The sequence below is a fragment of the Acinetobacter sp. YH12235 genome, from assembly GCF_013417705.1.
GTDB lineage: Bacteria > Pseudomonadota > Gammaproteobacteria > Pseudomonadales > Moraxellaceae > Acinetobacter.
On the sequence record NZ_VPDL01000026.1, the window covers coordinates 1 to 51,975 of the forward strand.

Consider the following 51,975-nt stretch of genomic DNA (forward strand, 5'->3'; position numbering starts at 1 on the left):
GCAAAGCACGTAGTGTTCATGGATTTCTAGGAGGGATTTACGCGTCCTTGTGTGCATATCAACTGATCCATAAAAATAAGCCAACAATTCAAATTATGAAGTCATCGGCTTAAGCAGGATTCGGGTTATTGATAGAAAGAATTAAACAAGATATACATCTATAATCTAATATGAATAGCCAATAATTATAATTTTTACATATATTTAAACTTTATTTAGCAGATATCACTCTTTATCTTATTTAATGGGTTTAAGTACCTATATAGATCTAGTTTTTTCTCAATTTTCCTCGCTAAGAAACCCAAGAATAGAACGGCAATGACCATCAAGTTTTAGTATATAAAATGAGCAAAAGACCAAATATTTTTTTATTACGCAATTCGAATTGGTAAATTTTTGTACAAAAGAACTGATTTAGAAAAAATATTTATAGGTAGTATTATTTTTATTAATATTATATTTATTTTCTCTTAAATTATTGAATTTAAAATTTAAAATTTTCTTAAATTAAAATTAACAAAAGAATTAGATTAGCTAAACTTAATAACATTATTAATACTTTTCCTTCATTATTTGAAACTAAAAAATTAAATGAGTGTACTATATTTAGTAAAAACGTGATTAAGGTGAAGCATTTAATGTCTATTTCTCCCTTATCTAAGGCTGTCTATACATCCTTAGTTGGATTGCTATTGGCAAATACAACTACTCAGGCCGCTGATGCATTTAGTGCAGAAAGTCCGTGGATGTTGGGTGACTGGAATGGTCAACGTATCCAGCTTCAAGAGCAGGGCTATGATTTTAGCTTTGGATATACAGGTGAAATGGCGACTTTACTTTACGCGAAACGCTCAAATAGCCATGGCACAGAATATACAGGTCAGTTAAACCTGGGTGCTCATCTGGATCTGGAAAAAATTGCTGGCTGGCAAGACACTGAAGCACAAATTACAGTAACTCATCGTGATGGTCGCAACCTTTCGAATACTTCTGATGCATTAAATGGTCAGTCACTTGATCAAGCAAATGGTCATTTAAGTTCAGTACAGGAAGTATGGGGCCGTGGTCAAACTTGGCGTCTAACAGATTTCTGGATCAAGAAAAAATTCCTGGATCAAAAACTCGATGTGAAAGTCGGTCGTTTTGGTGAAGGTGAAGACTTTAACAGTTTCGATTGTGATTTTCAGAATCTGGCATTGTGCGGTTCACAAGTGGGTAACTGGGTAGGGGATCAATGGTATAACTGGCCAGTTTCTCAATGGGCTACGCGGGTTAAATATAGCCTTACCCCGGAAGTTTATACTCAGGTAGGGGTTTATGAATACAATCCTGAAAATGCTGAGAATCGTGGCAAAGGCTTTAACCTGAGCACAGACGGATCTAAAGGCGCGATCATTCCTGCAGAAGTGGTGTGGACACCGAAACTGGGTGAGCAAAAACTGCCAGGTGAATATCGTGCCGGGTATTACTACAGTACCGCTGATGCCAGAATATTTGATGGCGTGACTCCACAAGATGAACAAATCCAAACTGGTCATCATCACGGGGGGTGGATTGTAGCTAAGCAACAGCTGACTTCACATCAAGGGGATACATCACGAGGTTTAAGCGGTTTCGTGAACGTCACTGTTCATGACTCTAAAACCAACCAAGTTAGTGATATGCAAAATGTCGGTCTTGTCTACAAAGGTGCGATGAATGCCCGCCCACAGGATGAAATCGCTTTGGGTGTTGCCCGTATCAATATGAACAATGATGTATTGGGTAACCGTAGTGAAGAAGTCGATGCGGAAATCTATTACGGCATTCATGCAACTAACTGGCTAACCATCCGTCCAAACCTGCAATATGTCCATCATGTCGGCGCATATAAAGACGGTGAAAATGTCTGGGTAGGCGGAATCAAGTTTAATACGTCGTTCTAATCGGAGTTTTTAGTTGCAAATACACAATTGATTCTTCCATTACTTTGGGGCATTGATGAACTGATACTCCAAGTATTCATGTATTTATAACTAAGAACTTAACAATATGGTGTCTATGCTGCTTAAGTGCTTAGACGTTCAAGAAATCAAAAAAAAGGTGTTCAATATGAATACTTCGTCTTCAGGTTCAGTACTGAAAACGATTCTGGCAGCTATTGCTGCCATTTTCGGTTTGGTTCTGCTATTTGGAGGAATATATCTGGCAACACTTGGTGGGTCTTGGTACTACATCATTGCCGGTCTGTTCTTCCTGGCGACAGCCGTGTTATTACAAAAACGTAAAAGCACAGCCCTTATTGTTTATGCAGTATTGGTCCTTGGTACAGTGGTATGGGGTCTTTGGGAAGTGGGTTCAGACTTCTTTGCACTGGCACCACGTCTGGATATTTTAGGCCTATTCGGTCTGGCCCTGCTGATTCCTGCAGTGACTCGTGGTTTTGGTGACAGCAAAGCTGCAAAAATGGCGCTGACTGGCTCGCTGGCAATTACGATTGCTGTCATGATTTATGCTGTATTTAATGATCCGCAAGAAATCCGTGGCGAATTAAAATCACAGCAACCTGCAGTTCATCAATCTATTCCAGGTATTGCCGATGAAGACTGGCCAGCTTATGGTCGTACTCAGTCAGGTTTACGTTATTCTCCATTAAAACAGATCAATTCTGAAAACGTAAAAGATCTTGAACTGGCTTGGGAATTCCGTACCGGCGATACTAAAACAGATAAAGACTCTGGTGAAACCACCAATCAGGTGACTCCAATTAAAGTGGGGAATAACCTGTTCATGTGTTCAACCCACCAGTATCTGATTGCACTTGATCCTGCGACTGGTAAGGAGAAATGGCGCTTCGATCCTAAACTGAAAGCGGACAATACCTTCCAGCATTTAACTTGTCGTGGCGTATCTTATTATGATGCGAACAATACTGCAGGTTTTGAAAGCAGTCTGGCTGCACGCTCAACAACTTCTGCTGAATGTCCTCAGAAAGTGATCTTACCAGTCAATGATGGACGTCTGGTCGCAGTGAATGCGACTACAGGTAAAGTATGTTCTGACTTTGGTAACAATGGTGAAGTTGATCTGCAAAAAGACATGCCATTCCCATATCCAGGCGGTTATAACCCGACTTCACCTCCTGTGGTGACAGGTACAACCATTATCATCGCCGGTTCAACCACAGATAACTATTCAACTGAAGAACCTTCAGGTGTCATTCGTGGTTATGATGTAAATACTGGTGAATTGCTCTGGGTATTTGATACGGGTGCGGAAGATCCAAACGCGATTCCAGCTCCTGGTCAAAAATTCGTAAATAACTCTCCAAACGCATGGGCGCCATTGGCTTATGATGCACAGCTGGATATCGTCTATGTACCAACAGGTGTAGGTACACCGGATATCTACGGTGGTCACCGTACTGAGCTAGACGAGCGTTATGCGAACTCTATGCTGGCGATTAATGCATCTACCGGTAAATTGATCTGGAACTTCCAGACTACTCACCACGACTTGTGGGATATGGATGTACCAGCACAGCCAACATTGACTGATATCAAAGATAAAAACGGTAATATGGTGCCAGCCATCTACGTGCTGACCAAAACCGGTAATGCCTTTGTATTAGACCGTCGTACAGGTGAAGCGATCGTTCCGATTACTGAAAAACCAGTACCTCAGTCAGTAAAACGTGGTCCGCAAACCAAAGGCGAATGGTATTCAAAAACTCAACCGTTCTCTGACTTCAACCTGGCTCCTCAAGATAAATTGACGGATAAGGACATGTGGGGTGCCACCATGTTTGATCAGTTAATGTGTCGTGTATCGTTCAAAAAACTGAACTATGACGGTATTTATACACCACCCTCTGAAAACGGGACGCTGGTCTTCCCGGGTAACTTGGGGGTATTCGAATGGGGCGGTATGTCTGTGAATCCAGACCGTCAAATTGCATTGACCAACCCAATTGGTTTGCCATTTGTATCTCGTCTGATTCCGCAAGATCCGAACCGTAAGCAGACTGCCAAAGGTGCAGGTACTGAAGCGGGGGTACAGCCAATGTATGGTGTGCCTTATGGTGTTGAAATCAGTGCCTTCCTCTCTCCATTCGGCTTACCATGTAAGCAACCTGCATGGGGTTATGTGGCTGGTGTTGATCTGACCAATCATGAAATCGCTTGGAAACGTCGTATCGGTACGATTCGTGACAGTATGCCGGGCATTCCATTGCCTCCATTTAAAATGGGTGTACCAATGTTAGGTGGTCCAATCTCGACTGCAGGTAATGTGATGTTTGTCGGTGCAACTCAAGACAATTACATCCGTGCGATCAACGTGACTAATGGTGATGAGCTGTGGAAAGGTCGTCTACCTGCAGGTGGTCAAGCGACGCCAATGACTTATGAAGCCAATGGTAAGCAGTATGTTGTGATTATGGCGGGTGGTCACGGTTCCTTCGGTACCAAAATGGGTGACTCTTTGGTTGCCTATGCACTACCTGACAATAAATAATGAAGTTTTATAGTTAAGTAAAAAAGCCTGATTCGTCAGGCTTTTTTATGCAAAATACAGGCTGTTATGACAATAAAGCTTGATTAGAAAATCATGAACCTTTAGCTCAGCTTTCCTGCAAGTATTCAGTTTGATCTTATGTAGATGCTGAGTCTTTAAAATTAATAAGACACTTTTAAAACGTTTGAACTCCCATGGCATGAGTGAATGCCAGATATCAGGAATATTAGCTATGCACCTTCATACCACGCGGTTGCCGATGAAATCGACTTTATCCTGTCTGATTGCTTGTATCAGTCAAGGAATTTATGCGGAAGAACCGGTTACAGAGGTACAGCGACTGGCTCCCATTGTGGTTGAAGCAACCCGTACAGATCGTGCCATTCTGGAAACACCGGCATCTACCTATTATCTGAATCAGGAACAACAGAATAGCCTGAATGTAAATCTGTCTGAAACCTTAAAAGGTGTACCAGGTTTACAGCTGAATAACCGCGAAAATTATGCTCAGGATTTACAGATATCAATGCGGGGCTTCGGTGCACGTTCGACTTTCGGTGTGCGAGGAGTACGTTTATATGTAGACGGTATTCCTGCCACTATGCCGGATGGGCAGGGGCAAACCTCGAATATTGACCTGAATAGTCTGGATCATATTGAAGTGCTGAGTGGTCCATTTTCCTCACTATACGGTAATTCTTCTGGCGGAACCATCCTGACACAAAGCCGTGAAGGGCAGGGACCTGATTCAGTCACTTTGGGATATTCGGGCGGCAGTCAGAACAAAGGCCAAACGAACCTGGTGCTACAAGGTGGTTCAGAAAATGCTTCTGAACCAAGCTATATCATCAGTTCATCTTATTTTGATACGGATGGTTTCCGTGATCATAGTGGTGCACATAAAGTACTGAACAATGCCAAGCTGACTTGGGATCTGGACGATGGCTCTAAAATTAACTGGGTCAATAACTATGTCAAAATTGCAGCAGATGATCCAGGTGGTTTAACTCGAGATCAATGGCGAGAAAATCCTAAACAGGTCGCAGCGAATGTGTTGCTATATAATGCACGTAAAGAAATTGAGCAATTCCAGACAGGACTGACCTGGAACAAGCCGATCAATGATCAGCATGAATTGTACGGTATGGCATATTGGGGACAGCGTGAAGTCACTCAATATCAATCTATTCCAAGTACAGCACAAGGTGGTCCAAATCATGCGGGTGGTGTCATTGATTTTGACCGTCAGTTTTATGGAGCAGATCTTCGCTGGACCGGAACAGATATTTTACAAAACACTAAATTGATTGCTGGTGTGGCTGTAGATGGTATGACCGAAGACCGTAAAGGCTATCAAAACTTTGTCGGTAATACTTTAGGCGTTAAAGGTGAACTCCGTCGTAATGAAGACAATACGCTTTGGAATGCAGATCCTTATATTCAAGCATCTTATAACTTTGCGCCAGATTGGACGCTAGATGCTGGTTTGCGTTATAGCAATGTGCATTTTAAATCTGAAGATCGATACCTAAGCAATGGCGATAATTCAGGTAAAACGACTTATGAGAAATTACTGCCTTCAGTTGCATTAAGTTGGAAAATTTTTCCTGATTTAATGACTTATGCAAGCTATGCACAAGGTTTTGAAACACCAACATTTACCGAAATGGCTTATCCGGCTGATGGTAGCAACGATGTACTAAGCTTAAAAGCGGCTGAAAGTGAAACTTATGAGCTAGGATTAAAATCTGCGAATCGCTTTGGTGATATGACCTTAGCAGCATTTCAGACTCAAACCAAAAATGACATTGTTTCTGCGGGAAGTGATGGCGGGCGCTCAACGTTTCGTAATGCAGATAAAACCTTAAGAAAAGGACTGGAACTATCCTGGAGTAAAGACCTGTGGCGTGATCTGGCAGCACAAGCCAGCTATAGCTATATTGATGCAACATTTGATGCCGATATTCCAGCAATTGGTACAGTAGCTGCAGTTTCGTCAGGTAACTATATTCCTGGAATTGCTAAGAATCAGGCATTTTTTAGTTTGGGATGGAAACCTGAAAATGGCTTACATGGTGGAATAGATGTACGTTACTCAGACCGAATTTATGTTAACGACATTAACTCACAATATGCACCAAGTTATACAGTGGCTGGGGCTAATGTAGGCTATAACTGGAATGTCAAAGATTTGTCTGTAAAAACGTTTGCACGCGTAGATAATCTGTTTGATAAGGATTATTCAGGCTCAGTCATTGTCAACGAAAGCAATGGTCGTTTCTATGAACCAGCAGAAGATCGTAACTGGAGTGCTGGGTTAAGCGTGACAAAAGAGTTTTAATTTAAATCTGACTTAAGCTTTCTTAATTTATTCAAGATTCATGTTCACATGTGAATGTCCGCCAAGATCAGCAATAAGTGCGAATCTAAGGCGGACATTTTTACTTTGGAGAAACCGGACATTTCTATTTTGGATTTACATGATTCATTTCGTATAATGTATATTATGTTAAATAAGATATTATGCATATAGCCTATTCCTGTATGTAGCACTCACTAATTAGTTAATATGTCTTTTTCATCCTCGTCGTGTTAAAACGTAGTTATTAAGATTAGTTTGAAAGTTTTCTTTATATAAATCACTTAAATATTTACCTCATAACCTAGATGAAGCTCATCCGCAATTTTCCCTCGAACACCCCAATTTTCTTTTAGGAGTTTCAAATATAGTTATTTGAATATCATTAGATTTAATTTCACATAAATGACTTATATTTTTAAATAAAGCCAAAACAAATGCTTTCTTGGTCTCTTTTGTTCTTCCTTCAAATATTGAAATCTCGATAATGATATAAAATCTAGATCGATTCTTTAGGTAAATAAAATTTTCAGACTCTAAAGGTATAAATCGTTGAAAAATCTTTTGTCGGGACAACTTAGCTTTTTGATTAAAGCTTGATGGATAGCTTGAATCAGTTCTATTCTATGTACTTCGATTGTTTCATGTAAAGCATAAATTTTTATTTGAGACATTGTTTTCTACGCGCTTATAGTTAAAGTTTTAATTATAGTTAGCACTTTAATCTGGCCGACGTTGTAGTACAGCATCATTCATAAAAAGTTCAATTATTTATACAAAACAACTAAATGCTGCCCTGTCTAAATTGATAAAATTCTGGTCCTCTATAAAAAACTTGAAGATCGATAAGGACTAAAGTGAACAGACAACATGATTTACCTGAACTAAGTAAATATAGTGAGCTAAGTAGCGATGAACAAGTAGCTATTCATCAAATGCTTATCTCTTACGTACGCTCAGATCACTTTTATAATATTATCTTGACTCACAATGTTGAACCCTATGACTTGGTTAAGCTTGTAAGTATTAGTTTTGAGAATAGAGATGCAGCTATCTGGGTTCATTTCGAAACAATAACGGCTGAAAGACTAACTATGCCTCTCGATTTTATTTCAAGAATAGAAATATGTAATCAGGAAATATTTTAAATACTGAGACTTGAAGTGTTGAAATTTATTTAAGTTGCCTCGGAATTTTAAATCTATTAAAAAATAGAGACGGTTAACCCTCTCTATTTTTTAAAACTAAAAATTTAATTATTTTATAAATTTCAATAACTTAAAATTATAAATATAGCATGTAATATATCAATTTCTTTAAATTAACATATCACATGTTACATCTTAATTTGATTAGGCCATCACCTGGGCTTTGTATAAATCATCTTCGTGCTGTCTGAGTAATTCTATAAAAGCAGGAATAGTATCTGGATCCAGGAGATAAGGATTAAATCCATCATGATGATTCTTGATAAAGAACTCAATGAGATCATTATGGACATTGGCATACTTCATGTGCCAACTAGAGAAAAGATATGAGTCAATTAGTTCATAAGAAAGAATTTCACAGTTCTTATGGCGTGGATCTTTAACTATTCGATTATAGAAAAGGTCTTTTACACTTTCTTCAGTGCCTTCCAAACACTGGACAAAATAATTATTTCCGAAATAGAGTGCACCAAAGATTTTGTGTAACTCATTAAATTCTAAGGCTTCTGTTAAAATATTATAAAGTTCAGAAGTAGAGTATCTCTCATCTTTGAACTTACTTACATATAAAAGCCTTACGTCATTCATAATAAAAAATTCCTCCTGTTTAAAAAAAGTTCATACGAAAATATAAAAATTTGAACGAATGGTCAATAAAAATGTAATGACAAGGTAATTTATTGATTGAATTATATACTTCTTATTATTGGGGTTTTCATATAGCTGTTTGATCTTTTAAATCAGGATTCATGACAAGGTTCTCTTTTCTTCAAGAACCTTGTGTTATTGAATTACAGGTCAGTTTATTTTTCTTGCTTTTCTATATGCACTGTTGCTGTTCGCCCTGCAACGAAGGCAAGTTCATTCTTTGGTAATTCATCCAGAATAATCTTAACAGGGACACGTTGGGCTAAACGTACCCAGCTAAAGGTTGGATTCACATTCGCTAAAAGACCTGAACCAGCAGTACGTTCGCGATCTTCAATCCCCGAGGCAATACCTTGCACATGGCCCTTAAGTTTTTGCGAATCACCCATCAGCTGAATTATAGCTGGTGCCCCTACGTAAATTTTATCCAGTTTTGTTTCTTCAAAATAACCCACTACATAGAGTTGTTTGCGATCTAGTAATGCTGCAACCGCTTGGCCAACTTTGACATAGTTCCCTTCTTTTAATTCAAAATTTGATAATGTCCCATTTGCTGGAGCAACAACTTCTGAACGATGTAAATTAAGTTGCGCGAGATTGAGGTTATTCTCGGCGACTTGTATTAGTGCTTTTTGCTGTTCGATATTCGCTTTTGCCTGTTCGATTGCAGCTAAGGACTGCTCATGCTCGGCATGTGATTCATCTCGTGCAGCAAAAATCTGATCCTGTTCCTGTTTTGAAATAGCACCATCCATTAAACTTGAATAACGGCTCGCATTCTTGTCTGCCAGATGAATACTTGCTTGGGATTTCACGACATTGGCTTTAGCATTCGCCAGTTCAGCCTCAGCTTGCGCTAAACCTGCTTTTGCTTTCGCAAGATCCGCACGAGCTTCTTCAACATCTAGTTCTTGACGTTCAACATCAATTTTAAATAATGGTTGCCCTTTCTTGATGGTCTGGTTATCTTGCACCAGTACTTCTGTGACCAGGCCTGAAATATCTGATGACACCTGAATAACATCACCACGTACACGCCCGTCCCTCGTCCATGGCTCAGAATTATAATAATTCCAGATATGTCGAATCACTAAAATGGCGAGAACAGCCACTACCGTCAAAAGTACAGGTCGCAAATATTTGCGTAAATTGACAGATGTCATATACGGTTTCCCTCAATCATTTTAATATCAGGCCTCATAGTAATAAGCCTGCCCAATGGACGGCGCCCAGCAAAAGTACGTAAATGCATAAGTAGAAAATATTCGGCATGATGATCCAGTCATTTGCGACTAGTTTATCTAGCCACTTCATCAAGATTCTGAGCAGTACATAGGCAATCACAGCTTGAATCAATAAAATCGGCACATACACACCATAGATATTCAGCTCTCCCATGTATTAATCTCCTGCGCCTGCATATCTTGGCGGTGTCTTGATATGACATAAGCTGCTACGAATATTGTTGAGTGAAATATGCAGCCGTTCTACAACATCTGTATGTTCCTGCATGATGAGATCTGCTTCTAGAGCCTGTATGTTGTTAATTAACTGTGTGAAGGCAGCATCATAATTTTGTCCAATTTCTTTGGCACGAAAATATTCATCCAGCTGTATTTGAAGATCTTCGAGTTGCTGGGTCAAAGGCTGCTGTTCAGGTAACTTGAGTATGAGTTCCTGTAACCGTGCCAGATCCACGACGGCGCTGGATTCAATGAGTGCCTGATTGATTTTATTTTTCAGATCTTCAGATTCTACTGCTTTAGTATTTAATACCCCGATGCGGTCAATCATCGTACGTAAATGAATACGGAACCGTACCCCATAAGGAATATACAGTGCCTGACGAATGGCTCGATTATGAATAGCCAAAATGCGCTGTACGGTTATATCTGGCGACATTGCACGGATCATATGGATAATAAATACAGCGATGATTGGCCCGATCACTGTACCAATTGCTGCATCGAAGAAAGAAATTTGATCCAGGGTATAACGGTTCTGAAAATTCAGCCCCATGATCGTCCCCATCAACAAAGGCAAACCAATTCCAACTAAGGGTGGATGCAAAAAAAGCATCAGGCAATATACGCAGAATGGTGCAAGTACAAGTGCTAACTGCCAAAATTCTATAATGTTTGGAAAAATTCCATAGGCATATATGAAGATCACGATCGAAGCATATAAGCTACTGCGAATAAACAGCTTCAATGCAGGCACCGGATTATCCAGCGCCGTTAAGATACATGCACTGATCGCAGCCATTTCAGCCAGCATAAATCCAGCTTTCCAGCCGCTTAAGATCCAAAAGGCAGTAGCAATAAAAACTGTGAGGCATGCAGAAACCCCGCCCCGCACTGCTACGCCATGATCACGATGTAAAGTTGGATAGTTTGTAGTAAGTGGAACAATCATTTCAGGCAGTGAAGTATCCCCCTGTTGGATTCGCTGCCAGATCAACTTAATTGCATGGATATTCTGAATAAAATGACGGATATCCATTTTCAAACTTTTCAATATTACAATTTGCTCATCTTTTGAATGTTCAAAAATTTTTAGGAAATCTGTTTCAAAATCAGTAGGAAGCTGATTCAATTCAGACTCTTTCAATAGATGTTCATCTGTTAGATATGTATTAATTTTGGAATGTAAATCTGCCAATGACTGGCGATATCCTGTATCAATGAAGTCTAACTGTTGCATGCGTTCAGACATCGCCACCAAATTACTCACCAGCATTGTGATCTGGTTCAGCATTTCCTGTAGTGGTTTGGTCATTCCCTGTAGAGCTGACTTTTCATAGCTTAAATGCACAGCCATGACATGAATATCTGCAATATCTGCAGCCAATTGGCTTAAAGCTTTTGTATAGTTCTGGTCTTGACGTGGTTCTAATAGAATTTTATTAAAAATCTGCTGAGTATCCGCTAAGGTTTTACTGACACGACTTTTCACTGCGGGGCCAATATGCATTGGAAATATGGTCGTCGTCACAATCGCGCTGCAAACGACGCCAATAGTAATTTCCAGAAAGCGTCCTACCGCCATATCAAATAATGAAGCAGTATCAATAAAGTAAATGATATTAAAGCAGACGATGACTGTCGTATATCCAGCCAGCATCAATATATAACTGCGCGGTGTACGATCAAGCAGAGAGAAATATAAGCAAAGACCAACCCAACAGGATAAAAACAGCGTAAACAACCACGGCGTATTGATTAGCCAAGGAGTAACTGCAACTGCCACAATTGCGCCTAATAAAGTACCTAGTACACGATAGATACTTTTTGAAGCGGTCATTCCCGTATAAGGATTGGCAATAACGAAAACTGTGCCAATAGCCCAAATCGGATAAGCAAGATCCAAACTCAACGCAACGTAGAGCGCCAAAATACCAGCCACAAACGTTTTAGTCGCAAAAATCCAGTCCATTTTATTTGGACGAAATGCGAGTAAAGATTTTATAAGCAGCATGGTTTCTCTCTAAGAGCTTATTTTATTTTCTAAAGCAAATAACCTGCCCACCAAGCCCAAAGAACTCAGTGACAAAATTTTTACTTGTTGAAAGTCTATAAAATTAGAATATTCAGCTGATTAAACTGAAACTGGTTGATGAAAATATAAAAAGCAAAAGATAATGCTTTGCTTAATTATTCATCATTGGATATTTGTGTAAGTAATTTTTTCAAATAAACGCTTTATTGTCAATAAAAATATCTCTATATGAGAATAAGTATGATTTTTTATCATTGCACAGGCAGTTAGGCTGAATATTTGTATCTTTTCTTCCTCTATCCTCATGATTCGAGAATTTAAGATAAATAGTTGCCTCTACTACCCTCTTTTAAGCTAAAGTGAGTCATCATCTTTTTCAATGGTCAGCACTTCAGGTTTTTTTATGGCGCAAGCAAGTTTTGGAAAAATTCTTACGGTTCTCGATCTATTTTCGTTATCACGTTCAGTGATTAATGTAGATATCATCAGTGAAGAATTAAACCTCTCCAAACCTACCAGTTATCGCTATTTAAAAGAATTGGTATCGGCTGAATTATTACAGCGAATCAGTGGCACATCCGGTGACTATACGCTGGGTTCGAAAATTGCTGTTCTGGATTATATTTCAAGAAAAACTGATCCTTTGGTTCAGATCAGCATTCCCTTTATGCAGGAAATCGTCGAACGGACTGAGTTCTCTTGTATATTGACTCATCTCAATTATGATTCTTGTATCGACTTACATGACGAAGTCTTTAAAAATGCACATCTGCTTTCATTCGGACGCGGTTGTCCACGTCCTGTCTATGTAGGTTCATCTTCAAAAGTCATCATGGCACATTTACCGAAACAAGTGTTGCTTGACTATTATCAACGTTATGCAGATGCATTTGCAGAAGTAGGATTTGTGCAGAATGAAACCGCTTTTCTGGAACAAATGAGAAAGATCAAAAAACAGGGATATTATTATTCTAGTGGTGAACTTGATCCTCAAGTTGCAGGTTTGTCTGTACCAGTTAAATTCTCTCTTAAAGAGCCACCTTTAGCGCTTACTTTATTAGCTTCAAAAAATAGATTTGATTTTGTAAATCTGGAAAAATTAGTACAAATTCTTCAGGAGAAAGCACAGATTATTGAAAAGAAGCTCCTGCACCATCCTGAAAGCACAAGTGACATTCGTAATAATTTAACCAAATAAAATTTAAATTATGTTTGAAAAACTATTTATATTCTCATAATATGATTATCAGTCTTTAAGCCATAGCATTCTTACTGAATTAAATGGCGAGAAGATTCCTCAGAGGTAAAAAAGCCTATTTCGAATGAGATAGGCTTTTTTATTTTAATTTTGGATTTATAGCAATAATGCAGATACATTTAAGGAAAGTTAAGAATTTTGCAATTGCAATGTGTAGATAAAATCTAAAATCAGAAATCTAAAAACGTATAAATTCATCCATTTTATGCTTTTCATCTTAGCTCTGCTTTAGAACCCTTCTTGATCGAAAAAAGATAACTAAGAAATCAATTAAGCTTTCTCTAATTAGATCATAAAAATTTTATAATTTAAGAATATTATCCCAGTAAGGCGGATCTCCAATTTCTTTTAAAATGAAATCAAGCACAGTTCTGACTTTTTGTGAACGAATTCTGTTTTCGGGAGAAACCAGATGAATCCCTATAGAATAAGGCTCTACTGTACTGATCCAGTCAGGAAGAAGTTGAACCAGTTTATGGGTTTTAAAATAGTCTTCCGTAAAAATCCAGGTTGGAAATAATACAATCCCCCGTCCTTCCAATGCCGCATCTACCAAGACTTCTGCATTATTACTTCTTAAAGGCCCTTGTGGCTCAATTAAAACCGGAGTGTCATGCTCTTGCTGACGGAAATACCAACGTTGGCTGCCTGAAACGCCCTTATACACCAAACATTGATGATTCTGAATCTCGTGTGGGGAATGTGGAGTTCCATATTTTTCAAGATATGCAGGACTCGCACACAGCACATATTGTTGATCACAGATCTTGCGTGCGATTAATGCTGAATCTTGTAATGAGCCAATCCGTATGGCAATGTCTACACCTTCTTGTACAGGGTCAATAAAAGTATCCGTCAAGATCAGCTCGACTGAAAGATCTGGAAAGCTATCATGCAATTTATTCACTATATGCGATATATGTAGCCTTCCCAGCGCAACCGCTGTATTGATACGAATTAACCCTCTGATCGCATTTTTACCAGAAATTTCTTCATTGGCCAGATCTAGCGTATCAAGCACTTCCTTAATTTGCACAAAGTACTTTTCTCCTATGTCAGTTAGCCGAACAGAGCGTGTATTACGATAAAAAAGTTGTTGCCCAATTTCCTGTTCAAGTTTGGAAATAAAACGAGATACTGAGGAAGATGAAACCTGAAAATGCTTTGCCGTAGCTGAAAAACTGCCTGTCGTTGCCACCATCACAAAATAGCGTAATGCATTGAGTTGCATACTTGATCTATCCCTGAATTTAATTCAATCATTTTATTATTGTCATAATAGCAATTATGTTTTGAAAAATTGCGGAATTGTAGCTTTTAAATAAGAGAATATAATTCGTTGCTTTCTTCCTTTGGAAAGCATATATGAAACAGTTGTGGATTTTCCCATTAGTCGTTCTTGCAGGTATGGGGTTATCTGTTGAAGCGGGTTTACTGGGTCCACTCGGGGAAGAAATTGGGCATTTCTGGGCGACCTTGGGAATTTTCGCGATCGGATCACTGCTCTTAACCTTGGGGTTGATCTTCAACCGTCCAAAGCTTTCTCTTATGTTCAAGCAGCCACGGTGGCAACTGACTGGCGGTATATTAGGCCCTATATATGTAGTGGCTTTAACTGTAGCGACACCTCATATTGGCGTTGGCCTGACCATGGTGGGCATCCTGTTTGGCCAGGTTGCAACCAGTCTTATTATTGATCACTGGGGTTTGTTAGGTAGCCATAAACGGGCTGTAGACAAATATCGTATTGGCGCGCTGGTAGCTATTTTAGCTGCATTATGGCTTATTCAATAAGGAAGCTTCTCCATGATTTATATAATGTTATTAGTCGTTATTTTTGGCGGAGCAGTTTTATGTGCTCAATCTTCAATTAATGGTCGTTTGGGTGCTAAAGTAGGTGTATTAGAAAGTTCTTGGCTGACATTTGTCTTAGGTGCTCTAGTCAGTTTTCTAATCGCTTTCTTTCTTGAACCCAACCATGCATTGAATTTATTCACCGCACCAAGATGGCAATTAACAGGTGCATTTTTTGGCGTGGCCTATATGCTTACGATTGTATTTGCTATGCCTAGACTGGGCGCTGCTGCCACCACTGTCGCCGTCATTAGTGGCCAGTTATTAATGAGTCTGCTCATCGATCATTTTGGATGGTTGAATAATCCGGTGATTCATTTAGATGGATCCAGACTAGCAGCAATTGCCCTATTAGCTGTTGCACTATTTTTTATCTATAAAAGTAATATTGCAGCCAAAGCACAAGCTGAAAATTAAGATACTGTGAAAGGAAAGAGATTTTAGGTTTTAAAATCTCTTTTTTTATGAGCTCATAAAGTTATTTTGAGGAATCTAAGGGTAATATTAGGCATAGTTCATAAGTCATTTCACTTAAGCATGCATAATCAATTTTCAGGCAATAAACAAATTCGTGTAGTCTCAAACTTTTCAGAACTCGTTAATTCGGATTTTAAGGGTGCGATGAATGCGATTTGCTGGTCTAGAAATTTAGCGGGTGATTTTGCCGAGATCGTGAATAAGCTTCATTTACAGGAAAATATGACTGAAGTTTCAATTGATGATCTTATGAAACTCCAGCTGTCAGAAAGCGGTCATCTGGCAAGAAAGATTATCTTAGAAGATATACAGCTACTGACTGACTACGGCGCTTCCCCTTCACTCAATCTGCTCAAATGCTATGAACGGGATGATGAGCTTGATTTTATTACTACAGATGTCTATTCATTTCATGTCGATCGCTCACCGATTGAAACAGATACTTTCTTATGTACCTATCATGGCGCTGCAAGCGATATCTTGCCTAATGATCAGGTGGAACAAAAGATTCTGATTCCAGAAATCAGGGCAAAGCTGAAAGAATTATATGATGGCCCAGAAGCCGGATTTGAAGATTTTCTGGAAGAGTATTTCTTTGATCTGCATTATCAACCTAAGCCTAATGCAAAACCTGTAAATTTAGGTCAGGGACATCTTTGGCGATTGGCAGTCGATCATCCAGCCCAAAGAGCCCTACCTTGTGTACATCGGGCTCCGGTTGAAAATGAGGGTGAATATCGATTGCTTTTGATTTGTTAAATTCGATACAAATCTTAAAAATGAGAAAATCCACATTATCTTATTGTCATTTTTCTCATTTTCATTCAAGCAAATTCTAACTGTCCAACCGAATGGTAAGTACGATTAAAATACACCAGGCTCTGATCTTGTTCGCTCCGTTGAATCGCAACCACTCGACACATAAAGATACTATGTGTCCCTACTTGCTGGATATTCTCGATTTCACAGTCAAAACTCACTAATGCATCGCCTAGTACAGGTGAGCCTGTTTTTAGTATTGTCCAAGAACCTAATTGAAATCTTCGTTCAGAACTGAATTTGCTGGATGCGAATGCATTAGAAATCTGTTCGTGCTGTGGACCCAAGACATTCACCGACAAAATTTTGTTCTCGATAAAATGCGCATGTGAGCGAGATGACTGATTCATACAGACCAGCAATGTCGGTGGTGTATCAGTCACGCTGCATACTGCAGATGCCGTAAAACCATGCATTCCTGTCTCACCCGAGGTTGTAATGACATTCACTGCTGTGGTGAGTAAGGACATGGCATTTCTAAAGTCAGTCGCTTCAATCATCTCTTAAATCCCTAATTGACTATCGCTTTGATGAAGAGCGGTAAAAGTACATGTATTCCTTATACAGCTCTTAAGACAAATGAATACTCAGGCTGTCAGTTCTTGACGAACAATAGCTGCGCCAGCACTTAAAGCATTCAGTTTGCCTTGTGCGACTTGACGCGATAAAGGTGCCATACCACAGTTGGTTGAAGGATACAGCTTGTCAGCATCCACGAACTGAAGCGCCTTTCGTAAAGTATCTGCAACCTGTTCTGGTGTTTCAATTTGATTGGTTGCGACATCTATGGCGCCGACCATGACTTTTTTGCCACGAATCAATTCAATCAGATCCATTGGTACATGAGAGTTTTGGCATTCAAGTGAAACAATGTCAATCTTGGACTTTTGCAGTTTCGGAAAAATTGCTTCGTATTGGCGCCACTCTGAACCTAGAGTCTTTTTCCAGTCCGTATTGGCTTTGATACCGTAACCATAGCAGATGTGTACTGCTGTTTCACATTTCAGACCTTCAAGCGCTCGTTCTAATGTGGCAATGCCCCAGTCATTTACTTCATCAAAAAATACATTAAATGCAGGCTCATCAAACTGGATGATATCTACACCTGCTGCTTCGAGTTCAAGTGCTTCCTGATTCAGGATTTTTGCAAATTCCCAAGCCAGTTTTTCACGGCTCTTATAATGAGCATCATAAAGCGTATCGATCATGGTCATTGGACCCGGCAACGCCCATTTGATTGGCTGCTTAGTTTGACTACGCAAGAACTTGGCATCATCTACAAATACAGGTTTCTTGCGAGCGACAGCACCCACGACGGATGGCACACTCGCATCATAGCGATTTCGAATACGCACCGTCTCACGCTTTTCGAAATCCACACCTTCCAGATGTTCAATAAAGGTGGTCACGAAGTGCTGACGGGTTTGTTCGCCATCACTGACGATATCAATGCCTGCCTGTAGTTGCTCATGTAGGGACAAGCTCAAAGCATCTCGCTTGGCTTCAAGGAGCTGCTCGCCTTCCAGTTTCCAGGGTGACCAAAGTTGCTCAGGTTCGGCAAGCCAAGACGGTTTCGGCAAGCTGCCAGCTGTAGATGTTGGGAGTAAAATGCTCATGTCTAATCTTCTATCTCTATATTCGTTAATTTATTTCTTCATTCAGGCAGTATGCTCTTGATGAGCATTATCTACAGTAAAATTTGCGGCCCACTTTTCAAGAATGTCTTTATACGGCTTAATAAAATTTTCTTCTGTCCATTTGCCCTGCTTAACTGCTAATTGACTACGCTCCACACGGTCGTAAACGATTTGTGTCAACGAATAATCCTGATAATTCAGGCTTGGTTGATAGATCAAACCTGCAGGCGAATTGGTGTTGTAAATTTCAGGACGATAAATCTTCTGGAAACTTTCCATGGTACTGATCGCACTGATAAGTTCGAAGTCCGTGTAATCACGCAATAAGTCACCGGCAAAATAGAATGCCAACGGTGCATTACCATGTTCAGGTTTGAAATAGCGAACGCTTAAGCCCATCTTTCTGAAGTATGCATCTGTACGTGAATAATCATCATTTTTATATTCCACACCGAGTACAGGATGCACATGTGCAGTACGGTAATAGGTTTTCGTGGTAGATACACTCAGGCAAATCACCGGCTGTTTCTTAAACTCGGCTTTAAACACATCTGAATGAATTAAATGCTGATAAAGTTTGCCGTGCAAATCACCAAAGTCGTCAAGCTTTGCATCAGCTTTATCACTGAAAGTTGGCAATACAACGCTAAAGTCATAATCACGTACATAAGATGAAAAGCTGTTGCCAGTCATGCCTTCAATGCGTTCATTGGTTTGATGATCAATGACGGTACTTTTCAGCATCTCGATAAAAGGGAAAGTTTGACCATGGCCTTCAACATCAAGTTCCGCAGAGATAATGTCAATTTCAAGGGAATAACGGTCGCCTTTAGGATTATCACTTGTCGCTAATGAATTAAAACGATGATTTATCATGGCTAGAGTTCTGCGCAGATTTTCCTGTCGACTTTCACCACGTGCCAGATTGGCAAAGTTGGTTGTTAAACGTGTGTTGTCTGCGGGTTGATAATTTTCATCGAAACGGATGCGCTTGATTGAGCATGTAAATTGATTATCCATGGAGATTCACTATCCTAAATTTTTAAATAAAGCCAAATTTCTGTATAACTTCATTTAAACGTGAATCTAGAGATGAGTAAAACGATATAAATTCAGTAAAACATGAGAGAAATTCACTATAGCTGAATTAATTGTATGAATACTTACTCAAAATTAAATAGAACGAAATACAGTTTCTCATTCAAAAATAAATATAGATCGCCTTTTATAAAAATGAGCTATCAATTTAATTTTAAAGGTAAAAATTATTGATATGTCTTTCAATTGGCTCTTGCTGTAGCACCTAGTTTGCATCATTTATTTTAACAACACACAACTTCTGCGTATAAGCAGAACCGACATCGATATAGTGGCAATTATCAATTTGAGTATGGTTTTTTACAATCGTATGACCCAGATAGATCTCATCGATATTTTTAACGGTTCCATAGCGATAAGAATGATTGCGAATTCTCCCTCTACCCCAAAGAGCATTGGTATATGCTGAAGTTAAGCTTGGAATTCTATTTTCACCTTTTGCAATTTTCTTTTTAAATACATTCCAGTCATTAAGCGCAATATCTGCGTGTAAAATGCCAATCTTTTTATGTTTTAGGTTTAGTTCAATGGCCAAAGGAAGTGCAGAAAAAATTTCACTGAGTTCATCCTGTTTTTCGGTAGATAAAAGATAGAACCACTCACCGCCATTCTGGGCATGCATATCCTGAATCCATGCATCGTCACGGCCCTTAATACACATTTCCTCATGATTACCGCGAACGCAATAAAACCAGGGTTGACTAACCAATGAAACACATTCCAGGTTTTCATTACCTCGATCGACCAGATCTCCGGTACAAATCAGTAGATCTTTCTCAAAATTAAAATGAACTTTCTCTAATTCTTGCATGAGCAAGCTATAACAACCATGCAGATCCCCAACCACATATATGGCAGAGAAATCAGATCCATAAATTACCTTAGTTAAAGTGTTCATAAGTATCTTCTATAACATGGAACCCTGTCTGCCAAACCTGAAGCAAAAGATGATTCTTAAATCATATCTTTTAATTTTAATGCTGTTTAAAACCTTAAAGATGATTTTTTAACATTATTTATCTACTACAATTAAATTATTTTAGTCATAAAGCCCTTTGTAAAATATAGGAAAGTTCACATAATGTTAACTTTTGTATAAATATATTATTTTTTTGTAAGTTTAAGCTTACATCGATTGGAGCAAATACTCTATATCCTGTTTCCTCAATTTTTGACATTATGTTTCACATAAAGAGTCAGCAAGGAAAGCTGATAATAATCGCATTACAATGATAATAAAGTCGAAAGACAGCGAACTTACTGGGATGGTAAGTGATAAAAGTAGAGACTACAGCCGCTAAGCCTTATAGTTTTGGGAGAGACTATAAGGCTTTTATTTTATTAGCATCTACTTATTTATTGATTCGGTGATACTCGCCAAATCACGTTCCCTACATCATCAGCAACTAATATTGCGCCTTGAGCATCTGTAGCTACACCCACAGGCCGACCAAATGCATCTCCATTTTTGCTTAAAAATCCGGTCAGAACCTCTTGAGGCTGACCAGAAGGCTGACCATTTTGAAATGGCACAAAAATAACTTTATAACCACTATGAGGTTTCCTATTCCAGGAACCATGCTGGCCAATGAGTGCACCATCACGATATTGGGATATTAAATTAGCCTTATAAAATGTCAGACTCAGTGATGCAGTATGATTCCCCAATGCATAATCTGGCTTAATTGCTTTCGCGACCAGTTCAGGCTTTTGCGGTTTTACCCGGGTATCCACATGCTGGCCATAATAACTATAAGGCCAGCCATAAAAAGCGCCATCTTTTACTGAGGTCATATAATCAGGAACCAGATCATTGCCCAGTTCATCGCGCTCATTCACTACAGTCCATAATGCTTCACTCTGAGGCTGCCAGTCCATGCCATTGGGATTACGCAAGCCTGTAGCAAACGGCCGGGTTTTACCTGTAGAAAGATCCAATTCCATGATCAGGGCGCGTCCTTCTTCCTGAGCTATGCCATTTTCAGCCACATTACTATTGGAGCCTACCGTAATGTAGAGCTTTGTCCCTGCAGGATTGGCAATAACATTTTTTGTCCAGTGATGATTTAAGAGGCCAGCGGGTAAGTCCAATACTTTAGTGCCTTTTTCTTTGATCTGGGTCATACCTGGCTGATAAGAGAATCGCACTAAAGCATCTGTATTTGCGACATAAAGCATATTACCCACTAAGGTCATTCCAAACGGCGAGTTTAAATTTTGCAGAAATACTGTTTTCTGATCAGCAATGCCGTCTTGATCGCTGTCACGCAACAGGCTAATACGGTTGGCGCTCGGATAGGATGATCCTGCTCTTCTCATCACCATTTTCATGATTTTGCCTTTAATGCCTTTACTATCTTCGGGCTTAGGCGGAGCATCGGTTTCAGCCACCAGTACATCTCCATTCGGCAATACATATAACCAGCGCGGGTGTTGAAGGCCTTGTGCAAATGCTTGCACTTTTAAACCCGATGCCGGCGTCGGCATGACGCCTTCAGGCCAACCTTTTGCAGGGGCAATGTTGACGACCGGAAACGGTCTTGATTTTGGTTCAGGTAAAGACGGCTGAGCGCCATAACTATCTGTTACGGGTGTTTTGGATGAAACTGTACAGCCGGTAAATGCCAATATGATTACGGTACTTAAGGCTGATAGGAGAAATTGAGCCGCCATGGTATTTCCTTGCTTTTTGTTTTTATCTCTCCCATTTTAAAAGGTGGTTGAAATCGTAATGATATAGTTCTTGTAGTTTCTGGTTGTGGATTGATTGCCGTAAATATACTAGTGACGCAAGCTGCCCAAAGCATAGAACACGGTCTAATTTTTTACTTATATTCACTCCAATCTTCTTAAATAAATGGCCATGCAATACTTAATAAAAGTAAAAGTCCTAATACAGCACAACTGATTTGCCAGAAACGTAAAGGATCACGTTCAATCATGGTAGGAGCTTTGGATTTTAATAATTCCTTGGATGGGTGTTCCAGATCATGGATCAATTCAGTCAATGCCTCATAACGATGCATCGGCTCGATATTCAGTGCCTTTTTTAGAATCTGGTCTAACCAGAGTGGTAAATCCGGCCGATATTTTTGAATGGAATGATATTGAACTTTTTTCATCTGTTTCAATGACTTACATCGAGCTAAATCTGTACCATAAGGAAGCTGTTTAGTCAGTAAATAATAAGCCATGGCTGCCAAAGAAAATTGATCGGACTGAATCGATGGTGAATGTTCAATGAAATATTCAGGCGCCATAAATGCCAAGGTACCAAGTGGCCGATTCACATGTTTAGGATTAATTTCGACTAAACCTCGTACAGCAGTTGAACCATAATCAATCAGTTTGACTTTAAGTGTATTATCAACGTTTAAGACCATAATATTTTCAGGACGTACATCTTGATGCAACATTTCCAGTCGGTGCATTGCATTTAAGGCCAATGCTGTTTGCTGCAAAATAGGGAGAATATCTTCCATCTGCAAAGGCTTTTTCTGTTGATGCAGCCAGCGATCTAAGGTTTCTCCCTGCAAATATTCATAACTCTGGAATAAATATTTTTTCTCTGATTGATGCGGATAACATTGCAGCAGATTTTCGTGCTTAAGACGCTTTGACACCCAGTCCTCAAGTTGAAACTGTTCAACAGCCTGTTCATCTTGCTGCAAATCTACTGCCAGAGTTTTAATCACTAGCGGTTGCCGATCATGATCGTGTGCCAAATACAGGCAACTGCGGTGATTTTGGTGCAGGATTTTGTCAATGGCATAGCCTTCAAATGCTTCACCTTTGCTGAGCTGGGGTGGAAAGACATAATCCTGGTGCATATAAAACTGATCTGGTTCAAGCAACTGCTCAATACGGAGCACTTGAAGACTTAAATTATCATCACTGCCCTGTTTTAAAGCCTGTTCAACCAGGAATTTGGCAAGCTGATTTAAGTGATCTGCTGCTAAGGTGAAATCTAATAATTGTTGGTCTGTAACAAACTCATAAACCCCATCAGTCATGAGTAGAAAGACATCTTTTTCTTTTAGTTCAAGGCTTTGATAATCAATTTCAATACGATAATCCACCCCTAAGGCACGACTGAGATAATGTTCTGTCGAAGACAGACAGACGCGATGATCATGGGTTAATAATTCAATTTCACCATCTCGGATTCGATAGATACGACTATCACCGACGTGAAAAATATGCGCCTGATGCTGCTTTAAAATAAGTGCGGATAAGGTACAGACATAGCCCCGGTCTTTATCGAAACGTCCCTGACTTTGTTGAGTTTGTGCATATAACCATGAATTTGTGGCGCGAATCACCCGTGCTGCTGAAGTCTGGGTGCTCCAGGCATCCGAAGTCGAATAATAATCTGAGAGAAAACTGCTGACGGCTGTTTCTGCGGCAATGTGACTGACATTGCTACTGCCGATCCCGTCGGCAATCGCACAAGCTATACCTTTTTGCTTCAGTACATGACCTTCTGGTAAAAAGATGCCATAAAAATCCTGATTCTGATCTTTAATACCAGCCGTAGAATATTGTCCAATAGCGACTTTTAATGTTTTTTTCATATTGAAAACTCAAAAAAGGGATCATATTGATCCCTTTAAAAATGATTCATTATTAGAATTCTTTTTTCGCGCCAGTACGTACATGTGTGGTGTAAAGTGCCAGACCTGTTAAGGCTAAACCACCGACCAGATTACCTAAAGCAACCGGTAATTCATTCCACAGGAAATAATCTGCAATCGAGAAGTCACCACCCATCATCATGGCAAATGGGAACAGGAACATGTTTACCACTGAATGTTCAAAGCCCATGGCAAAGAACAGCATCACTGGCATCCACATTGCGATGAACTTGCCACTCACTGTAGTTGACATCATCGCACCAATCACCCCTAAAGACACCATCCAGTTACACAGCATGCCGCGAATAAAAATAGTTATCCAACCTGAGAAACCATAAGCCGCATAACCTAAGGTACGGTCTTCACCAATATGAGAAATCTTTTCACCGACTGGATTCGGATCAGTCGCAAAGCCCATGGTATAAACAGCAGCCATCAGTACTGCAACGACTAAACACCCAGTAAAGTTACCTAAAAATACCAGTCCCCAGTTTTTTAAAATGCGTGCCCAGGTTACGCCAGGACGTTTATCCAGCCATGCCAGCGGTGTTAATACAAATACCCCGGTTAGCAAGTCATAGCCCAATAAATACAACATGCAGAAGCCGACAGGAAACAGTAATGCGCCAATCAGCGGCACACCAGTTTGCACTGCAATCGTAATTGCAAATACGGCTGCCAAGGCCAAAATCGCACCTGCCATAAAGGCACGAATCAAAACATCACGGGTTGCCATATGAAGCTTGGATTCACCCGCATCTACTACTTTTTTTGCAAACTCCGCAGGAGCAAGATATGCCATGTTGTCGTCCTCTTTTTCAATATACGGACCTGTTTTTCGAAAAAAAGACGCCTAAGATCATTGAAGACCTTAGGCGCCGTTGCCTTGAATATTAGAACAGGTAATGGTGAATGGCGTCGTTGCCATGTATATCGAAATAGAAGCAAAAGCTATGCCACAAATAATTAACAATCGCTTAAATATTCATTTTCTATTTAGCATGAACTCTAGAATGCTGTTGGCATGATATCTGCATTATCCGTTCTGCATACATTCATTTGAGAATAATATGGAGAGGATTATGATTACCCATCGTCAACAAGTAACTGATATGATCATTTCAGCGAAAGTTTTAAAGTCAATTAAGTGGTCAGATGTTGCCAAAGAGATTGGTCTTTCTAAAGAATGGGTAACCGCTGCATGTTTAGGTCAGATGGCGTTTAATAAAGAGCAAGCAGAAAAGATTGGTCAGATTTTTGGCTTAAGTGATGAAGCCGTTGCATGGCTACAGATCGTGCCATATAAAGGTTCCCTGCCAACCAGCGTACCGACCGATCCTTTAATTTATCGTTGGTATGAAGTGGTGAATGTATATGGTTCTACCATTAAAGAACTGATTCATGAAGAATTTGGTGACGGTATTATGAGCGCGATTGATTTTAGTATGGATATTCAACGCGAAGAAAATCCGAATGGCGACCGTGTCAATGTCGTATTGTCTGGCAAGTTCTTGCCTTATAAAACTTATTGATCAATATCATTTATAAAAAGCCATCAATGTGATGGCTTTTTTTTATTTCATTTTTCTTTTTATATTTGAGTATTAATCTCATTCTCTACATGAAAAAAATTTAGCGAATATACTTTATAAATTTAAAAATTAATATGAAGTCAATAATTTACATATTATTTTACTAAAATAAATCGTTTTTATTTTAAGCAAAATCTTAACCCCTTCTTCTTTTAATCTGCTTTAACTGCAAAGTATTCCTCTATCAATGAGTAATTTTTAATTTAAATTTCCTATTGTATTTAGATTGATTTAAAAATATCTAATCAATAACATTAGCGATAATTATTATCATTTACATTCATTAAAATGTTTTATACCAATCATCCAACTTTCAAGCTATCTTTGCTCAGTTTTGCCATATTGATGACACAGCAAAGTTTTGCAGAAAATAGTCAGCAACTTCCTACCATCACGATAGTCACTGATGCAGCACAAACAACAGAAAGCTCTGAACAGACTAAAAGCTATATTATTCAAAATTCTGCAACAGCTTCTAAACTAAATATTCCTCTTAAGGAAACGCCACAAACAGTGAATGTAGTGACGCGTCAACAATTAGATGACTTTGCACTGGATAATACCCGTGATGTACTCCGCAACTCACCGGGGATCACTGTAAGTAACCAGGAGACCGAACGAACTTCCTATCTATCACGTGGTTTTGAAATCTCAAACGTATTGGTAGACGGCGTTGGGATTCCGCTTGAAGGCTATAACTACAATAATGACAATCCAGACAGCTTTTTATTTGACCGTATAGAGATCGTTAAAGGTGCAAATGCCTTAAATAATGGTATTGGCGATCCGGGCGCTACCATTAATATGATTAGAAAACGCCCTACTCAGGAACTTCAGGCCGCGTTTAATACCAGTTATGGTTCATGGAATACCCAACGTTATGAAGCAGATGTTTCCTCTCCCCTGACACAGGATGGAAAAATCAGAGGCCGAGTATTTGGCTATCAGCAGACAGGTGATAGTTATCTGGATCACTATGAACTCGAAAAAAATGGCATTGGTGCCGTGGTTGAGGCTGACCTGACTGATTCGACCTTAATAACTGCTGGTTATACTGAAACGAATCATAATCCCAATGGTGTCAATTGGGGTTCCAATCCTTTAATCAATACTGAAGGTGAACAGTTAAGCTATTCAAGAAATTATAATTACAGTCCGGACTGGGCCTACTGGGACAGTAATATTAAAAACTATTTTGCCGAGATCGAACAACAACTTGGCGCTGATTGGAAAGCTAAACTGAGTTATGAGGAAAAACGGACTGAACGGGATTCAAAACTTTTATTCCTGTCCGGTAAACCTGGTGCTGACGGTACTTCAGGTATTTTCTTATATCCAGGTATGTATATTGATGACAACAAGGAACAGCAGGCCAGTCTGAGTTTTAGTGGCACCTATCCACTTTGGGGACAACAACATGAGGCATCTTTTGGCTATATCTGGGCTGAAAACAATCTGAATGAGTTAGGTTATGCTGGCAGCTTTACCAACCCACTTACCACAGATCTATCCAGTTTTACGCCGCCCGAACCAGTTTGGGATATGTCAAAAACCAGTGGTGAAATGCACATCCGGCAAAAAAACCAAAGCCTATATGCCGCCACCCGTTTACATATGACTGACGATCTGAAACTGCTTTTAGGTGCCAACTATGTTCAGGCTGAAAGTACAGGCAGCAGTTATGGAACAGACACGATTTATGATGAGAATAAGCTATTACCTTATGCAGGCCTGACTTATGAATTTAGTCCTGAATATACAGGTTATCTAAGCTATACCTCAATTTTCCGTCCACAAACAACTAAAGCTCTGGATGGCAGTGTTAATAAACCGGTTGAAGGTGAAAGTTATGAAGCCGGGATTAAAAGTTCCTGGCTAGATGATAAGCTCACCGCCAGCATGGCCGTATTCAGAACAGAACAAAGCAATTATCCGTTGCGAGATTCTGACGGTATCCCGACTTTACGTAAAACCCAGGTGAGTGATCTACGTTCACAAGGTTATGAATTTGGTTTGGCTGGTCAGTTAACGGATCATTTAAATCTAAGCTTTGGCTATACTCAGTTTAGTCTTAAAGATCTGATCAACGGTGGTGATGCCCGTACCTTTAATCCTAATCAGTCTTTTAATCTTCTGACCACCTATCAGGTGCCACAGATTCCAAAACTGAAACTGGGCCTTGGTGTGCAATGGCAGGATAAAACTTATCTAGAAGTTCCTGAAGCTGCTACAGAGGGTGTTGTTACCCAACAAGCAGGCATTATCAAACAGGATGCATATGCGCTTGTGAATCTGATGGCCAGTTATGAACTCAATGATCACATTACTTTGCAGGCCAACGGGAATAATCTGACCAATGAAAAATACTTATTTAATTTCCCGAATCAGCAAGGCTTCTATGGTGCACCGGCAAATTACAGTGTGGCCGTAAAATTCAAATATTAATTTTTCGCTTGAGCTTTGAAAGAATATTCGGAGCTCATTTTCTTATATGTAAACAATAATCAGGTAGAATTCATGAAAAAAATCATTACTTTGACAATTGGACTGTCACTGACCCTTTCTGCTCAGGCCCATATGCTTTGGCTAGAACGTGCTTCAGATGCAAAAACACATGCATTCTTTGGTGAATATAGTGAACAGCTCAAAGAGACTCAAGAAGGTGCCTTAAAGTCATTCAGCCAAGCAAAAGCGATTCAGACTAAAAAACAATTTAGTCCCCAACTACACCAGGATCATCTGGTCTACTCTACAAAAGATCAAGCAGATGTAGAGCTCTATCATGAACTGATCTATGGGGAATCCTTACTCAGCTATCACGCGAAATCCGGCAGACAAAACCTGAAAGCAGACTCAGAGCTGGATATCGTACCGGTTCAACCGAACAGTAATACTTTTACAGTCATGTATCAGGGTAAACCCGCTGCGGATGTCAAAGTGACTGTCTATTCCCCACAGCACTGGCTTAAAAACTATACGACCAACAAGCATGGCCAAATTAATATTGCTACGCCATGGAAGGGTCAATATGTACTAGAGGTGAGTCAAGAAGTAGACAAGACAGGAAAATTGAATCAGCAAGTGTATAAGAAACAGTACCTGGTCACGACCTTAAGCTTCGTGCATTAAGTTGCCTCAATATTTATTTATACAGATTCATATAAAGGCCTTTCCATGATTTCTACCCTTCAGCCACTTGCTATCCTGTATCGATTAGGCATGAGCTTTGGTATTGGTTATTTATGTAGTTATCTGATTGCTCTCGATCTGGCCTATTTTTTACAGGCGAGTTTACCCAAAGCTGAATCGGTTTATCTGGCTGCCTTTATTGCCCTCATTTTTTATGTCTGTTTTGTGATTGGAATCTTCTGTATCCAAAGTCTTAAAACACTTTCAGTCTATAGCCTGATTCCTCTCATTGTTTTATTTGTCATTTCCCGCTTCATAGGTTAAACCATGCATAAATCTGTCCGTCAATCTATGGCATGGCTACATTCATGGCTAGGTTTAAGTTTTGGCTGGCTCCTCTTCGCGATCTTTTTAACAGGTGCGGTTACCTATTATCGCCATGAAATTACAATGTGGATGCAGCCACAATTTGTCATGATGCAGGTGAACCAGGAAACAGCTTTAAAAACTGCTTATAGCTATTTACAGCAACATGCACCTGATGCACAGAACTGGTATATCGGGGTAGCAAATCATGATTTACCGGTTAATAAAATTTATTGGCAAACTGCAGAGGGTGCTTATCAACTTAAAACCTTGGATGCTATGACAGGTAAGGAATTAACGCTTTCGGCTACACAGGGCGGAGATTTTTTCTATAACTTTCATTTTCAGCTATATGGCGTACCTTATACCATTGGCCGTCTGATTGTCACCATTGCTGCATTCATCATGTTGATGACCCTGATTTCCGGAATCATTACCCATAAAAAAATTCTGACCGACTTCTTTACTCTGAGAGCTTTTAAAGGACAACGTTCCTATCTGGATTTTCATAATGTCAGTTCCGTCATTGCGCTACCGTTCTTTTTAACTATGACTTTTACTGGACTGGCTATTTTCTTTTATATTGTTTTGCCTTCTGGCATGAAGCAGCTATATCCAGAAAATCCATTTCAATATTTTGAAGAAATCCGAACCAAAAATGTGCTTGCTCCCTCTGCTGTGCCCATTAAAACGGAGATGTTACCGATTCAACATTTTATCACTACGGCGCAGCAGCACTGGGGAAAATCAGAATTTGACAATATTACCGTGAAGCAGCCGAATACCCAGCTGGCAAAGATTACCTTAACCGAATTGAAAGATCATTCTATTACCCGCAATCAGGCACAACTCGTATTCAATGCGACGACAGGCAAATTGCTTGAAAACACCCGTAATGACAGTGCAATTGCTACCCTGAATGCTGGAGTATATGGTTTGCATATGGCACGTTTTGCCGAACCTGTTTTACGTTTCGCCCTATTTTTCTCAGGCATATTAGGCTGTGCCATGATCGCTTCCGGATTATTGCTCTGGAGCCTGAAACGACAGATGCAGAAAAAATCGGATCGTTTTCACTTTGGATATTATCTGGTGAATCGTCTGAATATCACCATTATAATTGGTTTACCTATTGCCATGCTGGCTTATCTTTATGCAAACCGTTTGATTCACATTCCTGTGGGCACCACAAATTATGAAATCTATATCTTCTTTAGTATTTGGCTGAGTAGTTTTATCTTGGCCTGTTTAACGCCACAACAGCATTTATGGAAAACGCAGCTTAAAATTCTCATCTGTGCCGCTTTTATGCTTCCACTCATCGACCTGTATTATTTGTGGTCCCAGCATTATCTGGATTCTTTTGCGAACTATTGGCTGTTTTTGCGTATCGATCTGATGCTCTGGATCTTGGCACTTCTCGCTTACTTCCTACATCAGAAAATTACACCTATCCAGCAAAAAGCTGTTCATAAAATTCAGGCCAAGCTTAAAACTGCACAGCAGGAGTCTTCTTCATGATATGGATGGCAATAGTAGGACTGATCTGGATGGCCTGTTTTGGTTTTTATGCAGTGAGTGAAAAACAGATTTTAAAAACCAGACAGTCTCGATATTCTTTTCTGGTGAGTTATCCGGTCATCGTTAAATTGATCTCAGGCAGTCTTTTACTATTGGTATTGTCCCTTTTACGAACTCAATTCAGTAGTAGTATTAGCTTTATGGCACTTTGGGTTGTTATAAGTCCAATCGTATTTATATTTATTCTGAAGATGAATAATTTAAAACAAAGAAAAATTTAAAAGTTTATAAAGGCCTTAAGAATAAAATATAGCTGAGTATATGAGGCGAGAAAATGATTTTCCCGCCTCATAAATATTAGCTTATATAGATATCTGTTTAGAACATCATTCTTAAACCGATTCCATAACGTCCGCCCTGTTCAGAATCAGATGCGTCCTGCCATGAGGTTTTCTCATTGCCCTTGGAATATTCATAAGCAATATCAAGGTAAGGCATGATCTTTTTATTGATCTCATAACGGGTTTCCAGACCGAATGCCGCATGACTTATTCCAGTCTTTTTGGCATTGGCTGCTTTATCCTTCAAAATGAGGTCAACTTCAACATAAGGCTGCAAAATCAGTTTTTGTGTGAGTAGCAGATCACGTTCTGTTTCTAGCTCAAGTCCGATAAAATCATCTTGACCAAGATACAGATGTGCATTGGTTTCAAAGAAATACGGCGCCAACCCATGGAATCCAAATATTGCATCTACATGTTCAATATTTTGCCCAGCATTAGGCTGACCCAAATTTTCCTGACGGTAGCGAAGACCCGCCTGAGCATCCCAGAAATCTGAAATATTCCGGCTATACAGAGCTTGGACTGCATATTCTGTTGCTCTGGATTCCTGCTTGTCAGCTTTGAGTTTAATGAACAGTTTATTTTCATCCGTGCCAATCCGAAGCTCATTCTCAGACTGTAAGCCTCCCTCACCTTCTGAGTTTTTGATCCATTTATTGTCCAGTTTGACCCGCGTATAAATTTGCCCTCCATGTTCCTTGCGATGATCATGTTCGCTGGAATAGGTTGAAGCTGAATCTGGAATTAAATTTTCAGTAATTTCCGGTGCTACTGAAGTTAAATGATGCTCTGACGATTGAAGTGATTGTTGATGATGCATCGAATGATCAGCATGCTGTTGAGATATATCTTCGGCAAAAACAGTCATATTTCCCAACGCCAATACACTAGCCAAAACAGGCTTCAGACAAAGATTAATGGTGTGCATGAGCATCTCCTTGTTTTTCTACTGGTTTTGTCATGTGATGATGGGAATGCTCTTCCCGCACAGTATTCTGAGTCGAAACGCCATTTTCCTGAACATTTGCTACAATCAGTTTATTCATCATGCCGGCAGTCATGTGATACAACAGATGACAATGAATCGCCCATTCACCTAGTTCATCTGCAGTCAGCAAAGTCGTAACGGTTTTTCCAGGTGGGACAATCACTGTATGTTTATTCGGCATATCTATTGCAGACTGGCCATTTTCGAGCTGCATGAACATGCCATGTAAATGCATCGGATGTGCCATCATACTGTCATTGATAAATTTCAGCCTGATCCGTTCCCCAAATTTCACTTTGAGCGGCTCTGCTTCATTAAATTTCTTGCCGTTCATGGTCCAGATATACCGTTCCATGGTGCCGCCTAAACGAATCACCAATTCGCTTTCTGCGTCGCGAATATCTTTTTGCGGAGTTAAAGATTTGAGGTCGCTATATTGCAAAGCTTTATGCCCTACCGGTGTAGAGGCATTGGCCCAGCCGTAAACTGGTTGCTGCGTAAAAGTTTTGGCATCTTTTTCATGTTGCATATCCCCGGTCATATTTGAGTGATTCACATGATCTATAGCGGATGAAGTATCTGAATGCTCGGTATGATTGTCCTCTCCTTGTTCGATAATTTTGGCTGATGCATGCTGCTTATGTCCCATCATCGAATGTTCAGTATCTTTTTTAACATTTATGTCATGGCTAGCATGATTCTGATGATTCATCTGCTCGTGTGCTTCACCCTGCATATTGCCATGTCCCATATCTTCCATGGTCAATAAGGCACGAGGACGGGATATAGGTTTGTGTATGGCATGATGAGCTGGCTTTAATTCATTCTGTAAGCTGCCAATCGCAAAACCGGAACGGTCAATCGATTCAGCTTCAATCTGATAATGTTCCGCAGTGGGCTCTACAATTACATCATAGGTTTCTGCGGCACCAATGCGGAATTCATCGACCGCTACAGGTTTGACAGGCTGCCCGTCTGCACTGACGACTGTCATTTTTAACTGTGGAATACGCACATCAAAAAATGACATGGCAGAGGCATTGATAAAACGCAGTCGCACTTTTTCATTCGGTTTAAACTGTCCTATCCAGTTCTGTTCAGGCGTTTTTCCATTCACCAAAAAGGTATAGCCGGTTACATCAGACAGATCGGTTTTCAGCATGCGCATCTGGTTCCACATTTTGCGATCATTCCAGGTGGCTTTAAGCCCTTCCCGTTTGATTTGCTGAAAAACATCGCTCAGAGTTTCACGCTGATTTTGATAATACTCGGCAGATTTTTTTAAATTATTCATGATCTGCTGGCCGGACTGCTCATGAAATTCTGAAAGCATGACCACATAATCACGCTCGGTCTGCTCATGTGCAGGAACTTCCGCCTGGTTTTTGGGATAGATTACAAAGGCGCCGTAAAGGCCGTCCTGTTCCTGCCCCTTGGAATGGGCATGATACCAGTAGGTTCCACTCTGACGAATTTTAAAGCGATAGACAAATTCCTGATTAGGTGCAATGCCCTGAAACCCGTTAAAACCGGGGACACCATCCATCAGGCCGGGTAGCAATAAACCATGCCAATGCAGAGAGCTTTCTTTATTCTTTAGCTTGTTTTTGACGCGAATAACAGCTTCATCACCTTCCTCAAACTCCAGTAAAGGTGCAGGAAATTTTCCATTCACTGTAATACGTTGTACGGTTTTACCGGTGATATTGACTGGACCTTCATCAATAACCAGCTGATATTCTTTTACAGCAGCCAATAATGAAGACGAGATCACTAAACTTAAGCCCAATAACAGGCTTTGACTAATTTTAATCGACATAACTTAATCCTTGATTTATTAAAATATAAATAACGAGGATTAAGTTTTAGGTGGGCGCAGAATTTCCTGCCAATACCCGGCAAGGTGCTTGGCTTGATAATTAGAGATAAAAGTGGTTTCTAAGGCATGAATCTCAGGAAGAGTTAACTTCGAGATTTCCACATCGATCCAGCTACTCAGGTTATGGCAAGAGCTATAAATACAATCCAGACAGTCATCTTTGTGTTCATTTAAATCGGAGTGGCAATCCATGTCCTGACTCATATCATGAGCAGAATCATGCATAGCTTGATGCTGGCGATGTAACTTCTCTATTTTTTCCATTTCCTTACAATGGGAACCCATCTGCTTGGTTGACGTTTCCAGATGCATCGTTTTTGCTGAAGCAATCGACATGCCGCTCCAGCTTACGGCGAATACCATAAGCATCACAAACCAGATCTGTTTAAAGAACTGTCTGAGCACGATGCACCCTGAAAATATAAAAATGAGTTAACCCAAATAGCATAGGGTGGAATATTAAAATTCGCAAACTTTATAAGCGCTTAATTTAAAGATTAATATTTTGTTCCTGATAAATTGATCACTTCTTAAAATAATTTAGCGGCAGCTTCACATAAGACACACCATTGGCTTCTGGCATTGGGAACTGTCCGCCATTCATATTAATCTGGATCGCAGGCAAAATCAGTTTAGGCATACTTAGACCTGCATCACGCTGCTGACGCATCTGTACAAATTCAGATTTGCTAATCCCTTCACGGATATGAACGTTTTGCTGTTTTTGCTGCTGAATCGTGGTTTCACATTGATATTCATGACGTGACTCTGGCAAATAGTCATGACACAAAAATACACGGGTGCTTTCCGGGAGCTGAAACAGCTTGTGAACAGAATCATATAAAACCGAGGCACTGCCATTTGGAAAATCACAACGAGCCGTGCCATAGTCCGGCATAAACAGTGTATCCCCTACAAAGACGGCGTTACCAATCACATAGCTTAAACAGGCAGGTGTATGTCCTGGCGTAGGAATATTATAAACTTCCAGCTTGCCAATCTTGAAATGCTCACCATCCTCAAACAGATAGTCAAAAGGCTGATGCGCATTGATCTGTTTCATGTCCAGATGATAAATCTCGGCAAACGTTTCCTGTACCAGCGCAATTTTTTTACTGATTGCAATCTTGCCGCCTAATTGCTGTTTCAGATATTGGGCAGCTGTCAGATGATCAGCATGTACATGAGTTTCCAGAATCCATTCCACCGTCAAACCTTGTGATTTCACATAGGCAATCATCTGATCGGCATGCTCGGTCGATGTGGTGGCAGACGCAGCATCGTAATCCAGCACGCTATCAATAATGGCACATTGGGCAGTTTGAGGATCGCTCACCACATAACTAAAAGTATTGGTATTTTTATCAAAAAACGCTTTGACGTTTGGCTGCTGTGTCATATTTATACTCCTGCCCATTTACGGTGAATCCAGATCCCAAGCAGCATAGCTGCAATAAAATACAAGGCTTGATAATGTCCCAAACCAATCAGGGTAAAACTGGGTGCCGGACAAATGCCTGCAATTCCCCAACCGATACCAAATAATAAACTACCCGACAGCAGTTTAGGATCAATCTTTTGATTCTTTGGTAAATCAATGGGTTCATTAAATAAAGTGGTCGGATGTGGATTATGTTTAGCTTTCTGGAAAGGAATAAAAGCCACCAGAATTGCCCCCATCATGACAAAGGCAAGACTGGCATCCCAATCCCCAAACAGATCCAGAAAATCCAGAACTTTTTCAGGATTAGACATACCTGAGAGCATTAAGCCGACTGAAAACAGGCCACCAAATAGAAAAGCGAATAGATTTTTCATTTAGATAGCTCCAACCAGATGACGAACAACATAAACCGTGATAAATCCCGCCAGCATAAAAGACCCGGTCGCAATAAAGGAGCGATTTGACAGACGGCTAATCCCACAGATGCCATGTCCACTGGTACAACCTGAACCTAAACGTGTACCAAAACCAACCAGCAAACCGGCAATGACCATCATCCATGGGCTGGCATTCAGCTCAATTTCTGGCTGAAACAATACGCCGTAGATAAATGGAACTATAAATAGTCCTGCTAAAAACCAGACCGCAGGAGTTTTGAAAATTGTCTTTCGATTAAGTACCTGCCCAACCAACCCACTCACGCCCGCAATACGGCCATTCACATACAGATAGCCGACCACTGAAAGACCAAGCAGTAATCCACCGAGAAACGCTGCCAAAAAGTCATGCATGAGCATATTCCACTTAAAATATATAATTTTATATTATATAATTATAAATATTAATCAAGACGGTTTTTAAATATTGTGTGACTAATACAGGTTTTTTATATGACAGCAGATGAAACTCAGACACGTATTGATTTTTCTCAGGCTCATGTGGTAAGCGAACGCTTAAAAGTGTTGTCGAATTCTGACCGACTGAAAATTCTATGTGTACTGGTCGATAGTGAAATGAATGTGCAACAGATTGAGCTACAAACAGATATTCACCAACCCACTCTCTCACAACAACTTACGGTGCTCCGAAAAGCCGAAATGGTCAGCACGCGTCGTGAAGGAAAGCAGATTTTCTATCAGCTTTCCGACCCCAAAGTACTTACCCTGATGCAAACCTTGTATCAGCTTTATTGCAAGGCTTAAGTGATAAGAAAAATCTTTATTTATCCATAATTGGAGAATACAAATTCTTAAAATATTTAAAAATTAAGTATTTTCAGGAATATCTGCTGGAGCTGTTCTGGTATCACTTTGAATCAGGCCGTCAACTAACTTGATGGTGCGATCACAACTAACAGACAAGCGCGGATCATGAGTCACCAGCAAAATGGCACAGCCCTGTTCCTTATTTACTTTACGAAACAGTTCAAAAACTTCAGACGCGGTCTGGGTATCCAGGTTCCCGGTCGGTTCATCGGCCAGTAACAAGGCGGGTTCTGTAATCAGTGCCCGAGCAATTGCAACACGCTGTTGTTGCCCGCCGGAAAGCTCATTCGGTTTTCGATGTGCATACTTTTCCAGCCCGACTGCAGCCAGAAGTTCATGAGCGCGGTCTAGAGCTTTTTGATCCGGTTTACCATGTGCCATCATTAACGGCATTAGGACATTGTCTAATGCATTAAAAGCTTGAATCAGATGATGAAACTGAAATACAAATCCAATACTGCTGCCGCGTAATACGGTACGTGCAGCGTCATCCATACGGCTGGTGGGTTGACCAAGCAGATATAGTTCACCGCTAGTTGGCTGGTCCAATAGACCCAGAATATTCAATAAAGTACTTTTCCCCGAGCCTGAAGGACCAATTAGTGCTGCAAAGTCATTACGTTCAATACACAAATCAATGCCATGCAGAACTTCGACTTCATTAGGCTGACCAATATTATAAGATTTACGTAGTGCTTCCAGCCGCAAGACTTCATTCGATGAATCAGACATGACGAATTGCCTCCACAGGATCAAGTGCCGCAGCACGACGGGATGGTATAGCCGCTGCCACTACACCAGTCAATGTGGCCAGCAATAAAGCCAGCAATAGCAGATTGATTGAAATTGGAATATAGAACAGGCCTGGGCCAAATTCATTAAAGATCCAGACCAGTAAATAACTGACTGCACTGCCGATAATAGACCCCAACAAGCCAAAAATTGCGCCCTGAAACAGGAAAACGCGCAGGATTTGTCTTTGTGTGGCCCCTGTTGCCCTTAAGATGCCAATTTCACGAGTCCGTTGTACGACACTGACTGACAAGACGCTGGCAATACCAAAAGCGACGGAGATGGCCACAAAAATAATAATCATATTGGTTGAAAGGCTCTGCGCTGAGATGGCATTCATTAACTGACCATTGGTTTTAATCCAGCTTTCTGCCTGTAAGGAAGTCAAACGCCCGACCTGCGTTGCAATATTTTCTGCTTCAAAAATATTTTCTACCGTCAGGTCGATTACAGTGATCCCGCCTGGCAGGCTGAGTAAAGACTGTGCCTGTTTTAAATCCATATAGACATAGCGCGAATCCAGCTCACGTACTCCAAGTTCAAAAATTCCGGAAATATTTACGACAGTACTGTTGTCCTGACCGGTGTCTAATCGTAATTTGCTACCCACCTGTACACCCAGATCTTTAGCCAGCTGACTGCCAATCATTACATCATCTGCACCGACACGTAACTGCCCACTGATCATATATTCTTTAAGTGGAATTATTTTCTGATAACGTTCTGGATCCATGCCCACCAGCGCAACCGATTCCTGAGCTTCACCACGCTGTGCGAATGCAGGTCCAGAAACTACTGGAGAAACAGCTGTCAATAAAGGCACCTGATCCAAGGTCGTCACGACCTCTTGCCAATTATTGATAGAGCGTAGTCTTTGGGCCCGTTTATCTTCTAGAACCAGCTGCACAGTGCCTGCGGGTGCGGGTATAACTTGGTTCACTTCATCGGGGGACAGTAAACGGATATGCGCCTGTGTCCCTAAAGTCCTTTCGATGATATTAGACTGCAAGCCCTGTATCAGTGCCGAGATAAAAACAATCACAGACACCCCTACAGCAACACCCACTGTAATCATCAGAGACTGCATTCGGCCTTCTCGCAAAAAACTGATTGCGATCTTCCATTCAATCCAGAGACGCCCTAGTAATTTTTTCACTCGAATTTCACCGGTAATTCATTTTTATTGCTGGCATCATTATTCTGGTCGGCATAGTTGATTTCTTCGGGCTTAAATCGAACTCGTGTGCCATCTTTTAAAGTTGAAGTTGCATCTGACAGTACCTGGTCACCCACTTTTAAACCGGAAATCACTTCAGACATGGCAAGTCCGCGCAGACCCAGTTTCACTTTTTGTCGCTGGATTTTGCTATCACGTACCAGTAATACGGTGGCCTGATCGCCCTGTACTTTCCCTAGCGCATCATTCGGAATCGCTAAGGTACGATCACGGCGACCTGTCTAGACATTAACCGATACCGTCATATCCTGACGCAGGAAATCAGGTACCGGATCAACCGATAGACGCACTTCTACCGTGCCGCGTTGAGGATCGATACTCGGTGCAATAAAATTAATCCGGGCTGGGAAAGGTTTATCCGGGTAAGCATCGGCAATTGCAGTCGCTTTCTGGGACAACGCCAGTCGTGACAGATTACGTTCATCCAGTGGTACACGGATTTCGGTATTACCATCCATTGCAATGGTAAATAAGGTACGTCCTGGCTGAACCAGATCGCCAGGCTCAACATCACGGGTCAGCACCGTTCCAGCAACAGTTGCCCGGATTTTAGTTTTAGCCAGTTGAGCCTGTGCTACCGAAAGCTGCTCACGCAATGAAGCCTCCTCTACCTGACCAGGTGCCAGTGCAGCTGCTTTTAAACGCACAGTTTCATAATTATTGCGTGCTACCCTTTCTGCCTCTACAGCCTGTTCAATTTCTTCTGCCGAAAGGATGCCTGCTTCGGCATTGCGACGACGCGTCGCTTCACGGCTGGCCTGTTCCAGCTGAGCTTTTGCTGAAGCCAATTCTGCTGAGGCTTGTGGACGGCGATTGGTTGCCAGTTCATTCAATGCGACTTCTGCCTGACGAACTTGGGCTGCCAGTTCATCCGATTTAAGTACAACTAGCAAATCGCCCGGTTTGACCCGATCGCCTTCCTTGACCCGACGTTCTAGTACCACGCCGGTTACTTCACTACCGACTTGAGCACGTGAAACGGTGATGACCTGCCCGGTGGCAACCACTGATTGCACCAGCGGCATCGGCTCTAAGGTATAACCTGTGACTTGTGGCCCTTGCCACCAGCGAAATACGCCAAATGCAACGAGCAAAAGTAAAAGGATCAGGACAATATATTTATAGCGGATAGCGCGCAATGTGCTTCTCCATTCTGGTTAAAAGCGCAGTTGTAAAGAAATACTTGTAGCTTATCTAGCTGTATATTTTAGATTTATTTGGTTGTAAATAAGTTATTGGTTTTATTTTGCAGATTGGTTCCTAAATCGACTTAACTCTTCTGTAATCCACTGAAGGTATATTCCTGCTTATCGCTCTTTTCCTTAAAAAGAAACCCGATATTTCATTCTAGAAGTGAAATTTGAATAACCAAAACAGGCAGTTCTAAAGTGTCAATTTAAGCTAAATGTATAAATGCTAAATCTTGCACAGGTTCTGTTATGAAATGTTGAGTCTAATTCAATCCCAACTAAAAGCTCCTAATATATTTTTTCATCAAGAGCAATCATGGAAAAAATATGAATAACTATCCTGAAACTCCAGCTTCAACTGAAACCCAAGCCCATCAACCGGGTGACCAGACTAAAATGGATCCTAATCCGGAAGTCATTAAAGAAAATTATAAAGGTAGCGATAAATTAAAAGGCAAAGTAGCACTCATTACAGGTGGTGACAGCGGGATTGGTCGCTCTGTATCAGTATTATTTGCCCGCGAAGGCGCCGATATTGCCATTTGCTATCTGGATGAAGATCAGGATGCGCTTGATACCAAAAAAATGGTTGAAGCAGAAGGACGCCGTTGTCTGCTGATTCAATGCGATTTACAGCATCCTGATGAAATCAAGAAAATGGTTGAGCAGACCCTTCAGGAATTTAAAACCATAGGACTTACGCACTATTATTTATAGATTCTCTGTGGTAGCAGATGATTTTTATCGAGAATAAAGTCATCAATGAAGTTTTTGATAACTGGTCTAAATAATTTCTTCTGCCAACGATATACATTTTCAAAGATCCGCTCAAACTGGTTCTTTTGTATCTCAACGTAGGCCATCAAGGCTGAAAAAATATGATTCAAAATCAGTTTAGATCGTCTTACTTGAAACTTTTCAATATGACAAACCTGTTTAACCACCCGGTGATATTGCTCTATTTTCCAATGACTTGAATGTAATTCATGAAAACCCTCAAAGGACAATAAATCATCTTCATCTTGATGCACAATATAAAACCTCTGCTGTTCTTTTAACTGAGTCTTAAATAATTGTACAAAGCCAAAATCTTTGAGCCAGACCACTTGACCCTGATGGAAATCTGGCAATAAACGCAGTTGAAACCATTGTCCTTTTTCTGGGGAAACCTTACGGTTACAGTCGATACCAAACATAAATCGAATACCATGTTTTCTTATGGTTTTTAGATTTCCAGTCGATGAATACCAACTATCACCTGTAATAAATTGAATCTTTGCACCCCAACTGAGTACTTCACTTAACATATCCATAAAGTAATCATTCTTGGTTTTACTTTCAGATTTGTCATAAATTCGGAAATTAATTGGAATATTTTGACCATTTTGATCTATCGCATACAAGGTAATGAGATTAATACCCTTGACGGATCGGTGGTGTTTGCCTGACCAAAAATAGCTAACCAAGTCCATATGTTGACTATATGGTTTATCTAAAACAGTATCATCAATGCTGACTATAAGTTTATTATTATCAATATGTTGAATTGATTCTTGATATAGGTCGTGAGGTGTGTAGTCTTCACGCTCTAGAAAGCGATTTACACTATCATGCGAGATATTATAAGTCTCGGCAAGTTGTGTGCAGCTAATAGAGTTCGGTTCTGTCATGAGAAAGCCCATATAAATGGGTAATGTACAAGTTGCTGTAGAAGCATGTTTAATTCGTCTGATCACAGATACTTTATAAAGTATTTTAATACTTTTTTGAATCCGTCAATGCGTAAGTCCTAAACCATTAATATTCTGGTAAATAATGCAGGTGTGCAGTATCCGCAGGACAGTATTACCGATATTTCTCCAGACCAGTTATTCAAGACCTTCAATGTCAATATCCTGTCCATGTTCCATCTGACTCAGGCGGTACTTCCACATATGCAGGCAGGTGACAGTATTATCAATACCACCAGTATCACCAGCTATCATGGACATGACACACTGATAGACTATTCAAGCACCAAAGGTGCGATTACTTCTTTTACCCGCAGCTTATCTACCAATCTGGCGAAAAATAAAACCGGAATTCGTGTGAATGGTGTTGCACCAGGCCCAATCTGGACACCACTCATTCCAAGCAGCTTTGATGAAGAACAACTGGAAGATTTTGGTAAACAGACACCAATGGGACGTATGGGACAACCGAGTGAAGTCGCTCCTGCCTATTTATTTCTGGCCAGTGAAGAAGCTAGCTATATTTCAGGTCAGGTCATTCATGTAAATGGCGGCAGTATTATTAACGGCTAATCAAAGTTTGAAAGTAGATAACAGCCTTTCTAGCTGTTATCTACTTTTTTCTAAAATATTTAATACGTTTTAGTTTTAGAATCTTTGAAAAACAGAATTTGATGGATATCTATAAAATTCATCTTAAAGCTATAAAACAATTCAAACAAATCCTGACAGATGATTACCCGCGCCAAAATAATCCCTTGTTATAGTGATTTCAGCCCCTACCTGATGAGGATAGTAAAATGTCTAGAGGTGATAAATCAGCTTATACCGAAAAGCAAAAACGACAGGCTAAGCATATTGAAGACAGTGAAAAAGATCGTGGTCGTCCTGAAGACGAAGCAGAGCGTATTGCCTGGTCGACTGTGAATAAGCAGGACGGCGGTGGCAAGAAAAAGAAAAACTGAGCTATCCAAAGTTCAAGGAAAGTGATGCTATTGATTTAGCATCAGTTCAACTATCTAGATTTTATTCCTTTTATTTTTTAAGCAATCGAAAAAGTCTGATGGCCTTAGGTATTCAGATTCTTTCCTTTGTTTCGTTATTTCATCAAGTCATTCAAGATAATTTTAAGGAAAAATATGAAAATTCTGATTGTATTAACCTCCCATGATCAACTTGGCGAAACGGGTAAAAAAACCGGATTCTGGCTCGAAGAACTGGCTGCTCCTTATTACACTTTTATTGATGCAGGCGCAGACGTAACGTTGGCCTCTCCAGCCGGTGGCCAGCCACCACTTGATCCAAAAAGCAATGAACCTGATGCGCAAACCGAAACGACCAAACGTTTTGAAGCAGATGAAGTGGCCATGCAGGCTCTTGCCAATACGCATAAATTAAGTGATGTGCTGAATCAGGATTTTGATGCGATCTTTTATCCGGGCGGCCATGGACCGTTATGGGATCTGGCAAATGACCAGAATTCTATTTCCTTAATTGAACAGACTCTACAGGCCAATAAACCTGTGGCACTCGTCTGTCATGCACCGGGTGTGCTTCGCGATGTTAAAAATGCAGAAGGCCGACCTATCGTCGAAGGTAAATCAGTGACTGGCTTTAGTAACACTGAAGAAGATGGTGTTGGCCTGACTGATATCGTGCCATTTTTAGTTGAAGATACGCTGAAAGAAAAAGGCGGACAGTATTCCAAGGCTGAGGACTGGCAGGTACATGTACAGCAAGATGGCCTGTTAATTACCGGACAGAATCCGGCATCTTCTGCTGCAACGGCTGAGGCGCTGTTAAAGTTATTAAAATAATTTCATCCAGATATAAGTCATTGGAGACCAGTTACTTATTTGCTGGTAAAAAACCCTGATGTGATGTCACATCAGGGTTTATTCGTTTTATGTTGAGATTCTAATTCGCTACTGCCACAGTTGATGCAATATGCTGGGCCAGTAATTCTCTGAGTTTAAATTTCTGGATTTTCCCCGATGGCGTCATCGGAATCTCGTCCCAAATCTCCAAACGTTCTGGAATATATTGCATTGCCAGATTATGGGTTTTCAGAAAATCCACCAGCTCATTAAAACTTAAAGACTGTGCCGGATCTTTCAACTTGATAATCGCACAGGCACGCTCACCTAGCCGTTCATCTGCATAAGCCACTAAAGCGACCACCGCCACATTGGGATGTTTATATAAAAGTGATTCAATTTCTGCGACCGGAATATTTTCACCGCCACGAATGATTACATCCTTTTTACGGCCACAAATCCGGATATAACCTTTTTCATCCTGATAGGCGATATCGCCCGTATCAAACCAGCCATCTGCATCGGTATCATTTAAATGAGCACGTTTGAGGTAGCCACCGAATCCAGAACAAGCGCGAATCATCAAGCGACCAGACTCATTCACCGGCTTGGCCTTCCCTGTTTTATCGACAATTTTGACGTCTACACCCGGCAAGGCGATGCCATCAGTATTAAAAGAACGTTCATCGTCATCTTCTGGACAGGTAGTAGTGACCGCGCCACATTCAGTCATTCCCCAGGCTGAAATCACTTTTACGCCTAAAATCTCCCGGGCTTTTTGCACTAATGGTCCCGGAATTGGCGCACCAGCACAAAGGAAAATTTTCAGTGAATCGACTTTGTCATGCTGTTCAGCCACAGTATTGGACAGGTCGTTCAAAAATGGCGTTGAAGCCATGGTGAAATTCACCTGATGCTGATGAATCAAGTCTACTGCTTTGGAGACATCCCAGACATCCTGTAATACCACTTTGGTATTGAGCTGAATCGGCATCATCAGGCCATACATAAATCCGGTCTGATGCGCCATCGGTGACGCCATCAATACCACATCATTTTCAGTTAAATGCAAACGCTCTGCATAAGGCACAATATTGGAAAATAAGGTATTGGCCGTATGCATCACGCCTTTCGGTTCACCTGTAGTGCCCGAGGTAAAGATTAGTTGGGTAATATCATCTGGGCCAGATTCAAGCCCATCTAGCTCAGCAATGGCTGCAGCATTCTGTTCCAGACTATGATTAAGCAACAGGCGATCAAAATTATTCTCGCCATCCCCATTCACTACAACTACGTGTTTTAGGGTGTCCAGCTTGTTGTGTAGCTGATTGGCCAACTGTTCATGGCCAAAATTACGAAAGATTTTAGGCACAACAAATACTTTAGATTCACCATGTTTAAGCATGAATTCCAATTCACGTTCACGGAATATCGGCATGAGTGGATTCAATACGGCGCCAATACGGCTACAAGCCAGATACAGCAAGGTAAATTCCCACCAGTTCGGCAACTGGCAAGACACCACATCATTTTTCTCAATACCCAACTGTTTCAAGCCCAGCGCAATTTTGTTGGTCATGTCCCAAATCTGCTGGTAGCTGAAAGTCTGTTCAGTTTGATTCTCGACCTTAAAACTCACTAAAGCTGTTTTGTCCGGATTTTTTTCTACCGCACTGCGTAAAAAATCGAGAATTGTTTGATTGAGCCAGTGTCCTTGTTTGAGCATGGCCTCTTTTCTTGTCGGGATCAGAACCGCATCGAAATCCATTCGCTTACTCCTTATTTTTTATAATAGTCTTATTCAGGCTGGGGCGTATTTTCCTTAAGCTGGTACAGCCTTACGTCCTGCCTTATGCCGAGCGATAATTGTTTTCATGATCTGTGCTGTGCCATCGCCAATCTGGAATCCTAGTACATCACGCATGCGTTGTTCCATCACACCACGGTCATAACCGGCATGACCATAAGTCAACAGGCATTGATGAATCACATCATAAGCCAGCTTTGGTCCCCACCATTTACACATGCCTGCTTCAGAGGTATGTGGTAGATGGTTATCTTTGAGCCATAAAGTTTGCAGGCAAAGTAAGCGTGCAGCTTCAACCTGAGTTTCGTATTCAGCGAGTGGATGCGAAACTCCCTGAAAAGCAGTCAATGGCTGACCAAAAGCTTCGCGTTGCGTGGCATATTCCCAAGCTTCATCCAGACTCACCCGGGCAACGGCCAAAACCTGTAAACCGATCAGAGCACGAGAAAAATCAAAGCCCTGCATCACCTGCACAAAACCTTTGTTTTCATCCCCTAGACGGTGATTGACTGGCACACGAACATTGTCAAAGAAGATTGAACCGCGACCAATGGCGCGCTGACCATGACAGTCAAATCGTGTGGTACAGATGCCCGGTAAATTCATCGGAACCAAGAGCGCTGTCACGCCATGTGCACCATCTTCATTGGCGCCAGTGCGACCGAAAACCACCGAAGCATCTGCCTGATCGGCCGCAGAAATTGAAGTTTTTTCGCCATTAATGACATATTCGTCGCCATCACGTTCAATCTTTAAACGTAAATTTGCTGCATCAGAACCGCCTCGCGGCTCGGTCAAGGCAATTGAGAAGATAGCCTCGCCTGCAGTGAGTTTTTTCAGCCAGGGCTCAACCACTTCAGGCTGCCCATGTTCGGCCAGAATTTGGCCATTTAGGGAAGCAAGCAGGTTGATATAGGAGAAACTTAAATCCGCTTTGGCAATGGCTTCATGGATAATCCCTGCTGCCAGTCGGCCCATACCCTGACCACCGTATTGTTCAGGGAGTTCGGGGGCTATAAAGCCCATTTCCCCCATTTTTTTCACCAGATCACGATCAAAGACTCGGCTTTGGTCGCGCTCCAGAAATCCCGGAGCCACATATTTCTGGGCAAATTTTTCTGCCGTTTCAGCTAAAAGTTCTAGATCTTCGGTGATATAAGGATTCTTTTTCATTGATCAGTCTCCTTATTTGGCATATTTACGGAATTCAGGCTGACGTTTTTCTTTCAGTGCATTGACGCCTTCACGAGACTCTTCAGTATCGTAATAAAGTTTTAGCGCATACATGCCCATGCCAGCGATCCCTGCCTGATGTGCGGTATCCATATTGAAACTGCGTTTGGCAATCGCGATTGCGGTCGGACTACGCTGACAGATTTCTTCGCCCCATGCCTGAACTTCTGCATCGAGTTGATCTGCTGGTACACATTTATTGGCCAATCCAATTTCAACCGCTTCCTGACCAGAATAACGGCGGCACATGTACCAGATTTCACGGGCTTTCTTCTCACCCACGACGCGTGCTAAAAATGCTGTGCCATAACCTGGATCGACTGAACCCATTTTTGGTCCGACCTGACCAAAGATTGCTTTATCTGAACAGATCGTCAGATCACAAATCGTGGCCAGTACATTACCTCCCCCAATCGCATAACCTTGTACGCGCGCAATTACCGGTTTGGGGACATCACGAATGGCGGTATGCAATTCTTCCATCGGTAAACCAATGGTACCGCGACCGTCATAATTACCATCATGCGCAGACTGATCACCACCAGTACAAAACGCTTTTTCACCCGCGCCGGCCAATACAATCGCCCCAACGTTACGGTCATAGCCTGCCTTATTTAAAGCCTTGATCAGTTCATCACAGGTCGTACCACGAAAGGCATTCATTTTTTCTGGACGGTTAATCGTGATCCAGGCTACACCGTTTTTTACTTCATATAAGATATCTTCAAAATTCATGTTCATTACGTCCTGTACTGTTTTATCTGTCTAATTTAGTGTTAATTAATTTGATGCTTTAACCATTCATGGTCAAACCGCCAGAGACACTAAGGACCTGTCCGGTAATAAAGCTGGCATCTTCACTTAAGAAAAAAGCAATCGCAGAAGCTAAATCATCCGGCTGACCCAAACGGCCCAGTGGAATAGCACGAACAAAGGCTTCACGTAATTTTTCTGGATTTGAAGCACCTTCAGTCACGCCTGCAAGTAAAGCGGTATCGGTTGGTCCTGGGCAAATCACATTAATTTTGATGTTATGGCGTGAATGTTCGCGTGCCAGAGTTTTGGAGAAAGATAGCAATCCTCCCTTACAGGCAGCATAGACTGCTTCGCCCGAAGAACCGACACGGGCTGCATCTGAGGCAATATTAACGATGCTGCCGGAATTACGTTCGACCATGCCTTTCAGCACAGCAAAGTGCATATTCAGCATACCGACCAGATTGATCTGGATCAGTTTCTGCCATTCGTCTGGGGTGCTTTTAATGAAGGGTTTAAAAATGTCCCAACCAGCATTATTCACTAGTCCATCGATCGGGCCTAATTCAGTTTCCGTTTTTTGAACCGCCTGTTCAACGACGTCACTTTGGGTAATATCACATTGAATCGCCAGCGCCCGACCGTATTGATTAATTTCATTTGCCAACTTCTCGGCAGCTTCCAGATTCATATCAAAAATAGCAACTTTAGCGCCTTCTTCTGCCAAACGTCGGCAGGTTGCGGAACCTATTCCGCCTGCACCGCCTGTCACAATCACGACCTTATCTTTTAATCCTTTCATTGTTTTATCCCTACGCTATTTGTTGTCGAATTTAATCGGCTATTGTTCTAATTCGGTGTGTTTTATCTAAAATAGAAAGAGATTGAATTTATGTCAACATATTTACATAAAATAATATTTATATTTTTATAAATGTATAAATAACAATTATTTAATAATTTTATTTATTCAATGTATTGACCTATATTGACTTTTATCTTTAGAGTAACCCATATCTAGTCCCAGCTTATTACTAAGCTGTTTCTGTTTCATGAAGGATGTTTTATTTCTTTAGTTTGCTAGATGACTGCCTTGATATTCAGCTAGAGAACAAACTGAAACTGTGAATATCAAGAAAGATATTTTTAAATGATTTAATCGCTTAGTACAGGATTTAAAGATGCAGATTTCTACTAAAAAACTATGATTTTTAAAACAAATTATAAAAGAAACTGATTTATGCGAAAAAGCGATAGGTTATACTTTGCACCGTTTGGCTATTTCAGTATTGAGGATGTTGCATATAGTGAGTGATACTTTGTCAAAAAAATATGATCAATCCTTATATTCCGCTCATAACCGGCTGTTTTTCCGGCTGTTTCAGGTGGGAAACAGTCTGGATCGAAAATGCTTAAATGAGCTAAAAATATCTCCAGTGCATTGGGCCGTGCTGGGTGCCCTGTCTCGTCCTAAAGTTAAATCTGGTATGTCTTTTTCAGATCTGACCGAATATCTGGGTGTAAGCCGACAAAATCTGGATGCTGTCTTAAAACGACTGGAACGTGATGGACTGGTAGAGCGTGTTATCAATGAGCAGGATCGACGTGCCAAAATTGTTGCGCTTACCACGGAAGGTTTTCAGACCTGGGATAGCCTGCAGGATGATTTTTTTGAGTTTTATGGACAAGCCTTAAATAAACTGGCTTTTGATGATGTGATTACCCTGATTCATTTACTCAATAAAGTAAATGATGGTCTGAAAAGTATTCATCTGCAAAAAGAGTCGGACCAATAAAAAATAGAAATCTTATTTTTAAATTAAACAGATAAAAAAATGAGCCCTTATGAGGCTCATTTTTAACATCATTGTTTAAAATGATCATTATGCTTTTTGTGGGTCATATTGACGATCTTTGATAAAGATCCCAGACACTGCACCACACAAGAAATAGGCACCGCCCATAATCAGGAAGCCCAAGCCAATTGAACCACCGCTAGCTGCCGCGCCAATAATTGCAGGGGCAAACATGGCCCCAATACGCCCTGCATTATAGGCACCACCGACTGCTGTACCGCGGATTGACGTCGCAAAGCTTTCAGTCATATATGTGGCATTAATCGCATACGGAATACCATAGAGAAAGCCGAAGAAAATCAGCAGATAGGCAATATTATCCGGGGTGTTGAACAGCACAATGACCGGTAAGAAAATCGCCGTACCGATCGCGCCAAAAGAGAAAACGGCGCGTCGACCTAATCGGTCTGCAGCAAAACCGGCCAGAACTTTACCAAAAATCATGGCGATATAGGTTCCGATCATATAACCCGCCATTGATTTAAAGTTCATGTGTAATTCAGATTCTAGATAAGCAGGCATCCAGTTATTTACACCGTAATAGCCAAACTGCAGAAACCCAGCCGTGAAAATCCATAAAATAAACATCTTGCGATTCGCAGGATCCGCAAAGATTTCTTTGACAGTACTTTTCTTAACAGGCTGTTTGGTGGTTTCTTCAGCGGGTGCATATAAACGCAGTAATCTTGCACGCTGCCACGATTCTGGTTCAGGAACCAGTTTCTGGATAAAAATCGCCATGACGGATGGGATAATCGCGACAAAAAACAGTGTACGCCAGCCATATTCAGGAATAATCCAACCTGCCAATACAGTAGCTACGATATAGCCGACCGTCCAACCTGCCTGTAAGGTACCTAAAATTGTAGTCCGGTATTTGGTTGGTACATATTCAGCCATCAGGGTACTGGCTGCAATATATAAAGACCCGATCCCAAACGCAGACAGGAAACGTAGTACCGCGAACTGTTCATAGTTTTGGGTAAAGCCCAAGGCTGCAGTTAATACTGAAAAGATCAGAATTGAAATAACGACTGTACGTACCCGGCCTAAACGGTCACAAGCCCAGCCACCAATAAAACCACCAATCGCCATACCCGCGAGTGTAAAACTACCCAAGGTGCCGGCTTGTAAATTACTTAAACCAAATTCTGCTTTCAGGCTATTTAAGCTGAAGGACAGCAGTAGCATATCCGCGCCATCGACCAAGAGTGCCAAAAAGGCAAAGACAAAGGCGATCTGCTGGGTTCGCTTGGTGGTGGGTTTTATCTTTGCGAGTTCTCTTTCTAAAACTTGTTCTCTTACTAATTCCGTCATATTTAAATCTCTATTCCTATCCTTAGGTTTTTTCATTCTGATCTTGAGTATGCACACTTCTGTATGCATGCGCTTTAAGCGCGATCCGTTTTCAAAGCACAGTACTTACTCCTGTTCTTATAGTCTCATTCCCGAGACTTTTCCCTCTCCTGTTATTTTTGAATCGTATTTATTCTCGTCATCAGGCTAAAGAAGTTAGGATGATTTTTCAATCATTTTAGGTGTTTTATTTTGTTAGGCGAAATTAAGTATCATAAAGTTGATTGTTTTTCCATTTTCATATAGCTTTAAAGCGATTATTAAAATGACATGTAATTTAAATAACATCGAACAAGGAGCGTAACGATGGGTGCTTTAACAGGCTTTCGTGTACTGGATTTAAGCCGGATTTTGGCTGGTCCTTGGTGTAGCCAGATTCTGGCGGACTTAGGTGCAGAAGTGATTAAAATTGAAAAGCCTGATCATGGAGATGACACACGCATCTGGGGACCACCTTGGCTTAAAAATAATCAGCAGGAAGATACCCATGAATCGGCTTACTATCTTTCAGCCAATCGCGGTAAACATTCAGTTGCCGTAGATTTATCTACTCCGGAAGGTCAACGCATTATCAAGAAACTCGCAGAACAGAGTGATGTAGTGATTGAGAACTATAAAGCGGGTTCGTTGAAAAGATATGGTCTGGATTATGAAAGTCTGAGCCAGATAAATCCGCGTCTGGTGTACTGTTCAATTACCGGCTTTGGCCAGAATGGCCCGCGTGCGCAAGAACCAGGCTATGACTTCATTGTTCAGGGTATGGGCGGTATGATGAGTGTTACGGGTGAACGTGATGACCTTCCAGGGGGTGGTCCGCAAAAAGCAGGTCTAGCCTTTGCTGATCTGACCACTGGCTTATATGCTGCAATTGCGATTCAAGCTGCTTTATTGTCCCGTGAAAAAACTGGTGAAGGTCAGCATATTGATATGGCACTGCTGGATACCCAGGTCGCTTCCCTCTCTGTTCTAGCCATGAATTATCTGACCTCAGGTAAAGTCCCTGGCCGCTTCGGAAATGCCCATGCCAATATTGTGCCTTATCAGGTGTTTAAAGCACAGGAAGGTGAATTCATTATTGCTTGTGGGAATGACCTGCAATTTCAAGCGCTGTGTCAGGCCGTGGGTTTGACCAAAGTGGCAGAAGATCCGCGTTTCTTGAAAAATTCAGGCCGGGTTACACATCGTGAAGAACTGACCACCCTTCTGCAGGCGCATTTCTATTCTCAACCGGCAAAACACTGGGTAGATCTTATTCATGCAGTCAAAGTCCCAGTGGGCATGATCAATAACCTGAAACAGGCTTTGGAAGAAGAACAGGTTCTGGCGCGTGAAATGGTCATTCAGATGCCGCATACTCTACGTGACGATTACACCTCGATTGGTTCGCCGATTAAACTTTCCAAGACCCCGGTAGAATATAAAAAAGCACCACCGTGTCTGGGTGAAGATACCGACGCCATCTTGAGCCAGTATTTAAGCCCTGCTGAAATGGAAGAGCTGAAAAGTAAAAAAGTCATCCAGCAGCGCTAAACTGCTCAGCAATAAAAAAAGGAATCGAAAGATCACTGCTGTCCCATAGTTTGCTTTAAATAAAAAAACCTGAGTCCTAACAGTTAAAATATGAGTGCAAACAAACACTTTAACGACCAGGATTCAGGTTTTGTCACATCAGAATACCGTATTTCATGA

The 51,975-nt window shown here is 40.9% G+C and carries 44 protein-coding genes and 5 pseudogenes; 21 read left to right on the top strand and 28 right to left on the bottom strand.

All coding sequences use genetic code 11. The features are described from left to right. From FTV13_RS12590 to FTV13_RS12605, 4 genes and pseudogenes are all read left to right on the top strand, one after another. Positions 1 to 113, top strand: a pseudogene (locus FTV13_RS12590) (IS982 family transposase); the annotation flags it as partial. A 525-nt stretch (positions 114 to 638) separates the two neighbouring features. Next, positions 639 to 1,925 (top strand): carbohydrate porin, encoded by a 1,287-nt coding sequence (locus tag FTV13_RS12595; protein WP_180012206.1) that lies wholly within the window; start codon positions 639 to 641, stop codon positions 1,923 to 1,925. A 166-nt stretch (positions 1,926 to 2,091) separates the two neighbouring features. After that, positions 2,092 to 4,494: a glucose/quinate/shikimate family membrane-bound PQQ-dependent dehydrogenase gene (locus tag FTV13_RS12600; protein WP_179993015.1), complete on the top strand. Its 2,403-nt coding sequence runs from the start codon at positions 2,092 to 2,094 to the stop codon at positions 4,492 to 4,494. A gap of 232 nt (positions 4,495 to 4,726) precedes the next feature. Continuing rightward, the gene (locus FTV13_RS12605; protein WP_180012208.1) at positions 4,727 to 6,835 is read left to right on the top strand and encodes a TonB-dependent receptor; all 2,109 of its coding nucleotides are present in this window, start codon (positions 4,727 to 4,729) and stop codon (positions 6,833 to 6,835) included. Positions 6,836 to 7,137: 302 nt separating this feature from the next. On the opposite strand, the pseudogene FTV13_RS12610 reads toward FTV13_RS12605, so the two are convergent. After that, positions 7,138 to 7,527: pseudogene (locus FTV13_RS12610) on the bottom strand (tautomerase family protein). A gap of 183 nt (positions 7,528 to 7,710) precedes the next feature. Here FTV13_RS12610 and FTV13_RS12615 point away from each other — a divergent pair. Then, entirely contained in the window at positions 7,711 to 8,001 is a 291-nt protein-coding gene (locus FTV13_RS12615; protein WP_004785797.1) for a hypothetical protein, read from the top strand. Between the two features lie 204 nt (positions 8,002 to 8,205). On the opposite strand, the gene FTV13_RS12620 is transcribed toward FTV13_RS12615, so the two are convergent. The 4 genes from FTV13_RS12620 to FTV13_RS12635 form a co-directional block, all read right to left on the bottom strand. Further along, positions 8,206 to 8,649, bottom strand: coding sequence for a BLUF domain-containing protein (locus tag FTV13_RS12620; RefSeq protein WP_179993017.1), 444 nt, complete (start codon positions 8,647 to 8,649; stop codon positions 8,206 to 8,208). Between the two features lie 215 nt (positions 8,650 to 8,864). Next, positions 8,865 to 9,872, bottom strand: a complete 1,008-nt coding sequence (locus tag FTV13_RS12625) for an HlyD family secretion protein (RefSeq protein ID WP_179993018.1) — start codon at positions 9,870 to 9,872, stop codon at positions 8,865 to 8,867. A 34-nt stretch (positions 9,873 to 9,906) separates the two neighbouring features. Beyond that, positions 9,907 to 10,107 (bottom strand): DUF1656 domain-containing protein, encoded by a 201-nt coding sequence (locus FTV13_RS12630; RefSeq protein ID WP_179993019.1) that lies wholly within the window; start codon positions 10,105 to 10,107, stop codon positions 9,907 to 9,909. A gap of 3 nt (positions 10,108 to 10,110) precedes the next feature. Continuing rightward, the gene (locus FTV13_RS12635; protein ID WP_179993020.1) at positions 10,111 to 12,186 is read right to left on the bottom strand and encodes an FUSC family protein; all 2,076 of its coding nucleotides are present in this window, start codon (positions 12,184 to 12,186) and stop codon (positions 10,111 to 10,113) included. Between the two features lie 424 nt (positions 12,187 to 12,610). Between FTV13_RS12635 and FTV13_RS12640 the strand changes: the two genes are divergently transcribed. Beyond that, on the top strand, positions 12,611 to 13,405 hold the full coding sequence (locus FTV13_RS12640) for an IclR family transcriptional regulator (RefSeq protein WP_179993021.1): 795 nt from the start codon (positions 12,611 to 12,613) through the stop codon (positions 13,403 to 13,405). A 361-nt stretch (positions 13,406 to 13,766) separates the two neighbouring features. On the opposite strand, the gene FTV13_RS12645 is transcribed toward FTV13_RS12640, so the two are convergent. Beyond that, positions 13,767 to 14,696, bottom strand: coding sequence for a LysR family transcriptional regulator (locus tag FTV13_RS12645; RefSeq protein WP_179993022.1), 930 nt, complete (start codon positions 14,694 to 14,696; stop codon positions 13,767 to 13,769). A 134-nt stretch (positions 14,697 to 14,830) separates the two neighbouring features. Here FTV13_RS12645 and FTV13_RS12650 point away from each other — a divergent pair, with 134 nt between their 5' ends. The 3 genes from FTV13_RS12650 (at position 14,831) to FTV13_RS12660 (ending at position 16,555) form a co-directional block, all read left to right on the top strand. Beyond that, positions 14,831 to 15,259 carry a DMT family transporter gene (locus tag FTV13_RS12650; protein WP_180012210.1) on the top strand — a complete coding sequence of 143 codons (429 nt, stop codon included), beginning with the start codon at positions 14,831 to 14,833 and terminating at the stop codon, positions 15,257 to 15,259. 12 nt (positions 15,260 to 15,271) lie between these two features. Then, positions 15,272 to 15,736 (top strand): DMT family transporter, encoded by a 465-nt coding sequence (locus FTV13_RS12655; RefSeq protein WP_034170895.1) that lies wholly within the window; start codon positions 15,272 to 15,274, stop codon positions 15,734 to 15,736. A 120-nt stretch (positions 15,737 to 15,856) separates the two neighbouring features. Continuing rightward, a complete protein-coding gene (locus FTV13_RS12660; RefSeq protein ID WP_180012212.1) occupies positions 15,857 to 16,555 on the top strand; it encodes a DUF1826 domain-containing protein in 699 nt (232 codons plus the stop codon). Positions 16,556 to 16,620: 65 nt separating this feature from the next. Here FTV13_RS12660 and FTV13_RS12665 read toward each other — a convergent pair whose 3' ends face one another. The 7 genes from FTV13_RS12665 to FTV13_RS12695 all read right to left on the bottom strand — a co-directional run bounded on the left by FTV13_RS12665 (position 16,621) and on the right by FTV13_RS12695 (position 24,786). Further along, a complete protein-coding gene (locus tag FTV13_RS12665; protein WP_180012214.1) occupies positions 16,621 to 17,115 on the bottom strand; it encodes a flavin reductase in 495 nt (164 codons plus the stop codon). Between the two features lie 87 nt (positions 17,116 to 17,202). After that, positions 17,203 to 18,231: a methionine synthase gene (locus FTV13_RS12670; protein WP_180001986.1), complete on the bottom strand. Its 1,029-nt coding sequence runs from the start codon at positions 18,229 to 18,231 to the stop codon at positions 17,203 to 17,205. A 42-nt stretch (positions 18,232 to 18,273) separates the two neighbouring features. Further along, the gene (locus FTV13_RS12675; protein ID WP_179993026.1) at positions 18,274 to 19,272 is read right to left on the bottom strand and encodes a putative oxygenase MesX; all 999 of its coding nucleotides are present in this window, start codon (positions 19,270 to 19,272) and stop codon (positions 18,274 to 18,276) included. A gap of 283 nt (positions 19,273 to 19,555) precedes the next feature. Beyond that, positions 19,556 to 20,248: a metallophosphoesterase gene (locus tag FTV13_RS12680; RefSeq protein WP_180012216.1), complete on the bottom strand. Its 693-nt coding sequence runs from the start codon at positions 20,246 to 20,248 to the stop codon at positions 19,556 to 19,558. Between the two features lie 458 nt (positions 20,249 to 20,706). Continuing rightward, positions 20,707 to 22,023 carry a sorbosone dehydrogenase family protein gene (locus FTV13_RS12685; protein WP_179993027.1) on the bottom strand — a complete coding sequence of 439 codons (1,317 nt, stop codon included), beginning with the start codon at positions 22,021 to 22,023 and terminating at the stop codon, positions 20,707 to 20,709. Positions 22,024 to 22,199: 176 nt separating this feature from the next. Continuing rightward, positions 22,200 to 23,924: a bifunctional protein-serine/threonine kinase/phosphatase gene (locus tag FTV13_RS12690; RefSeq protein ID WP_180012218.1), complete on the bottom strand. Its 1,725-nt coding sequence runs from the start codon at positions 23,922 to 23,924 to the stop codon at positions 22,200 to 22,202. Between the two features lie 52 nt (positions 23,925 to 23,976). Continuing rightward, the gene (locus FTV13_RS12695; RefSeq protein ID WP_125278664.1) at positions 23,977 to 24,786 is read right to left on the bottom strand and encodes a formate/nitrite transporter family protein; all 810 of its coding nucleotides are present in this window, start codon (positions 24,784 to 24,786) and stop codon (positions 23,977 to 23,979) included. A 280-nt stretch (positions 24,787 to 25,066) separates the two neighbouring features. Here FTV13_RS12695 and cynS point away from each other — a divergent pair, with 280 nt between their 5' ends. The 5 genes from cynS (at position 25,067) to FTV13_RS12720 (ending at position 30,592) form a co-directional block, all read left to right on the top strand. Continuing rightward, on the top strand, positions 25,067 to 25,516 hold the full coding sequence (gene cynS / locus FTV13_RS12700; RefSeq protein ID WP_004785763.1) for a cyanase: 450 nt from the start codon (positions 25,067 to 25,069) through the stop codon (positions 25,514 to 25,516). 348 nt (positions 25,517 to 25,864) lie between these two features. Further along, positions 25,865 to 28,021 carry a TonB-dependent siderophore receptor gene (locus tag FTV13_RS12705; protein ID WP_180012220.1) on the top strand — a complete coding sequence of 719 codons (2,157 nt, stop codon included), beginning with the start codon at positions 25,865 to 25,867 and terminating at the stop codon, positions 28,019 to 28,021. Positions 28,022 to 28,093: 72 nt separating this feature from the next. Continuing rightward, the gene (locus FTV13_RS12710; RefSeq protein ID WP_159123563.1) at positions 28,094 to 28,705 is read left to right on the top strand and encodes a DUF4198 domain-containing protein; all 612 of its coding nucleotides are present in this window, start codon (positions 28,094 to 28,096) and stop codon (positions 28,703 to 28,705) included. A gap of 45 nt (positions 28,706 to 28,750) precedes the next feature. Beyond that, a complete protein-coding gene (locus FTV13_RS12715; protein WP_166138842.1) occupies positions 28,751 to 29,029 on the top strand; it encodes a hypothetical protein in 279 nt (92 codons plus the stop codon). Between the two features lie 3 nt (positions 29,030 to 29,032). Next, complete coding sequence (locus tag FTV13_RS12720) at positions 29,033 to 30,592, top strand: PepSY domain-containing protein (RefSeq protein WP_179993030.1); 1,560 nt, start codon at positions 29,033 to 29,035, stop codon at positions 30,590 to 30,592. 378 nt (positions 30,593 to 30,970) lie between these two features. On the opposite strand, the gene FTV13_RS12725 is transcribed toward FTV13_RS12720, so the two are convergent. From FTV13_RS12725 to FTV13_RS12750, 6 genes are all read right to left on the bottom strand, one after another. Then, positions 30,971 to 31,864, bottom strand: a complete 894-nt coding sequence (locus tag FTV13_RS12725; protein WP_179993031.1) for a copper resistance protein B — start codon at positions 31,862 to 31,864, stop codon at positions 30,971 to 30,973. Beyond that, positions 31,851 to 33,743, bottom strand: coding sequence for a copper resistance system multicopper oxidase (locus FTV13_RS12730; RefSeq protein ID WP_179993032.1), 1,893 nt, complete (start codon positions 33,741 to 33,743; stop codon positions 31,851 to 31,853). Before FTV13_RS12730 ends, FTV13_RS12725 begins: the two co-directional genes overlap by 14 nt. A 39-nt stretch (positions 33,744 to 33,782) precedes the next feature. After that, on the bottom strand, positions 33,783 to 34,208 hold the full coding sequence (locus tag FTV13_RS12735) for a hypothetical protein (protein ID WP_179993033.1): 426 nt from the start codon (positions 34,206 to 34,208) through the stop codon (positions 33,783 to 33,785). Positions 34,209 to 34,326: 118 nt separating this feature from the next. Beyond that, positions 34,327 to 35,202: an MBL fold metallo-hydrolase gene (locus tag FTV13_RS12740; protein ID WP_180012222.1), complete on the bottom strand. Its 876-nt coding sequence runs from the start codon at positions 35,200 to 35,202 to the stop codon at positions 34,327 to 34,329. Between the two features lie 2 nt (positions 35,203 to 35,204). Further along, the gene (locus FTV13_RS12745; RefSeq protein ID WP_179993035.1) at positions 35,205 to 35,621 is read right to left on the bottom strand and encodes a DUF6691 family protein; all 417 of its coding nucleotides are present in this window, start codon (positions 35,619 to 35,621) and stop codon (positions 35,205 to 35,207) included. Continuing rightward, complete coding sequence (locus FTV13_RS12750) at positions 35,622 to 36,038, bottom strand: YeeE/YedE family protein (protein ID WP_179993036.1); 417 nt, start codon at positions 36,036 to 36,038, stop codon at positions 35,622 to 35,624. It lies immediately after the preceding gene. 99 nt (positions 36,039 to 36,137) lie between these two features. Here FTV13_RS12750 and FTV13_RS12755 point away from each other — a divergent pair, with 99 nt between their 5' ends. Further along, positions 36,138 to 36,449, top strand: coding sequence for a metalloregulator ArsR/SmtB family transcription factor (locus tag FTV13_RS12755; protein ID WP_125278654.1), 312 nt, complete (start codon positions 36,138 to 36,140; stop codon positions 36,447 to 36,449). A 63-nt stretch (positions 36,450 to 36,512) separates the two neighbouring features. Here the strand turns inward: FTV13_RS12755 and FTV13_RS12760 are convergent, their stop codons facing one another. The 3 genes and pseudogenes from FTV13_RS12760 to FTV13_RS12770 all read right to left on the bottom strand — a co-directional run bounded on the left by FTV13_RS12760 (position 36,513) and on the right by FTV13_RS12770 (position 39,680). Continuing rightward, positions 36,513 to 37,244: an ABC transporter ATP-binding protein gene (locus FTV13_RS12760; RefSeq protein ID WP_179993037.1), complete on the bottom strand. Its 732-nt coding sequence runs from the start codon at positions 37,242 to 37,244 to the stop codon at positions 36,513 to 36,515. Continuing rightward, the gene (locus tag FTV13_RS12765; protein WP_179993038.1) at positions 37,237 to 38,460 is read right to left on the bottom strand and encodes an ABC transporter permease; all 1,224 of its coding nucleotides are present in this window, start codon (positions 38,458 to 38,460) and stop codon (positions 37,237 to 37,239) included. Before FTV13_RS12765 ends, FTV13_RS12760 begins: the two co-directional genes overlap by 8 nt. Beyond that, positions 38,457 to 39,680 (bottom strand): annotated as a pseudogene (locus tag FTV13_RS12770) (efflux RND transporter periplasmic adaptor subunit). Before FTV13_RS12770 ends, FTV13_RS12765 begins: the two are co-directional and overlap by 4 nt. 378 nt (positions 39,681 to 40,058) lie before the next feature. Here FTV13_RS12770 and FTV13_RS12775 point away from each other — a divergent pair. Continuing rightward, positions 40,059 to 40,430: pseudogene (locus FTV13_RS12775) on the top strand (SDR family NAD(P)-dependent oxidoreductase); the annotation flags it as partial. Positions 40,431 to 40,438: 8 nt separating this feature from the next. Here FTV13_RS12775 and FTV13_RS12780 read toward each other — a convergent pair. Continuing rightward, positions 40,439 to 41,467, bottom strand: coding sequence for a transposase (locus FTV13_RS12780; protein WP_166139641.1), 1,029 nt, complete (start codon positions 41,465 to 41,467; stop codon positions 40,439 to 40,441). 60 nt (positions 41,468 to 41,527) lie between these two features. Here FTV13_RS12780 and FTV13_RS12785 point away from each other — a divergent pair. The 3 genes and pseudogenes from FTV13_RS12785 to FTV13_RS12795 form a co-directional block, all read left to right on the top strand. Next, positions 41,528 to 42,034: pseudogene (locus FTV13_RS12785) on the top strand (SDR family oxidoreductase); the annotation flags it as partial. Positions 42,035 to 42,261: 227 nt separating this feature from the next. Beyond that, the gene (locus tag FTV13_RS12790; protein ID WP_166138732.1) at positions 42,262 to 42,426 is read left to right on the top strand and encodes a hypothetical protein; all 165 of its coding nucleotides are present in this window, start codon (positions 42,262 to 42,264) and stop codon (positions 42,424 to 42,426) included. 174 nt (positions 42,427 to 42,600) lie between these two features. Continuing rightward, positions 42,601 to 43,278, top strand: coding sequence for a type 1 glutamine amidotransferase domain-containing protein (locus FTV13_RS12795; RefSeq protein WP_179993040.1), 678 nt, complete (start codon positions 42,601 to 42,603; stop codon positions 43,276 to 43,278). Between the two features lie 100 nt (positions 43,279 to 43,378). Here the strand turns inward: FTV13_RS12795 and aliA are convergent, their stop codons facing one another. The 4 genes from aliA to FTV13_RS12815 are packed head-to-tail and all read right to left on the bottom strand — an operon-like array spanning position 43,379 to position 47,876. Then, positions 43,379 to 45,046, bottom strand: a complete 1,668-nt coding sequence (gene aliA, locus FTV13_RS12800; protein ID WP_179993041.1) for a cyclohexanecarboxylate-CoA ligase — start codon at positions 45,044 to 45,046, stop codon at positions 43,379 to 43,381. A 54-nt stretch (positions 45,047 to 45,100) separates the two neighbouring features. Continuing rightward, the gene (gene aliB / locus FTV13_RS12805; protein ID WP_180012224.1) at positions 45,101 to 46,258 is read right to left on the bottom strand and encodes a cyclohexanecarboxyl-CoA dehydrogenase; all 1,158 of its coding nucleotides are present in this window, start codon (positions 46,256 to 46,258) and stop codon (positions 45,101 to 45,103) included. Between the two features lie 12 nt (positions 46,259 to 46,270). Beyond that, a complete protein-coding gene (gene badI / locus FTV13_RS12810; RefSeq protein WP_179993043.1) occupies positions 46,271 to 47,053 on the bottom strand; it encodes a 2-ketocyclohexanecarboxyl-CoA hydrolase in 783 nt (260 codons plus the stop codon). 58 nt (positions 47,054 to 47,111) lie between these two features. Further along, positions 47,112 to 47,876, bottom strand: a complete 765-nt coding sequence (locus tag FTV13_RS12815) for a glucose 1-dehydrogenase (RefSeq protein ID WP_166138714.1) — start codon at positions 47,874 to 47,876, stop codon at positions 47,112 to 47,114. Between the two features lie 505 nt (positions 47,877 to 48,381). Here FTV13_RS12815 and FTV13_RS12820 point away from each other — a divergent pair. Next, positions 48,382 to 48,870 (top strand): MarR family winged helix-turn-helix transcriptional regulator, encoded by a 489-nt coding sequence (locus FTV13_RS12820; RefSeq protein WP_034706362.1) that lies wholly within the window; start codon positions 48,382 to 48,384, stop codon positions 48,868 to 48,870. A gap of 87 nt (positions 48,871 to 48,957) precedes the next feature. Here FTV13_RS12820 and FTV13_RS12825 read toward each other — a convergent pair whose 3' ends face one another. Then, on the bottom strand, positions 48,958 to 50,247 hold the full coding sequence (locus tag FTV13_RS12825) for an MFS transporter (protein WP_180012226.1): 1,290 nt from the start codon (positions 50,245 to 50,247) through the stop codon (positions 48,958 to 48,960). 345 nt (positions 50,248 to 50,592) lie between these two features. Here FTV13_RS12825 and FTV13_RS12830 point away from each other — a divergent pair, with 345 nt between their 5' ends. Next, positions 50,593 to 51,816, top strand: a complete 1,224-nt coding sequence (locus tag FTV13_RS12830; protein ID WP_180012227.1) for a CaiB/BaiF CoA-transferase family protein — start codon at positions 50,593 to 50,595, stop codon at positions 51,814 to 51,816. Positions 51,817 to 51,975: the final 159 nt, after the last annotated feature.

What these genes read in the sequence shown, in the direction of transcription:
- FTV13_RS12595 (WP_180012206.1), top strand. Translation starts at nt 639, where the DNA reads ATGTCTATTTCTCCCTTATCTAAGGCTGTCTATACATCCTTAGTTGGA.
- FTV13_RS12600 (WP_179993015.1), top strand. Translation starts at nt 2,092, where the DNA reads ATGAATACTTCGTCTTCAGGTTCAGTACTGAAAACGATTCTGGCAGCT.
- FTV13_RS12605 (WP_180012208.1), top strand. Translation starts at nt 4,727, where the DNA reads ATGCACCTTCATACCACGCGGTTGCCGATGAAATCGACTTTATCCTGT.
- FTV13_RS12620 (WP_179993017.1), bottom strand. Translation starts at nt 8,649, where the DNA reads ATGAATGACGTAAGGCTTTTATATGTAAGTAAGTTCAAAGATGAGAGA.
- FTV13_RS12625 (WP_179993018.1), bottom strand. Translation starts at nt 9,872, where the DNA reads ATGACATCTGTCAATTTACGCAAATATTTGCGACCTGTACTTTTGACG.
- FTV13_RS12630 (WP_179993019.1), bottom strand. Translation starts at nt 10,107, where the DNA reads ATGGGAGAGCTGAATATCTATGGTGTGTATGTGCCGATTTTATTGATT.
- FTV13_RS12635 (WP_179993020.1), bottom strand. Translation starts at nt 12,186, where the DNA reads ATGCTGCTTATAAAATCTTTACTCGCATTTCGTCCAAATAAAATGGAC.
- FTV13_RS12640 (WP_179993021.1), top strand. Translation starts at nt 12,611, where the DNA reads ATGGCGCAAGCAAGTTTTGGAAAAATTCTTACGGTTCTCGATCTATTT.
- FTV13_RS12645 (WP_179993022.1), bottom strand. Translation starts at nt 14,696, where the DNA reads ATGCAACTCAATGCATTACGCTATTTTGTGATGGTGGCAACGACAGGC.
- FTV13_RS12650 (WP_180012210.1), top strand. Translation starts at nt 14,831, where the DNA reads ATGAAACAGTTGTGGATTTTCCCATTAGTCGTTCTTGCAGGTATGGGG.
- FTV13_RS12655 (WP_034170895.1), top strand. Translation starts at nt 15,272, where the DNA reads ATGATTTATATAATGTTATTAGTCGTTATTTTTGGCGGAGCAGTTTTA.
- FTV13_RS12660 (WP_180012212.1), top strand. Translation starts at nt 15,857, where the DNA reads ATGCATAATCAATTTTCAGGCAATAAACAAATTCGTGTAGTCTCAAAC.
- FTV13_RS12665 (WP_180012214.1), bottom strand. Translation starts at nt 17,115, where the DNA reads ATGATTGAAGCGACTGACTTTAGAAATGCCATGTCCTTACTCACCACA.
- FTV13_RS12670 (WP_180001986.1), bottom strand. Translation starts at nt 18,231, where the DNA reads ATGAGCATTTTACTCCCAACATCTACAGCTGGCAGCTTGCCGAAACCG.
- FTV13_RS12675 (WP_179993026.1), bottom strand. Translation starts at nt 19,272, where the DNA reads ATGGATAATCAATTTACATGCTCAATCAAGCGCATCCGTTTCGATGAA.
- FTV13_RS12680 (WP_180012216.1), bottom strand. Translation starts at nt 20,248, where the DNA reads ATGAACACTTTAACTAAGGTAATTTATGGATCTGATTTCTCTGCCATA.
- FTV13_RS12685 (WP_179993027.1), bottom strand. Translation starts at nt 22,023, where the DNA reads ATGGCGGCTCAATTTCTCCTATCAGCCTTAAGTACCGTAATCATATTG.
- FTV13_RS12690 (WP_180012218.1), bottom strand. Translation starts at nt 23,924, where the DNA reads ATGAAAAAAACATTAAAAGTCGCTATTGGACAATATTCTACGGCTGGT.
- FTV13_RS12695 (WP_125278664.1), bottom strand. Translation starts at nt 24,786, where the DNA reads ATGGCATATCTTGCTCCTGCGGAGTTTGCAAAAAAAGTAGTAGATGCG.
- cynS (WP_004785763.1), top strand. Translation starts at nt 25,067, where the DNA reads ATGATTACCCATCGTCAACAAGTAACTGATATGATCATTTCAGCGAAA.
- FTV13_RS12705 (WP_180012220.1), top strand. Translation starts at nt 25,865, where the DNA reads ATGTTTTATACCAATCATCCAACTTTCAAGCTATCTTTGCTCAGTTTT.
- FTV13_RS12710 (WP_159123563.1), top strand. Translation starts at nt 28,094, where the DNA reads ATGAAAAAAATCATTACTTTGACAATTGGACTGTCACTGACCCTTTCT.
- FTV13_RS12715 (WP_166138842.1), top strand. Translation starts at nt 28,751, where the DNA reads ATGATTTCTACCCTTCAGCCACTTGCTATCCTGTATCGATTAGGCATG.
- FTV13_RS12720 (WP_179993030.1), top strand. Translation starts at nt 29,033, where the DNA reads ATGCATAAATCTGTCCGTCAATCTATGGCATGGCTACATTCATGGCTA.
- FTV13_RS12725 (WP_179993031.1), bottom strand. Translation starts at nt 31,864, where the DNA reads ATGCACACCATTAATCTTTGTCTGAAGCCTGTTTTGGCTAGTGTATTG.
- FTV13_RS12730 (WP_179993032.1), bottom strand. Translation starts at nt 33,743, where the DNA reads ATGTCGATTAAAATTAGTCAAAGCCTGTTATTGGGCTTAAGTTTAGTG.
- FTV13_RS12740 (WP_180012222.1), bottom strand. Translation starts at nt 35,202, where the DNA reads ATGACACAGCAGCCAAACGTCAAAGCGTTTTTTGATAAAAATACCAAT.
- FTV13_RS12745 (WP_179993035.1), bottom strand. Translation starts at nt 35,621, where the DNA reads ATGAAAAATCTATTCGCTTTTCTATTTGGTGGCCTGTTTTCAGTCGGC.
- FTV13_RS12750 (WP_179993036.1), bottom strand. Translation starts at nt 36,038, where the DNA reads ATGCATGACTTTTTGGCAGCGTTTCTCGGTGGATTACTGCTTGGTCTT.
- FTV13_RS12755 (WP_125278654.1), top strand. Translation starts at nt 36,138, where the DNA reads ATGACAGCAGATGAAACTCAGACACGTATTGATTTTTCTCAGGCTCAT.
- FTV13_RS12760 (WP_179993037.1), bottom strand. Translation starts at nt 37,244, where the DNA reads ATGTCTGATTCATCGAATGAAGTCTTGCGGCTGGAAGCACTACGTAAA.
- FTV13_RS12790 (WP_166138732.1), top strand. Translation starts at nt 42,262, where the DNA reads ATGTCTAGAGGTGATAAATCAGCTTATACCGAAAAGCAAAAACGACAG.
- FTV13_RS12795 (WP_179993040.1), top strand. Translation starts at nt 42,601, where the DNA reads ATGAAAATTCTGATTGTATTAACCTCCCATGATCAACTTGGCGAAACG.
- aliA (WP_179993041.1), bottom strand. Translation starts at nt 45,046, where the DNA reads ATGGATTTCGATGCGGTTCTGATCCCGACAAGAAAAGAGGCCATGCTC.
- aliB (WP_180012224.1), bottom strand. Translation starts at nt 46,258, where the DNA reads ATGAAAAAGAATCCTTATATCACCGAAGATCTAGAACTTTTAGCTGAA.
- badI (WP_179993043.1), bottom strand. Translation starts at nt 47,053, where the DNA reads ATGAATTTTGAAGATATCTTATATGAAGTAAAAAACGGTGTAGCCTGG.
- FTV13_RS12815 (WP_166138714.1), bottom strand. Translation starts at nt 47,876, where the DNA reads ATGAAAGGATTAAAAGATAAGGTCGTGATTGTGACAGGCGGTGCAGGC.
- FTV13_RS12825 (WP_180012226.1), bottom strand. Translation starts at nt 50,247, where the DNA reads ATGACGGAATTAGTAAGAGAACAAGTTTTAGAAAGAGAACTCGCAAAG.
- FTV13_RS12830 (WP_180012227.1), top strand. Translation starts at nt 50,593, where the DNA reads ATGGGTGCTTTAACAGGCTTTCGTGTACTGGATTTAAGCCGGATTTTG.